The organism is Streptomyces sp. NPDC058469 (assembly GCF_042721125.1).
In the GTDB taxonomy this organism is placed as follows: domain Bacteria; phylum Actinomycetota; class Actinomycetes; order Streptomycetales; family Streptomycetaceae; genus Streptomyces.
The window spans coordinates 1-44,698 of record NZ_JBHXME010000087.1 but is presented as its reverse complement, the minus strand read 5'-3'; the positions used below and the strand labels follow the sequence as shown (position 1 = coordinate 44,698).

The following is a 44,698-nucleotide window of genomic DNA, read 5'->3' as shown; positions in this document are numbered from 1 at the left end:
GTGGTTGCCGAAGGGTCTGCCGGCCCGTCGGCGTTTGGCGAGGGGCCGTCCGTCGCGCCGGCGATCGCCGAGATGCCGAGTGGCCCGTCGCCGGTTGGCGAGAGGGCCGCGGGTCCGTGGCCGGTCGCCGGGAGGCCGTCCGGTTCGTCGTCGGTTGACGGGAGGGGGCCCGGTTCGTCGCCGGTCGTCGAGAGGCCGTCCGGTTCGTCGTCGGTTGGTGAGAGGCCCGTCGTGGCCTCCCATCCCCTGACCGTTCAGTCGTCGCCCGGCCCCGGTTTCGGGCCCGCGCCGGTTTTCGCGCCCGCTCCCGTTCCGCCCGGTGGTACCGGTCCGGTGGATGGTGCCGGGGTGCGGCGGGGGCGCCGTAGGACAGTCGTCGTAGGGGCGATGCTGGTCGTGGCTGTCACCGCGGGGGTGCTCGTGTGGCATCCCTGGGCCGGTTCCGGCCAGAACGACGCCGGGGCCGGGGGAGCCTCGTCGTCGCCGTTGCGATCGACCGGCGCCGCGTTTCCCGATGCCCCGCTGCTGGTGCGGATGGACACGGACCCCGGATCGTCGACGTGCCACAGTGTGATCGGCCGCCGCGACTCCACCACGGACGACCCGAAGCAGGTGATCGACGGGACGTGCGACGCCCTGCCGCAGTGGTCCCCCGACAACAAGTCGTTCGCGTTCACCCGCAAGACGGGGCAGGGGTCGGCGGTCTGGACGGCGAACGCGGACGGTACCGACGTCCGCCGGGTCGCCGCGATCGCGGGCGGCCGGGTGTCCTGGTCCCCGGACGGCAAGCGGCTGGCCGTGCTGCGCCGGCAGGACGGTGTGCAGCAACTGTTCGCCGTGACCGTCTCGGACGGCTCAGCGCAGCAACTGACCACCGGCACCGCGAAGGTGGAGGACCCGGCGTGGTCCCCCGACGGCAAGCACATCGCCGTCTGCCTGCAGAAGACGTCGGGTTGGCAGATCCACGTCGTCGACCCGGCGCGGCCGGGCGCCGAGCCCCGGCAGGTCACCCACCAGCCCCGGCGTGCGCTCGACCCCGTCTGGTCCCCGGACGGCCGCTCCTTCGCCTACACCGCCGGGGCACCCGACGTGGGGACAGGGGGAGACATCCACATCGTCAAGGCGGACGGCACGGACGACAGGACGCTGGTGCGGACCGCCGCGCAGGAGATGGACCCGGTCTGGTCGCCCGACGGCAAGTGGGTGGCCTTCGTCCGGGGCCCCTTCGACCGACCGGCGATCTGGGCCGTCCGCGCGGACGGCACCGGCGAACGCAGGCTCACCACCGGCAGTACGCCGGAGGGCCACCCCTCCTGGCGCTGACCTGCCTCTATGCTCGTTTCATGTCGGACATGCTGAGAGAGGTCACCGCGACCCGCTACATCGAGCCCCTGCGGTCCGGCGGTTCCGTCCCCGGACTCGTCGAGGCCGACGACCTCGGCACGTACGTCGTCAAGTTCACCGGCTCCGCGCAGGGCCGCAAGGCGCTGGTCGCCGAAGTGATCGTCGGGGAGCTGGCCCGCGCCCTCGGCCTGCGCTTCCCCGAGCTGGTCCTCGTGCACTTCGACCCGGCGATCGCCGACGAGGAGCCGCACCAGGAGGTGCGGGACCTGCACAGCGCGAGCGCGGGTCTGAACCTCGGCATGGACTTCCTGCCGGGCGCGCGGGACTTCACCCCGGAGGTCGCCGCGCGCTGCACCGTCGACCCGCTGGAGGCCGGGAAGATCATCTGGCTCGACGCGTTGACCGTCAACGTCGACCGCACGGTCCACAGTTCCAACCTGATGATCTGGCCCACGCTCGGCATCGCACCCCCGCGCCTGTGGCTCATCGACCACGGCGCCGCCCTCGTCTTCCACCACCGCTGGGACGGCGCCGACCCCGCGAAGTCCTACGACTTCCGCCACCACGCCCTCGGCCACTACGGCCCGGACACCCGTGCCGCCGACGCCGAGTTGGCCCCCAAGGTGACCGGGGAACTGCTGCGCCGCATCGCGGCCGAGGTGCCGGACGCCTGGCTGGCCGGCGAACCGGGCTTCGCGACACCCGACGCCGTACGGGAGGCGTACGTCGCCTACCTCCACGCGCGCGTGGAGGCCTCCGCGGCCTGGCTCCCCACCGACTTCCCCAGCCGGGAGGAACGCGCCGCGGAGGAGGCCCTCCGCGCGGCGAAGACACAACAGGGCCGCCCGAGTTGGCTCAAGCGGGTCCCCGACCTGCACGGCAAACCGGCGGCGGAACAGGATTGGTCGGTACACCTCGGATGACAGACGTAGACGTCCCCACAGAGAACCCCGTCCAGCCGGAGCACCGCGTGCAGATCGAGTACTGCACCCAGTGCCGATGGCTGCCCCGCGCGGTCTGGCTGGCGCAGGAACTCCTCACCACCTTCGAGACCGAGCTGACGGAACTGTCCCTGAAGCCCGGCACCGGCGGCGTCTTCGTCGTCCGCGTGAACGACGAGGTGGTGTGGGACCGCCGCGCACAGGGCTTCCCGGAGCCGACGGCCGTGAAGAAGCTCGTACGCGACCGAGTGGCCCCGGGAAGGTCCCTGGGCCACTCGGACAAGTGAGCTGTTCCTGACGGTGGTTGAGGATCAGCCCCTGAGCTGCTCGTACGCGGGCAGCGTCAGGAAGTCCGCGTAGTCGTCGTCGAGCGCGACCGCCAGGAGGAGGTCGTGGGCCTGCTGCCAGTGGCCCGCGGCGAAGGCGTCCGCGCCGATCTCCGCGCGGATGTTCTCCAGCTCCTCGGCGGCAACCTTGCGCGCCAGCTCGGGAGTTGCCTTCACCGTGTTTCCTGCGTGCTCGAACTCAACGCCCGCGTTGATCCACTGCCAGATCTGCGACCGCGAGATCTCGGCGGTGGCCGCGTCCTCCATCAGGTTGAAGATGGCGACGGCACCGAGCCCGCGCAGCCACGCCTCGATGTAACGGATGCCCACCTGAACGGCGTTGACGAACCCCGGGTACGTCGGCCTCGCGTGCAGGGAGTCCACGGCGATCAGGTCGGCGGCCTTGACGTCGACGTCCTCGCGCAGCCGGTCCTTCTGGTTCGGCTTCTCGCCGAGCACCGCGTCGAAGGAGGCCATGGCGATCGGCACCAGGTCCGGGTGGGCCACCCACGACCCGTCGAAACCGTCCCCGGCCTCACGGTCCTTGTCCGCCTTGACCTTCTCGAACGCGACCTTGTTGACCGCCTCGTCACGACGGGACGGGATGAACGCCGCCATGCCGCCGATCGCGTGCGCCCCGCGCTTGTGGCAGGTACGGACGAGGAGTTCGGTGTACGCCCGCATGAACGGGGCCGTCATCGTCACCGCGTTGCGGTCCGGGAGGACGAACTTGGGCCCGCCGTCACGGAAGTTCTTCACGATGGAGAACAGGTAGTCCCAGCGGCCCGCGTTCAACCCCGAGGCGTGGTCGCGGAGTTCGTAGAGGATCTCCTCCATCTCGTACGCGGCGGTGATCGTCTCGATCAGCACGGTCGCGCGGACGGTGCCCTGCGGGATGCCGACGTAGTCCTGCGCGAAGACGAACACGTCGTTCCACAGGCGGGCTTCGAGGTGCGACTCGGTCTTCGGGAGGTAGAAGTACGGGCCCTTGCCCAGGTCGAGCAGCCGCTGCGCGTTGTGGAAGAAGTACAGCCCGAAGTCCACGAAGGCGCCCGGGACCTGCTCACCGTCCACCAGGAGGTGACGCTCGTCCAGATGCCAGCCGCGCGGCCGCATCACGACGGTCGCCAGCTCGTCCTCGGCCTTCAGGGCGTACGACTTACCGGACTTGGGGTCGGTGAAGTCGATGGCGCGGGAGTAGGCGTCGATCAGGTTGAGCTGACCGGTGACGACGTTCTCCCAGGTCGGCGCAGAGGCGTCCTCGAAGTCCGCGAGCCAGATCTTCGCGCCCGAGTTGAGGGCGTTGATCGTCATCTTGCGGTCGGTGGGGCCGGTGATCTCGACGCGCCGGTCGTTCAGGGCGGCGGGGGAGGGGGCCACCTTCCAGGAGTCGTCCGCGCGGATCGCGGCGGTCTCCGGGAGGAAGTCGAGGGTGGAGGTGCGGGCGATCTCCGCGCGGCGCTCGGCCCGGCGGGCGAGGAGTCCGGCCCGGCGGGGCGTGAACCGGCGGTGCAGCTCGGCCAAGAAGGCGAGGGCCTCGTCGGTGAGGACCTCGCCCTGCCGGGGCAGGGGCTCGGCGTCGACGACGACCGGCGAGGACGGCGCTGGTGCGGACATGAACTGTCACTTCCTTCAGCGTGGCACCGGGTGCCAGGTGACCCGGGTAGGGCTGGGAGCACCCGAGGGGCCGTCGGGCGCTTCTGAACAGTGGATACTAGTTTCCTCATTGTGGAAGTTCAATGGTTTGTTGATGTCGAGATTCTCCGGATCGAGCCAAGATGGCGCTCAGTGCCACCCCGCTCACTCAAGGTGGACGAGATCCGCCTCAGTGTCGATGTCGTACGGCTGCGCCGCATCCCCGCACTCGACGAGCGTGACCGCGTCCGCGTGCGCCTTGAGGTACGTCCGCGCCCCCCGGTCACCGGTCGCGCTCTCGGCGATCCCGGCCCAGTGCGCGGCACCGAACAGCACCGGATGCCCGCGTACCCCGTCGTAGGCGGCCGAGACCAGTGACTCCTCGTCCATGAACCCGGCCAGCACCCGCGCCACCGCCTCCGCACCGATCCCGGGCTGATCCACGAGCGACACGAGCGCCGCCCGCGCCCCCGTACCCGCGAGCGAGTCCAGCCCGGCCCGCAGCGAGGACCCCATCCCCTGCTCCCACTCCGGGTTCTCCACGACCACGCAGCCGGTCAGCTCCGCCTGCTCCTGTACGGCGTCGGCGCGAGCCCCCAGCACCACGTGGACGCGGGTGAGGCCCGCCGCGCGCAGGACCCCGACCGCGTGCTCCACAAGGGGCCGCCCCCGGTGTCGCAGCAGTGCCTTGGGCCGCCCGCCGAGCCGTCGGCCGCCCCCTGCGGCGAGCAGCAGCCCGGCGACCTGGTCTTCGTTTAGCGTCATACGTCCTGCATACCTGACGCGGTGGCGACCGCAGGGAATCCTCAGACTTAATTTCGGTCCGTGGAGTGGCGCACCCCGTACCGGGTGGCGTTTACTGGCCCGCGTCCCTCGGCGCCCGACCAGTATTGCGGGGTGCGCGGCGGGACCGCGAAGTTCTTGCGCACGAAGACGTGCGAGGGGGGAGAGCTGTGTTGCGGAGCTTGGGGCAGAGGTCAGTGACCGGCAGTGACGAGGATCCGAGGGTGGCGGAACTGCGGACCGCGGTGTCCCGGTTGCGCCGCGAACTGGCCGCGCATCCGGCCGAGTTCCCCGACCGGGTCATCGCCGAGGACGAACTCGCGGCGCTGGCCGCGATGACCATCGACGGCATCCCCGAAATCCCGCGCCTGCGCCGCTCGTTGCTTCTCATCGCCGGTGCGATCGGCTCGGTGAGCGCGCTCGCGAGGGGCCTGACGGACGTACGCAACGCGGTGGACCTGTTCGGTCAACCCCGGGGCGGACAGGGCTAGTTCACGGCCACGCGGGCGACGGGAACGGTCCCCGGTAGCCCGTGTGAGTGGCGGTCCGGTGCTCGAACTCGCCGCAGAGCCAGGTCTCCTGGACGAACTCGGTGTGCTCGTCCCAGAGGGCGAAGATGCCCCGGGGGCCGTGCTTGCCGTCGACCTGGCGATAGCGGTCCTTGGCGTCACGGAAGCAGGCCAGCCCCGCCATCAACCCGTTGCCGAGCGGACTGTAGTCGGACCAGGCGCACGCGACACAGGCCCGGAGCCGGACTCCCGCCGGAAGCCGGCGCTGGATGTCGTGCAGCGCGGACTCGAAGTCCCCCTGGCCACCCGTGTTTTGGTACTCGCGCCCGTCCAGGCGCAGAGTCGTGGTCAGCGTCTCCGCGTCCAGCCCGCGCCCGGGACCGGCCGGGCTCCCGAGCCGTAGCGCGCAGTCCAGCACCGCCGTACGTACGCCCTGCCCCTCGACCGCGACGGACAGCGGCACCTCCCACTCCAGGAGACACGAGCAGAGCCCGCCGTCGAAGAAGGCGAACGAGGCCTCCGGTGGCTCTCCGCCGAGCGCGCCGAGGTCGTCCATGCTGTCGCCCTCGAAGCGGACGCCCCGGATCGTCGTGCGGATCAGCTCCCGGCCGTCCGACTCGAAGACGACGGCCTTGCCGCCGTGCCGGTCGGTGTACCGGCCGGGCCAGAACCGCACGGAGTTCACGCGGGGTTCTGGCTGGCCAGTGCCTCCGACAGCTCGCCGGCCACCTGCTGGAGCATCGGCACGATCTTGTCGGTCGCCGACTCGGTGACCCGGCCCGCCGGGCCCGAGATCGAAATCGCGGCGGCGGTGGGGGAGTTGGGCACGGAGACGGCGAGGCAGCGCACGCCGATCTCCTGCTCGTTGTCGTCGAGCGCGTAGCCGAGGCGGCGCACGTCCTGCAGGGCCGCGAGGAAACCGTCGGGCGTGGTGATCGTCTTCTCGGTCGCGGCGGGCATGCCGGTACGGGCGAGCAGCGCGCGCACCTCGTTGTCCGGGGTGTTGGCGAGCAGGGCCTTGCCGACGCCCGTGGAGTGCGGCAGGACGCGCCGGCCGACCTCGGTGAACATGCGCATCGAGTGCTTGGACGGCACCTGCGCGACGTACACGATCTCGTCGCCGTCGAGCAGCGCCATGTTCGCCGTCTCGCCGGTCTCCTCGACCAGCCGGGCCAGATAGGGGCGGGCCCAGGTGCCGAGCAGCCGGGACGCGGACTCGCCGAGGCGGATCAGGCGCGGGCCCAGCGCGTACCGGCGGTTGGTCTGCTGGCGGACGTAACCGCAGACCACGAGCGTGCGCATCAGGCGGTGGATGGTGGGCAGCGGCAGTCCGCTGCTCGCGGCGAGCTCGCTCAGGCCGACCTCACCGCCCGCGTCGGCCATCCGCTCCAGCAGGTCGAAGGCGCGCTCAAGGGACTGGACACCACCGGTGGCGGACTTGGTGGAATCGGTGGTGCTGGCGCTGGACGGCGGCACGGCGCGTTCCTTTCGGCACGGGCGGGAAGGGCTGAAGCCTACCCGGGGGTCGGTTGACTCCCCGCCTGTGCGTAGCTACGTTCTGCTTGCCGGAAGTTTAATTCCGCTTTGTGGAAACGTCCAGAGTATGCGCATGAGGCGCATCGTGGAGAAGTGTGCTCTTGACGGTACGGGAGTGGGAGTGAAGACTCCTTCAACAGAACGTTGAATTCCGTTACGTGGAAGTAAATCCCGTTTCCCGGAAGTAACAACGGCGGCAGAGAGAGGGGTCCGGGTGTCCGACGCTGAACTGGTGGTGCGCTCCACACGTGTCATCACTCCCGAGGGGACACGCGCGGCGGCGGTCGCGGTCGCCGGGGGGAAGATCACGGCCGTCCTCCCGTACGACGCCCAAGTCCCGTCCGGAGCACGGTTCGAGGACTTCGGCGACGACGTCCTGCTGCCCGGCCTGGTCGACACCCATGTGCACGTGAACGACCCCGGCCGCACCCACTGGGAGGGCTTCTGGACCGCCACGCGCGCGGCGGCGGCCGGCGGCATCACCACCCTGATCGACATGCCGCTCAACTCCCTCCCGCCGACGACGACGGTCGACAACCTCCGTACGAAGCAGCGGGTCGCCACGGAGAAGGCCCATATAGACGTCGGCTTCTGGGGCGGCGCCCTGCCCGGCAACGTCAAGGACCTGCGCCCGCTGCACGACGCCGGGGTCTTCGGCTTCAAGGCGTTCCTGTCCCCGTCCGGCGTCGACGAGTTCCCGCACCTTGACCAGGACCAACTCGCCCTGTCCCTGGCCGAGATAGCGGGATTCGACGGCCTGCTCATCGTCCATGCGGAGGACCCGCACCACCTCGAAGCGGCCCCGCAGCAGGGCGGTCCCAAGTACGCCGACTTCCTCGCCAGCCGTCCGCGCGACGCCGAGGACACGGCCATCGCGGGGCTGATCGCGCAGGCGAAGCGCCTTGACGCGCGCGTGCACGTGCTGCACCTGTCCTCGTCCGACGCGCTGCCGCTGATCGCCGCCGCCAAGGCCGAGGGTGTCCGCGTCACGGTCGAGACGTGCCCCCACTACCTGACCCTCACGGCCGAGGAAGTCCCGGACGGCGCAAGCGAGTTCAAGTGCTGCCCGCCCATCCGTGAGTCCGCCAACCAGGACCTGCTGTGGCAGGCGCTGGCCGACGGCACGATCGACTGCGTCGTGACGGACCACTCACCTTCGACGGCCGACCTGAAGACCGACGACTTCGCCACCGCGTGGGGCGGCATCTCCGGCCTCCAGCTGAGCCTCGCCGCGGTGTGGACGGAGGCGCGCAAGCGAGGCTACGACCTGGCGGACGTGGTCCGCTGGATGTCGTCAAGGACCGCACAGCTGGCGGGACTTGACCAGAAGGGCGCCATCGAGGCGGGCCGCGACGCCGACTTCGCGGTCCTCGCGCCCGACGAGACGTTCACCGTGGACCCGGCGGCCCTCCAACACCGCAACCGCGTCACGGCGTACGCCGGAAAGACCCTCAGCGGCGTCGTGAAGTCGACCTGGCTGCGCGGCGAACGCATCGTGCTGGACGGCGAGTTCACCGACCCGAAGGGCCAACTCCTGACCCGTACCCCCTGATTCACCCTTCCGCACCCGCAGCGGCCTACTCCCGAAAGGCAGATTTAGTGACGGCGATTCCGACTTTCACCGGCGACGCGAACCCCTACGGAGGCGGTGACCCGTACGCGGACTACCGCACGGCCGACTTCCCCTTCACTCAGTACGCCAACCTCGCCGACCGGCAGCTCGGCGCCGGTGTCATCGCCGCCAACGACGAGTTCTTCGCCCAGCGCGAGAACCTGCTGGTGCCCGGACCCGCCGAGTTCGACCCCGAGCACTTCGGCCACAAGGGCAAGATCATGGACGGCTGGGAGACCCGCCGCCGCCGCGGCACCTCGGCCGACCACCCCTGGCCGACGGCGGAGGACCACGACTGGGCGCTGGTCCGCCTCGGAGCGCCCGGAGTCATCCGGGGCATCGTCGTCGACACGGCCCACTTCCGCGGCAACTACCCGCAGGCGGTATCGGTCGAGGGCACGTCGGTACCGGGCTCCCCGTCCCCCGAGGAGCTGCTCGCCGACGACGTGAAGTGGACGCCCCTGGTCCCGCGCACACCGGTGGGCGGCCACGCGGCGAACGGTTTCTCCATAGCCACCGAACAACGCTTCACCCACCTCCGTGTCAACCAGCACCCCGACGGGGGCATCGCGCGCCTTCGGGTCTACGGCGAGGTCGTACCCGACCCCCACTGGCTGGCGGCGCTGGGCACCTTCGACGTGGTCGCCCTGGAGAACGGTGGCGGTGCCGAGGACGCCTCCAACCTCTTCTACTCGCCCGCCACCAACACCATCCAGCCCGGCCGCTCCCGCAAGATGGACGACGGCTGGGAAACCCGCCGCCGCCGCGACCAGGGCAACGACTGGATCCGCTACCGCCTGGCAGCCCAGTCCCAGATCCGCGCCGTCGAGATCGACACGGCGTACCTGAAGGGCAACAGCGCGGGCTGGGCATCGGTGTCGGTCCGGGACGGCGAGGCCGGCGAGTGGACCGAGATCCTCCCGCGCACCCGCCTCCAGCCCGACACGAACCACCGCTTCGTCCTGCCGACCCCGGCGATCGGGACGCACGCACGCGTGGACATCTATCCCGACGGCGGGATCTCGCGGCTGCGGTTGTTCGGGTCGCTCACTGAGCAGGGGGCAGCGACGCTGGCGGCCCGGCACCAGGAGCTGGGCGGCTGACGCACGCTGCCCATGCCGGAGGGGCTGATTTTCAGCCCGTCCGGCGCCTTTCCAACGCAGGCCGCCACCATCCAGCCTGTCCGGCGTTTGAGGACGAGGCCCCTTCAGGGCCGAACGGGGGTCTCGGGGCGGAGCCCCCCAGAGGGACGCGAGCCACGACCTACCCGCGACCGGAACCGAGACGACCACCCGCTACGTTCTTCCTTCGTGACCCTTCAGCAAGAGATCGTCGGCAACGCCATGCAGATGGCGGTCGTCAGCCTGAGCCCCGGCCAGACCGTGTACTGCGAGGCCGGGAAGTTCCTCTTCAAGACGACGAACGTGACCATGGAGACCCGTCTGAGCGGCCCGTCGAGCGGCGGGCAGCAGCAGGGCGGCGGTGGCTCGGGCGGCAGCGGTATGGGCGGCATGCTCCGGCAGGCCATGGGGACGGCCATGCAGGTCGGCCAGCGCGTGCTCGCCGGTGAGTCGATGGCGTTCCAGTACTTCACCTCCCAGGGCGGCGAGGGCACCGTCGGCTTCGCGGGCGTGCTTCCCGGTGAGATGCGCGCCCTGGAGCTGGACGGCACCCGCGCGTGGTTCGCGGAGAAGGACGCCTTCGTGGCGGCCGAGTCCAGCGTCCAGTTCGGCATCGCCTTCCAGGGCGGCCGCACCGGCATGAGCGGCGGCGAGGGCTTCGTCCTGGAGAAGTTCACCGGGCACGGCACGGTGCTCATCGCCGGCGCGGGCAACTTCATCGACCTGAACCCGGCCGACTTCGGCGGCCGCATCGAGGTCGACACCGGCTGCGTCGTCGCCTTCGAGGAGGGCATCCAGTACGGCGTCCAGCGCGTCGGCGGCCTCAACCGCCAGGGCCTGATGAACGCCGTGTTCGGCGGCGAGGGCCTGTCCCTGGCCACCCTGGAGGGCAACGGCAGGGTCATCCTGCAGTCCCTCACCATCGAGAGCCTCGCCAACGCCCTGAAGAAGGCCCAGGGCGGCGACAAGCAGGGCCCGACGGGCGGCATGTTCTCGACCCACGCGGGGTGAGAAGCCGTAGCGGAGACCGAGAGATGCCGTAGCGAGGACCGAGAGATGCCGTAGCGAGGACCGATGAGTTGCGGGGGCCCGCGGGGTCTGAGCTGATGACACCATCGGCCCTCGCACCAGGAAGCAGGCACCCGACATGGGCAAGCTCGTCTCCACCATCTTCGTCACCCTCGACGGCGTCTACCAGGCCCCCGGTGGCCCCGAAGAGGACACCCGCGGCGGCTTCGAGCACGGCGGCTGGAGTTTCGTCTACGGCGACGACGACTTCGGCCGGTTCGTGGTCGAGGTCTTCGACCGCTCCGGCGCCTATCTGCTCGGCCGTCGTACGTACGACATCTTCGCCGGGTACTGGCCGGACAAGACCGACCCCGCCGACCCGATCGCCTCCAAGCTGAACGCGTTGCCGAAGTACGTCGCCTCGTCGACCCTCACCGACGCCTCCTGGGCCGGCACCACCGTCCTCAGTGGCGACCTCGCCAAGGAGGTCACCGACCTCAAGGAGCGCACCGAGGGCGAACTCCAGGTGCACGGCAGCGGCGCCCTCGTCCGGTCCCTCCTCGCGCTCGGCCTCGTCGACACGCTCCACCTGGTGACCTTCCCGGTCGTGCTCGGCAGCGGCCTGCGCCTGTTCCCCGAGGGCACCGAGCCCATCGCCTTCCGGCACACGGGCGGGCGCATCACCAGCACCGGCGTCTCCATCCAGTCGTACGACCTGGCGGGCCGCCCGACCTACGGCTCGTACGCGGACGCGGATGCGGAAAACGCCTAGTCGGCCGGGGTCCGCGCCGGTACGGTGATCGTTCCGTGTGGTAGCCACCGATGTCTCCACCCCTTCGCCGGAGACCGGGAGAGCCGCCCCCATGTCCTCGATCGCCGTACCGCGTGCCCTCGCACCCCGCCGCGCGTGGCTCACCGACCTGCCCGTCCTGCTGGTCGCGGTGGTCTGGGGCGCCAGCTATCTCGCCGCCAAGGACATCACCACCACCGGCACGGTCCTCGCCGTCCTGGTCCTGCGCTTCGCCCTCGTCCTGCCCGTCCTGACGGCCGTCGGCCACCGCGCGCTGCGCGCCCTTACGGCCGCCCAATGGCGCGGCGCGGGGTTGCTCGGGCTGATCCTCGCCTTGATCTTCCTCCTGGAGACCTACGGCGTCGTCCACACGTCGGCGACCAACGCGGGCCTGATCATCAGCCTCACCATGATCTTCACCCCGCTCGCCGAGGCCGCCGTGAACCGTGCCCGGCCCTCCCGCGCCTTCCTCGGCGCGGCAGCCCTGTCCGTGCTCGGCGTGCTGCTGCTGACCCAGGGCGCGGGCTTCACCCGCCCCTCCCTCGGCGACCTCCTCATGCTGCTCGCAGCCCTCGCCCGCACCCTGCACGTCCTCGCCATGTCCCGCACCAAGTCGGTCCAGGGCGCCGACGCGCTGCCCCTGACCACCGTCCAACTCGGCACCGCCGTCGCGGTGTTCGCGATCCTGTCGACCGGCGCCGACACCACACCGTGGGCGACGGCCGCCGACTTCGGGCCACGCGAGTGGGCCGGGCTGCTGTTCCTCTCGGTGTTCTGCACCCTGTTCGCCTTCTTCGTACAGATGTGGGCCGTACGCCGGACCTCGCCCTCCCGGGTCAGCCTGCTGCTCGGCACCGAGCCCCTGTGGGCCGCCGCGGCCGGTATCGCGCTCGGCGGCGAACGGCTCGGAGCGTTCGGGCTGGCAGGCGGCGTACTCGTACTTGTGGGGACCGCGTGGGGACGCGGGGCCGCACGTTAACTCCCGGAAAACTCATCGGACTTGACGGGAATTTCTGCAGAGTTGTCATTGACATGCCACTGTCTACGCGCGTCATCATGGACCCATGAGATTCCCCCCACGCGCCACTCGCATCGGAGCCGCAGCCGCTCTCCTGTCCGCCCTCGTCGTGGGCGGCACCGTTGCCACCGTGACCCCGGCGGCCGCCGCGGTCGGCAGCATCTGCTACAGCGACCTGCCGTCGCAGGCCTACGACACGCTCGACCTGATCGCGTCGAACGGCCCCTTCCCCTACTCGCAGGACGGTGTCGTCTTCCGGAACCAGGAAGGAGTCCTGCCCTCGCAGTCGTCGGGCTACTACCACGAGTACACGGTCAAGACGCCCGGCTCGTCTACGCGCGGAGCTCGCCGCATCGTCACAGGTGAGGAGTCCCAGGAGGACTACTACACCTCGGACCACTACGTCACGTTCGACCTGATCAACTTCGGCTGCTGAGCCGAACGACCAGCTGCACCACTGCCCGCCCCTCGCCCCGCGGCTCCCCCCACGAACACGGGCCGCGGGGCGAGGCATGTCCGCCGAAAGTCTGTGACGGCGCGACTTTGGTCGCCGTTCCCCCGCGCGGGGTGGGTACCGGGCCCGGTGCCGCATAGATTTGTCGACCGTGACTGGTGACAGGACCGCGAAGGTACCGCAGGCGTTCGCGGGGCGCCGATGGCTGCTGCCGTCCGCCGTGGCAGACGAACTCGATCCCGACGTCGAACGGCGCGGACGGCCCCGCCGTACCGCACGCGACTGGGTCGTCGACGTCTGCTGCTTCCTGCTGGCCGTGGGCATCGGGCTGGCGGCCGCGCAGACGCTCGACAACGACACCGCGACCCCGCACTCCCTCGCCGTCGTGGACCAGTTCTTCGGGGCCCTCGCCTGCGGTGCGGTGTGGCTGCGGCGCCGCTGGCCGGTCGGGCTGGCGGTCGCGATGATCCCCGTCGGCCTCGTCTCGAACACGGCGGGCGGCGCCGCCATGGTCGCCCTCTTCACGCTCGCCGTGCACCGGCCCTTCCGCTACGTCGCCTGGATCGGCGGCATCCAACTCGCCCTGGCCCCGCTGTTCTTCTGGCTGCGACCGGACCCCGATCTGCCGTACGCCGGCGCGGTCGTGTTCACCGAACTGCTCACCCTCACCGTCATCGGCTGGGGCATGTTCGTACGGTCCAAGCGGCAGCTCATGCTGAGCCTGCGCGACCGCGCCCGGCGCGCGGAGACGGAGGCGGAACTGCGGGCCGAGCAGGCCCAGCGGCTCGCCCGTGAGGCCATCGCGCGCGAGATGCACGACGTGCTCGCGCACCGCCTGACCCTGCTGAGCGTGCACGCGGGCGCGCTGGAGTTCCGGCCGGACGCGCCCCGCGAGGAGGTCGCGCGGGCGGCCGGTGTCATCCGGGAGAGCGCCCACGAGGCGCTGCAGGACCTGCGGGAGATCATCGGCGTGCTGCGCGCGGGCGAGCCCGACGACACGGGTCGCCCGCAGCCCACGCTCGGCGCCCTGGACGCGCTGGTCACCGAGTCCCGCGAGGCCGGCATGAAGGTCACCCTCGCCAACCGCGTCACCGACTCCGCCGCCGTGCCCGCCTCGGTGGGCCGCACCGCCTACCGCATCGCCCAGGAGGCCCTCACCAACGCCCGCAAACACGCTCCCGGCACGGAGGTCACCGTGACGGTCACCGGCACCCCGGGCGACGGCCTGGTGATCGCCGTGCACAACCCGCCCCCGGAGGGCGAGGTCCCGCACGTCCCCGGCTCCGGCCAGGGCCTGATCGGGCTGACCGAGCGGGCGACGCTGGCGGGCGGGCGACTGGAACACGGCCCGGAGGCGAACGGCGGATTCCGGGTACGGGCCTGGCTGCCCTGGGGGTGAGTCCTTGAGTCCCCTACTGCCCGGCACGGGCAACTCCGCTGCCGTGCAAGGGCGATGGCGGCCCCGGGAAAGTCACCGCCCCCTCGGGTGTCCGCGCTCCGCCCTGTCACCGCCCGCCGCGCGACCGTGGTTACGTAGCCCCATGACCGCGATCAGACTGCTCCTCGTCGACGACGACCCGCTGGTGCGGGCCGGGCTGTCCTTCATGCTGGGCGGCGCCGCCGACGTCGAGATCGTCGGCGAGGCCGCCGACGGCAGCGAGGTCGAGGAACTCGTCGACCGCGTCCACCCGGACGTCGTCCTGATGGACATCCGCATGCCGTCGGTCGACGGCCTCACCGCCACGGAGCGGCTGCGCGCACGCGGCGACGCGCCCCAGATCGTCGTCCTCACCACCTTCCACGCCGACGAACAGGTGCTACGGGCCCTCCGCGCGGGCGCCGCCGGCTTCGTCCTCAAGGACACCCCGCCCGCCGAGATCCTCGACGCCGTACGTCGCGTCGCGGCCGGCGATCCCGTCCTGTCGCCCGCGGTCACCCGCCAGTTGATGGAGCACGCGGCGGGCACCGCCACCGACACCCGTCGTGCACGCGCGCGTGAACGCGTCGCCGCCCTGGGAGACCGCGAACGCGAGGTCGCCGTGGCCGTCGGCCAGGGCCTCGCCAACGCCGAGATCGCCACCGGCCTCTTCATGAGCGTCGCCACCGTCAAGACCCACGTCTCCCGCATCCTGGCCAAGCTCGACCTCAACAACCGGGTGCAGATCGCCCTGTTGGCGTACGACGCGGGCCTGCTCGAAGAGGACGGGGAGAGCGGGCACTAGCCGCTGCCGCCGTCCGTTCCCACTGCACTGGGAGACCTCGGGGGATCGACCGGGAGGGGGCAGGCATGACCGAAGTGATCGATCTGGGGGAGTTCGGCGAGGCGTTCCGGCGGGACCCGCATCAGGTGTACGCCATGCTGCGGGAGTCGGGCCCGGTGCACCGCGTACGGCTGCCGGTGCCGGACGAACACCACGTGACCTGGCTGATCGTGGGGTACGACGAGGCGCGCTCGGCGCTCGCGGACCCCCGACTGGCCAAGGACGGCGGCAAGATCGGGGTGACGTTCCTCGACGAGGAGCTGATCGGCAAGTACCTCCTGGCCGCCGACCCACCGCAGCACACCCGCCTGCGCGGGCTGATCACCCGCACGTTCACCATGCGCCGGGTCGAGGAACTGCGCCCGCGCGTCCAGCGGATCACCGACGACCTGCTCGACGCGATGCTGCCCTCCGGCCACGCCGACCTCGTCGAGTCGCTCTCCTACCCGCTGCCGATCACCGTGATCTCCGAGCTCCTCGGCGTGCCCGAGATGGACCGCGCGGAATTCCGCAAACTGTCCACCGAGGCGGTCGCACCCACCAGTTCGGGCACCGAGTACGACGCGTTCGTACGGCTCGCCGAGTATCTGGGCGACCTGATCGAGGACAAGCGCCGCGCCGGTCCCGGCGGCGACCTGCTCAGCGACCTGATCCGCACCACCGCCGAGGACGGCGACCGGCTCTCCCCGCAGGAACTGCGGGGCATGGCCTTCATCCTGCTCATCGCCGGCCACGAGACCACCGTCAACCTCCTCACCAGCGGCATCCACGCCCTGCTCACCCACCCGGACCAACTCGCCGCCCTGCGCGCCGACATGACCCTGCTCGACGGTGCGATCGAGGAGATGCTGCGCTACGAGGGCCCGGTGGAGAACGGCACGTTCCGCTTCGCCGCGGAGCCCCTGGAGATCGCCGGCACCTCGGTGGAGCGGGGCGACCCGGTCATGGTCGGCCTGACCGCCGCCGACCGCGACGGGGACCGCTTTCCCGCCCCGGACCGCTTCGACATCCGCCGCGACACCCGCGGCCACCTCGCCTTCGGCCACGGCATCCACTACTGCCTCGGCGCCCCCTTGGCCCGCCTCGAAGCACGCACGGCGATACGCACCCTGCTGGAGCGCGCCCCCGGCCTGACCCTGGACGGCCCGCCCGGCGACTGGCTCCCGGGCATGCTGATGCGCGGGATGCGCGCCCTGCCGGTGCGCTGGTAGAACGGCTGCACCGGGCGGCCGTAGCGGCGGCGGGGCCCTGAAGGCCGTAGCAGCAATCGCAGCAGCAACTGTCGTCGCCGCAGCAGCCGCAGTAGCCGTAACAGCCGTGGACCCCGTAGGAGGCCCGCCCTCGTGACCGCACTCGTCGAGTTCGACCTGACCATGGCTCGCAAGGCGCTGGAGAGTCAGCCCTTCAGCAGGCTGATCGGCGCGCGGCTGAGTGCCTTCGGGGACGGGATCGCCACGCTGGAGATCGACATCAGGGAGGACCTCCACCAGCAGAACGGCTTCGTGCACGGCGGAGTCCTGTCCTACGCCGCCGACAACGCGCTCACCTTCGCCGGCGGCACGGTGCTGGGCCCCGCGGTCCTCACCGGCGGCCTCTCCATCCAGTACGTCCGCCCGGCCGCCGGCCGCACCCTGCGCGCCCACGCGGAGGTCGTCCAGGCCGGCCGCCGCCAGGCCGTCGTCCGCTGCGACGTCCTCACGATCGCCGACGACGGCACGGAGTCCCTCTGCGCGGTCGCCCAGGGCACGGTGCTGTCGGCCCGTACGTCCTGAGTCCCTACGTCCTGAGTCCCCACGTCTTGAGTCCGTAGGTCTTGAGTTCATACGTCCTGAGGGGGAGCCGTAGATGCTGCGCACCGGCCGGCGACAAGGCTGCTCAGCTGACGGGCAGGGCGCCCGCGATCTCCGCGAGGCGGACCGGTCTGTGTTCGTGTCTGGATACTTCGCAGGCCTCGGCGATGCGCAGCGCCTGGAGGGCCTCGCGGCCGTCGCACGGGTTGGTGCGCTGGCCGACGACGACCTCGACGAAGGCGATCAACTCGGCCTCGTAGGCGGGCCCGAAGCGCTCCAGGAAGCCGGTCCACGGCTTGGTCGCGGCCGGGGGGCCGGTCGGTTCGGTGGACGCGATCGGGGTGCGGTCGTCCAGGCCGACCACGACCTGGTCGAGTTCTCCGGCCAACTCCATCCGGACGTCGTAGCCCGCCCCGTTCAGCCGCGCGGCCGTCGCCGTGGCCAGCGTGCCGTCGTCCAGGGTGAGGACCGCCGCGGCCGTGTCGATGTCACCGGCCTCGCGGAACATCGCGGGACCGGCGTCCGAACCGGTCGCGTACACGTCGACGACCTCGTGCCCGGTCACCCAGCGCAGCATGTCGAAGTCGTGGATCAGGGTGTCCCGGTACAGCCCGCCGGAGGTCGGCAGATAGGCGGCCGGAGGAGGCGTCTGGTCGGAGGACGTCGCGCGGACCGTGTGCAGCCGTCCCAGCCGCCCCGAACGCACCGCCTCCCGGGCGCCCGTGTAGCCCGCGTCGAACCGGCGCTGGAACCCCATCTGAAGGACCGTCCCGGCCGTCTCGACCTCGGCGATCGCCTGCAGCGAGCCCGGCAGGTCAAGGGCGATGGGCTTCTCGCAGAACACCGGGAGCCCGGAACGGGCGGCCCTGCCGATCAGTTCCGCGTGCGCCGATGTCGCCGTCGTGATCACCACGGCGTCCACGCCCCACTTGAAGATCTCCTCCGTACTCGGTGCCGCCGTTTCCCCCAGCCGGTTGGCCAGCTCCTGGGCCCGTGCCGGGTCCACGTCCGTGAGGATCAGCGAACCGACCTCACGATGACGGCTGAGGGTCCTGGCATGGATGGTCCCGATGCGGCCCGTACCGATGACTCCGATGCGCATGGGAACAAACTGGGGGCCGACCAGCCGCGCTGTCAATGCGTATGTCCGGACAATCGAACTACATCACTTCCCGTCAACCATTCACACAGCTACGCTCGGGCCCGTGCCGAAACCAGATGTGGACCCGAGAGTGCCGCTCGAGCTCAGCGTGGACCGGAGCAGCCCGGTGCCGTTGTACTTCCAGCTGTCCCAGCAGCTGGAGGCCGCGATCGAACACGGCTCGCTCACCCCCGGCAGCCTGCTGGGCAACGAGATCGAACTGGCGGCCCGGCTCGGCCTGTCCCGGCCCACGGTCCGCCAGGCCATCCAGTCCCTGGTCGACAAGGGACTCCTGGTGCGCCGCCGGGGCGTCGGCACCCAGGTCGTGCACAGCCAGGTCAAACGCCCGCTGGAACTCAGCAGCCTCTTCGACGACCTGGAGGCGGCCGGGCAGCGCCCCGCCACGAAGGTCCTCGTCAACACCGTCGTCGCGGCCTCCGCCGAGGTGGCGGCGGCACTCGGTGTGGCCGAGGACAGTGACGTACACCGCATCGACCGGCTGCGCCTCGCGCACGGCGAGCCGATGGCGTACCTGAGCAACCACCTGCCGCTCGGCCTGCTCGACCTGGACACCGCGCAGCTGGAGGCCACCGGCCTGTACCGGATGATGCGCACCGCCGGGATCACCCTGCACAGCGCCCGCCAGTCCATCGGCGCCCGCGGCGCCACCGCCGAGGAGGCCGAGCGGCTCGCCGAACCCGAGGGCGCCCCGCTGCTCACCATGCAGCGCACCACGTTCGACGACACGGGCCGCGCGGTCGAGTTCGGCAGCCATACCTATCGGCCGACGCGCTATTCGTTCGAGTTCCAGCTCCTCGTGCGTCCCTGAGGCGGACTCCCCGTCTCGATGGTGTACGTCGTAATGTCAGGACAATAGGACGCATTCCGTGGCCTGGTCGCGGGCCGCACCGCCGCCTCCGCACGCCCGCGCCCGGCAACTCCCCGCGCCCCCTTTGGTCCCCCGTACGGCACCCCAACGCGCGGTGAGGCAGAATCGGGCCTTGATGAGCACCTACGGCAATTTCAGCGCCCCCATAGGCTCCCGCCGCGCGCCAGCGCTCCGCACCGTCGGCACCAGGGAGCGCCGCTCGCACCTGACGGCCCCCCGCGTGCCCACGGTCGGCATCGACATCGGCGGCACCAAGGTCATGGCGGGCGTCGTGGACGCCGACGGCAACATCCTGGAGAAGCTCCGCACGGAGACCCCGGACAAGTCCAAGAGCCCCAAGGTCGTCGAGGACACCATCGTCGAACTGGTCCTGGACCTGTCCGACCGGCACGACGTGCACGCGGTCGGCATCGGCGCGGCCGGTTGGGTCGACGCCGAGCGCAACCGCATCCTGTTCGCCCCGCACCTGTCCTGGCGCAACGAGCCGCTTCGCGACCGCATCTCCAGCCGCCTCGCCGTCCCCGTCCTGGTGGACAACGACGCGAACTCCGCCGCCTGGGCCGAGTGGCGCTTCGGCGCCGGCCGTGGCGAGGACCACCTCGTCATGATCACGCTCGGCACCGGCATCGGCGGCGCCATCCTGGAGGACGGCCAGGTCAAGCGCGGAAAGTACGGCGTCGCCGGCGAGTTCGGCCATATGCAGGTCGTGCCCGGCGGCCACCGCTGCGCGTGCGGCAACCGCGGCTGCTGGGAGCAGTACAGCTCGGGCAACGCGCTGGTCAGAGAGGCCAAGGAGCTGGCCCTCGCCGACTCGCCGGTGGCCTACGGGATCATCGAGCACGTCAAGGGGCAGATCGGTGACATCACCGGTCCGATGATCACCGAGCTCGCCCGCGAGGGCGACGCCATGTGCATCGAACTGCTCCAGGACATCGGCCAGTGGCTCGGCGTCGGCATCGCCAACCTCGCCGCCGCCCTCGACCCGTCCTGCTTCGTGATCGGCGGCGGTGTCTCGGCCGCCGACGACCTGCTGATCGGCCCCGCGCGGGACGCGTTCAAGCGCCAGCTCACCGGCCGCGGCTACCGCCCCGAGGCCCGCATAGTGCGCGCTCAGCTCGGCCCCGAGGCGGGCATGGTCGGCGCCGCCGACCTCGCCCGGCTGGTCGCCCGCCGCTTCCGCCGCGCCAAGCGCCGCCGGGTCGAGCGGTACGAGCGCTACGAGCGGTTCGCGGAGTTCCGGCGCGGCAGCCAGGACACGGCATGACCGCATCGCTGCCCCGCCAGGCCGTACCCCGGGACGAGCCGCCCCGACCACCCGAGGACCCCCGCCACAAGGCCCGCCGCCGAGCGCTCACCCTGCTCATCATCGTGCTGCTCATCGGCGTACCGGCCGTCTATCTGGCGATCTCCGCCAACCAGAGCCGCAACAGCGGCAAGGCCAAAGAGGACAAGTACTCGGCGAGTGGGCTCACCGTGGGCTGGCCCTCGAAGGTGCAGCGGCGCCTCTACCAGGTACCGGTCCCGCACCCGGCCGAAGAGGTCGCGTTCTACGAGACCAACAACTGGAAGACCAGCCGCCTCTACGTCCAGTTCCAGACCACCGACGCGGGCCTGGACACCTTCCTCGCCGGCGTAGGCGTCGACCGGCGCACGCTGAAGAAGAACGACATCACCGTCAGCGCCCGCGACCAGAAGATCACCGGCTGGAAGTTCACCGGCCCCGGCCCCTGGTGGGGCGTCGTCAACAAGCAGAAGGACCCGGCCCCCACCCAGGACATCGTGGTGAACCTGTCCGACCCGAAGCTCCCCATGGTCTACGTCGTCTCCCGCACGGTTCCCTAGCAGGTGGCCCCGGCCGGTCGCCGGGGCGGATTGTCAGACCCCGCCCGTAGAGTCGAAGACAGCTGACACGACTGACAGGCGGGAGGTGACAGGACGTATGACGGACACGGCGATGACGGAGCAGATCTCCGTACGACTGGCCGCGGTCTTCCTGCCGTCCCCCGTCGTCCCGCGCGAGGGCCGCATCGCCTTCTGGGACCCCGACAGCGAGAGCACCCTCCCCGAAGGGGACGCGGAACAGACGGAACTGACCGTCGTACGACGACACGGCTCCGGAGTCCGCCGCAGGCCCACTCCCGCGCTGACCCTGCCGATCGAAGCGGCCCTGCCCCTGCTCGTGCGCGCCCGCCGTGACCCCGCCGCCCATCCCGCCACGGCCTGCTGGGGCGCCGCTGCCCTGCACGCGCTGCGGCTCGCGGCTCGCGGCCGGCTGCTCCCCGGCCTCACCGCGACGGGCCACGACGCGTGGCGCGCGGGCCCCCTGGAGCCGGAGGACATCGCGCACGTCCGCGCGGTGGCGGCAGCCCTTCCGTACGAAGGCCATGCCGTCCCGCTGCCCGGCCCGGGACCGCTCCGGCTGCCCGAACCGGAAGCGCTGATGCGTTCCTTCCTGGACGCGGTCGCGGACACCCTGCCCCGCACCCCGGCCGCGCCGTACACCTCCGGGATGCCCTTCGCGGCCCGTCCGCCACAGCGCCTGCGCGACGCGCAGGACTGGGCCGCGGAGGTCGCCGCCGGCATGGACGCGGGCGTGCGGATCTCGCTCCGCCTGGACCTGTCGGCGTACGACCTGTTCGACGACGGTGGGCGGGTGCGCAGCGCGGGCGCGGCGATCGTCCAGGTGCACAGCCTCGCCGACCCGACCCTCGTCGTCGACGCGGCGGCCCTGTGGGCGGGCGCGGCCGACACCGCCTTCGGCCCCCGCGCACGCGTGGACGCCGCGCTGGCCGTACGACGGGCCGCGCGCGTCTGGCCCCCGCTTGACCGCCTCTCCGAGCAGGACGTGCCCGACGTCCTGGCCCTGTCCGAGGAGGAGTTGGGCGACCTGCTCGGCATGGCGGCGACCCGGCTCGCGGCGGCCGGTGTCGCCGTCCACTGGCCCCGGGACCTGGCACAGGACCTGACTGCGGCCGCCGTGGTCCGGTCGGCGCCGGGCTCCGCGACCGACGGCACCGGCTTCTTCGAGAGCGAGGAACTCCTCCAGTTCCGCTGGCAGTTGGCGCTCGGCGGCGACCCGCTCACCGAGGCCGAGATGGACACCCTGGCCGAGGCCCATCGTCCTGTCGTACGGCTGCGGGACCAGTGGGTGCTGGTCGACCCGGCCCTCGTCCGCAAGGCCCGCAAACGCGAACTGGGCCTGCTCGACCCGGTCGACGCACTGTCCGTCGCGCTCTCCGGCACGGCGGAGGTGGACGGCGAGCGGGTGGAGGCCGTCCCGGTGGGCGCGTTGGCGACCCTGCGCGACCGCCTCACGGCAGGCATCCAGCCCGCAGAGCCGCCGCCCGGCCTTCAGGCAACCCTCCGGGACTACCAACTCCGGGGCCTGGCCTGGCTCGACCTCATGACCTCCCTCGGCCTGGGCGGCTGCCTCGCCGACGACATGGGCCTCGGCAAGACGATCACCCTCATCGCCCTCCACCTACGGCGGGCACACCGCCACCCCACCCTCGTGGTCTGCCCCGCCTCACTCCTGGGCAACTGGCAGCGGGAGATCACCCGCTTCGCCCCCGGAGTCCCCGTCCGCCGCTTCCACGGCGCGGACCGCACCCTGGAGGACCTGACCGGCGGCTTCGTCCTCACGACGTACGGCACCATGCGCTCGGCGGCACCGACCCTCGCCCAACAACCGTGGGGCATGGTCGTCGCGGACGAGGCACAACACGTCAAGAACCCGTACTCGGCGACCGCGAAGGCACTGCGCACGATCCCGTCCCCCGCGCGCGTGGCCCTGACCGGTACCCCGGTGGAGAACAACCTCTCCGAACTCTGGGCCCTGCTCGACTGGACGACCCCCGGACTCCTCGGCCCCCTGAAGTCCTTCCGCGCCCGGCACGCGCGCGCGGTGGAGAACGGCGAGGACGAGGAGGCGGTGACCCGGCTCGCCCGCCTGGTCCGCCCGTTCCTGCTGCGCCGCAAGAAGTCCGACCCCGGCATCGTCCCCGAACTGCCGCCCAAGACGGAGACGGACCACCCCGTCCCGCTCACCCGCGAACAGGCCTCGCTCTACGAGGCGGTGGTGCGGGAGTCGATGCTGGCGATCGAGACGACCGAGGGCATCGCCCGCCGCGGCCTGGTCCTGAAGCTCCTCACCGCCCTCAAACAGATCTGCGACCACCCGGCGCTGTACCTGAAGGAGGAGCACGCGGCAGCACAGGCCACCGGAGACCGCCTCGCCGCCCGCTCCGGCAAACTCGCCCTGCTGGACGAGCTGTTGGACACGCTGCTGTCCGAGGACGGTTCCGCGATCGTCTTCACGCAGTACGTCGGCATGGCCCGCCTGATCACCGCCCACCTGTCGGCCCGCGCGGTCCCGGTCGAACTGCTCCACGGTGGCACACCGGTACCGGAGCGGGAGCGCATGGTGGACCGCTTCCAGGACGGCGCGACCCCGGTCCTCGTGCTCTCCCTGAAGGCGGCGGGCACCGGCCTGAACCTCACCCGCGCGGGCCACGTCGTCCATTTCGACCGCTGGTGGAACCCGGCCGTCGAGGAACAGGCCACCGACCGCGCGTACCGCATCGGCCAGACGCAGCCCGTCCAGGTCCACCGCCTCATCACCGAGGGCACGGTCGAGGACCGCATCGCCGAAATGCTCGAATCCAAGCGTGCGCTGGCGGACGCGATCCTCGGCTCCGGCGAGTCGTCACTGACCGAGCTGTCGGACCGGGACCTGTCGGACCTGGTGTCGTTGCGGAGGTCGTCGTGACGGGAGGTGTGGGGCGGGGCGCGGGGGTGGAGGCACTTCATGGCGCCGAGGAGCTTCAGCAGGTGGCCGAGGTGGAGGGGGCCGAGGTGACGGCGCCGGTGGAGGACGAGGCGTCGGCGGGGGAAGCGGCAGCGGTGTCGCGGGGTTCGGCGGAGGTGTCGCGGGGCTTGGCGGGGGAAGCGGCGAAGGCGTCGCAGGGCGCGGCGGACGAAACGGGCGGGGCGCATCGCCAGGTGGCCGAGGCGGCGGCGTCCGTGGAGGACGAGCAGGGGGCGGACGAAGCGGCGGCGGGAGAAACGGTGGAGGTGTCACCGGGTCCGGCGACGGACGCGGCGGAGGTGCAGAGGCACCTGGCGGTGGAGGCATCGCGGGGCTCGGCGGAAAAGATGGCCGAGGTGCTCCTGGGCCCGGCGGTGGAGAGGGCACGGGGCCAGGCGTCCGAAGCGTTTGCGGCAGAAGCGGCCGAGGGGGAGCGGTACTTGGCGGTGGCGGGGGCGCAGGGTACGGCGGATGAAACGGCCGAGGCGCATCGCCAGCTGGCCGAGGCGCCGGCGTCGGTGGAGGACGAGCAGGAGGAGGATGAAGCGTCGGCGGGAGTAGCGGCGGAGGTGCAGAGGCACCTGGCGGAGGCATCGCGGGGCTCGGCGGAAAAAATGGCCGAGGTGCTCCGGGGCCTGGCGGTGGAGGGGGCACGGGGCCAAGCGTCCGAAGCGGCGGAGGCGGAGCGACACTTGGCGGTGGAGGCGTCGCAGAGCCTGGCGGACGAAACGGCCGAGGCGCATCAACACCCGGCGCTGGAGGCATCGCAGGGCCCGGCACACGAAACGCCGGAGGCGCAGCGCCCCCCGACGGAGGAGCGCCCCGCGGACGTGGTGCGGCGGGCGTTGCAGGCGGCGCGGGACCGTGGAAGCCAGGGGGTGGACGCGGAAGGCGCCGGGGCGGCGGAGTCTTCTCGCGAGCCGGGTGTGGACCGCGCGGCGGTCGACAAGGCAGCGGAGCCCCAGGCCCGGACGCGGCCGGGTGACGCGGCTCGGGCGGCGTTGCGCCGGGCCGTCGCCGAGCGGCGCGCCGTCGGCGCCTCGGGGGAGGATCCCCTCGCACCCGGCGACGGCTCGGCTCGGCACACGGCGGTGAGCAGCCCGGGAGACAGCCCGGGACAAGGGACAGGAGACGGAACAGCGGACCGGCCGCGAGACCCGGTGCGGTTCGGAACGGCCGTTCCGGACGGCGGAGTTGGAGAAGTCGGGCAAGCGGAGCAGTCCGAGGACGCGACGGGGGACGCGTCGGCCACCGTTCAGGACGCGGAGACGGTGCAGGAGCCGGCGGCCGTTGCGGACGGCGGTTCGGTACGGCCCGCGGATGCCGCGCGTGAGGCGTTGCGGGCGGCCCGTGGTGCGGCGCGGAAGGCTCGTGAGGATGTCGGGGCCAGGGGAGTGGGGTCGGTGTCTCGGCCGGCGCCTCGTACGGGCGCCGGTTCCGAGGGACGACACGGTGTGCGTGGGGGTACTGGTGAGGCCGGGGCCCGTGACCTACGGGAGTTCCTCGCCGGGGCCTTTCGACTGCCGGCCGATGTGACGGAGTCGGCCGAGGTGACGCCGCCCGCCGAGGAGACCGCACCGGACAACGACCGGCCGACACCGGGGAGTTCACACTCCGAGGCGCTCGCCTCGACGTCCGCCCACGCATCCGAGACCTCAGCCCGCGCACCCGAAACGTCCGCCCGCGCATCCGACCGGACCGAACACCCGTCACACCCGTCGCCCACCGCACCCGACCCGGCCCGCGTCGACCCAACCTCTGTCTCCGCCTTGACCTCTGTCCCCGTCCCGGCCCCCGTTTCCCTCTCCACCCCCGACTCCGACCTCGTCCCCGCCACCCCCCGAACCCCCTCCTCCATGGCCTCCCCCTCCCGCGACAGCGACCTGCGCCGCACCTTCCCCGCCTTCTCACCCCGGCCCTCGGACAGAGACGGCGACGGTGGCGGTGTCGACGGACACGGCGACACCCGCTTCGCCGACACCTGGTGGGGCAACGCATGGGTCACCGCGTTGGAAGAAGGCGCGCTGGATGCCAAGCGGCTGCTGCGGGGGCGGAGTTACGCGGAGAAGGGGCACGTCGACGCGATCACCGTGACGCCGGGGCTCGTGCTCGGGTACGTGCAGGGCAGCCGCGCGCGGCCGTACCGCGTGCAGGTCCGGTTGCGGACACTGGGCGACGCCGACTGGGAGCGGTTCCTGGACGCCGCCGCCGACCGACCCGGGCACATCGCCGCGCTGCTCGACAAGGAGATGCCCAAGTCCCTTGCCGAGAGCGGAGTCCCGTTGCTTCCGGGGCCCGGCGACCTCGAACCGCAGTGCAGTTGCCCCGACTCCGGTCACCCCTGCAAGCACGCCGCCGCCCTCTGCTATCAAACCGCCCGCCTCCTCGACGCCGACCCCTTCGTCCTGCTCCTGCTCCGCGGCCGGGGCGAACGCCCGCTGCTCGACGCCCTGTCCCGCCGTAACGCCGCCCGAGCGGCCCGCGCCGCCCAGGAGCAGGAACCGGCGCCCCTCCCCGGCGTAAGAGCCACGGACGTGCTCGCGGAGCCGGAGCGCCGACTCCCCCCGCTCCCGCCTCCGTTGCCCATGCCCCCGCACCCCGAGCAGCCTCCCGTGTACCCGGCGGCACCGGGCGGCCCGGACCCCTTCGTGCTCGACCAGCTGGCGACCGACGCCGCCGCCCGCGCGCACGCGCTGCTCAGCACCGGCCGGGACCCGGTGGGGGACCTGACGCTGTGGCAGGACGCGGTACGGCTCGCCGCGGCCCGCCCCGGTTCGGGGCTGACCGTCACCACCCGTTCTCTCTACGCCTCCCTCGCCAAGGCCACCGGACGCAGTACGGCCGAGCTGGCGCGCGCGGTCGCCGCCTGGCGGCAGGGCGGCATCGAAGGGCTCGCGGTGCTCGAAGAGCCCTGGGACCCGCCGGCCGGCCGCTTCGACCGGGCCCGCCCGCTCCTCCTCGCCGCCGACCTCCCGGCCTTCCGCCCCTGGCACAACCACCTCACCCACCCCCACGGCCATGTCCAACTCCGCCTGGGCCGCGACGGGCTGTGGTACGCCTACGAATCGGAACCGGGCGACGAGGACTGGTGGCCCAGAGGCACCCCCGACCTGGACCCGGTCGGCGCACTGACGGGCCTGGGCGCACCGAGCGAACTCTGAGCCGCCGAGAGGCACGGAGTGTCCTTCGACACAGCCTGACCGGTCTCACAGGTCTCACCAACCCCCGCCAACCTCACCGGTCTCACAGGCCCCGTTCTCACCACTATCCGGTGAAGGCGATGTGAGGGTTCCCCACTGATGTGTGGGAGCCGAGTGGGGAGACCGGGGGCCCCACAGCCGGACCGTAAGAAACGGCGGTTACGTTGGAGCGGTGAGCGACATGAAGACCCCTGCACTCCAGTACCGCTTCGACGGCCCCGAAGACGCGCCCGTTCTCATCCTGGGCCCGTCGCTCGGGACGACGTGGCACATGTTCGATCGACAGGTGCCCGAGCTGATGAAGCAGTGGCGGGTCTTCCGGTTCGACCTGCCGGGCCACGGCGGGTCGCCCGCGCACCCGACCGGCTCGGTCTCCGACCTGGCCGACCGCCTGCTGGCCACGCTCGACGCCCTCGGGGTGCAGCGCTTCGGCTACGCGGGCTGCGCGTTCGGCGGCGCGGTCGGACTCGAACTGGCGCTGCGCCACCCGGAGCGGGTGGCCTCGCTGGGGCTGATCGCCACCTCGCCCCGCTTCGGCACGGCGGACGAGTTCCGCCAGCGCGGGGTGATCGTGCGCACCAACGGGCTCGACCCCATCGCCCGGATGTCGCCCGACCGCTGGTTCACCAGCGGGTTCGCCGCGTCGCAGCCCGCGATCACCGAGTGGGCCGTCCAGATGGTGCGCACCACCGACCCCGGCTGCTACATCGCCGCGTGCGAGGCACTGGCCGCGTTCGACGTACGGTCCGAACTCGCCCGCATCGGCGTGCCGACCCTCGTCCTCGTCGGCTCGGACGACCAGGTCACCGGCCCCGCCGAGGCCCGCACGCTGGTCGCCGGCATCCCGGACGCCCGCCTCGCGGTCGTACCCGGCGCCTCGCACCTGGTCCCGGTCGAGCAGCCCGCCGCCGTAACCGACCTCCTCGTCCGGCACTTCTCCACCGCCTGGCAGCCGGCCTACGACCACTCCACCGGGCAGATCGCCATCGCGGCGACCCCGCTCAAACCGGTCCTCGCCGCGCCGCCGCAGCTCGCGCCCATCGCCGAGATCGCGCCGCCGCCCGCCGTACCGTCGCAGGTCATGGGCCGTCCGGACCCCTACGACGCCGGGATCAAGGTCCGCCGCGAGGTGCTCGGCGACGCGCATGTGGACCGGGCGCTGGCGCAGGCCGACGAGTTCTCCGGGGACTTCCAGGACTTCATCACCCGCTACGCGTGGGGCGAGATCTGGGACCGGCCCGGCCTCGACCGGCGCTCGCGCAGCTGTGTCACGCTCACCGCGCTGGTCGCGGGCGGCCACCTGGACGAGCTGGCCTTCCACACCCGGGCGGCGCTGCGCAACGGACTCACCCCGGCCGAGATCAAGGAAGTGCTGATGCAGGCCGCCGTGTACTGCGGGGTACCCGCGGCGAACAGCGCGTTCAAGGTCGCCCAGCAGGTCATCCGCGAGGAGACGACCCCCACCGAGTGATCTTCAGACTGGCACCGAAAGCACCAGTCTGAGGTGCCCACCCGGAGTCGGGCAGCGGCAGGATGGACCCATGAAGCTCACCAAGAATGCGCACGCCTGTATCCGTCTGGAGAAGGACGGCCGGTCGCTCGTCATCGACCCGGGCACCTTCAACGAAGAGGACGCCGCAGTCGGCGCGGACGCGATCCTGGTCACCCACGAGCATCTCGACCACTTCAACGAGGACCGGCTGCGGGCCGGCCTGGAGGCCAACCCGGCGGCCGAGATCTGGACCCTGAAGTCGGTCGCAGACCAGCTCTCCGCCGCGTTCCCGGGCCGCGTGCACACCGTCGGCCACGGCGACACCTTCACCGCGGCGGGCTTCGACGTCCAGGTGCACGGCGAACTGCACGCCGTGATCCACCCGGACATCCCGCGCATCACCAACGTCGGCTTCCTCGTCGACGGCGGCCGCGTCTTCCACCCCGGCGACGCCCTCACCGTCCCCGACCAGGCCGTGGAGACGCTGATGCTCCCGGTCATGGCCCCCTGGAGCAAGATCTCCGAGGTCATCGACTACGTCCGCGAGGTCAAGCCGCAGCGCGCCTACGACATCCACGACGCCCTGCTCACCGACCTCGCCCGCCCGATCTACGACCACCAGATCGGCGCGCTCGGCGGCGCGGAGCACCTGCGGCTGGCGCCGGGCGAGGCAGCGGACCTGTGAGTGTCAGACCCGCCCGGTAGGTTGTGAGGCATGCGCATCGCGACCTGGAACGTGAACTCGATCACCGCCCGCCTGCCGAGGCTCCTGGCCTGGCTGGAGAGCAGCGGCACCGACGTGCTGTGCCTCCAGGAGGCCAAGCTGGCCGAGGAGCAGTTCCCGTTCGACGCGCTGCGCGAGGCGGGCTACGAGGCGGCGGTCAACGCGACGGGCCGGTGGAACGGCGTGGCGGTGCTCTCCCGCGTAGGACTCGACGACGTGGTCAAGGGCCTTCCCGGGGACCCCGGTTACGACGGCGTCCAGGAGCCCCGCGCCGTCGCGGCGACCTGCGGCCCGGTCCGCGTCTGGTCGGTGTACGTGCCGAACGGCCGCGAGGTGGACCACCCCCACTACGCGTACAAGCTCCAGTGGTTCGAGGCCCTCAAGGCGGCCGTCGCGGACGACGCGCAGGGCAGCCGCCCGTTCGCGGTCCTCGGTGACTACAACGTGGCGCCGACGGACGACGACGTCTTCGACGTCGCCGCCTTCGAGGGCCTCACCCACGTCACCCCCGCCGAGCGCGCCGCCCTGACCGCCCTGCGCGACGCGGGCCTCTCCGACGTGGTCCCGCGCCCCCTCAAGTACGACCACCCGTACACCTATTGGGACTACCGCCAGCTCGCCTTCCCGAAGAACCGCGGCATGCGCATCGACCTCGTGTACGGCAACGAACCGTTCGCGAAGGCCGTCACCGACTCCTACGTCGACCGCGAGGAGCGCAAGGGCAAGGGCGCCTCGGACCACGCGCCGGTCGTCGTCGACCTGGACGTCTGACCCGAAGAGCCCCGCCCGCTCAGCGCAGGGACGCGAACCACCGCACCACGGCGGCGGTTCCGGCCCGCTGGGAGCCCAGGTGGCGGGAGCCGCCGTAGTCCGGAGAGCCGAGGTCGACCAGCGGCGCCTCGACACCCCGGGCCCGGAACAACGCCTGGCAGTGCTCGCTGTTCCCGTTCACGGCCTGTTCGTCGTTCTCGGCGTAGTAGAGCCGCACCGGAGCCTGTGGCGTCCAGCCCGTGCACACCCCGTCGGTGATCCTCAGCGCGGTGGCCAGTCCGCCCGTCGGGTGTGCGAGCAGCGCCCGTCCGTGCCGGGTGAGCAGCCCGTCGATGGTGTCCGGGGTCCTGGCCATGACCTCCTGTCCGGTGTGCGTGCCGTCCAACAGGCCCTCGATCGTGCGGGAGTACGGTGCCCGGAAGACCTCGCCGGGGTTGTCGTAGACGTGATGGAGCCGGTTGAAGTCGACGAAGGCCAGCGCGGTGTAGATCACGCCGTCCTTCGGGTCCGCGCGCCCCTCCAGCAGGGCGGGCAATGCGACGTCCCGGAAGGCGTACGCACCGCTGATCGGTGCCAGCGCCGCGGCCCGGAAACGGGGATCGGCCCCCTCCTGCAGGGCCCGCGCCAGCCCGAGCGCCGCCGAAGCCCCCTGCGAGAAGCCGGTGATCAGCACGTCCCGCCCCAACTGCCGCCCGATCGTGGGCGCGTAGGAGTCCGCGGCCCGCAGCAGATCCAGCGCGACCGTCGTCTCGGAGGGCACGTCCATCCACTGCTGCCGACCGGGGCCGAGGCCGAGGCCCAGGTAGTCCGGGAGTACGACGGCGAAGCCCGCCGACGCGTAGGTGAGGGCGGGTGCCTGGCTCCACACTTCGGACGACACCGAGGCGACGTCGCCCTTGAAGAGTTCGGTGCCGTGCGTGAACGAGACTGTGCGCAGCCGCCGTTCACCACTGCGCGGGAACGCCAGCAGCCCGCTGGCGGTGGTGGGCCGGCCCTTCGGATCCGCCGTGCGGTACACCACCCGGTAGGTGTCGACGCCGTAGCGGACGGCCCCGGCGTCCCAGGCCCCGTCCTCGTCGCCCCTCAACTCGGCGGCCACCTGCCGCGCGGACAGTGTCCGCAGGTGCACCACCGACACCAGCCGCCCCCGCGCCGTATCGGGAACCCCGTGCACGGACGCGGCCGGAACGGCCCCCGCCCCCACGGCACCCGCGGACACCGAACCGCTCACCACCAGGGCGACGGTCATCGACGACAGCACCATCATCTTGCCTGTCCGATTCATACTGCGACCGTACGAAGCGGACATCGTGCCCACCATCCGGCCAACCCGCCCTCGGCAGAAGGGCTTTCCCCCTCCCGGGCCGGGGGCTGACACGCCACTCGCGACGCCCTGTGGTGCGTACGGCGGTACGAATGACACGCTGGGAGTATGAACATCCCTTTCCTGGGCAACCGGGGCGAGAAGCGCGGTGCGCATGACCCCGAGGGCATCGCCGAACCGCTGTCCGAGTGCGAACTGCTCCGTTCTCACGCGGCCCGGGAGGGCGTCCGACTCGACGACTCCGTGGGCTCGTTGGAGGCGCTCGACCAACTGGTGCCACGCTGGCGGGACGACGAGGAGACCTTGTCCTGGCTCGGCAACGACGCCGGTCTGTATCTGGGGACGGTGATCGTGCGTACGGTGCCGGGCGCCGCCTGGGCGATCTGGCCGAACGGCCAGCCCGTCGTACGGCTCGTCTCCGGGCGCGAGTTCGACGTCGTGGCCTCCGGTCACGAGTGGGCCGCCAGCGGTGTGCCCGAGCTCTCGCAGCTGTACGCCGAGGTCGCGGAGGAGTAACTGAGGCTTAAATACGGCTAATGCCCGAAAAGTGCGTGTCGTGCCTTAACTCCCCTCTTGTGTGGATAGTTTGCGGCGACCACGACACAGCTGAGAGTGAGTAGGGCTGGGCATGGCCGTCGATCCGTTGATCGAACTGCGTGACGTCAACAAGTACTACGGGGAGCTGCATGTCCTGCAGGACATCAACCTCACCGTCGGCAAGGGGGAGGTGGTCGTGGTCATCGGCCCGTCGGGGTCGGGAAAGTCGACGCTGTGCCGGGCGATCAACCGGTTGGAGACCATCGAGTCCGGGACGATCGAGCTCGACGGGCAGCCGCTGCCCGAGGAGGGCAAGGCCCTCGCGAGGCTCCGCGCCGAAGTCGGCATGGTCTTCCAGTCCTTCAACCTGTTCGCCCACAAGACGGTCCTGCAGAACGTCTCGCTGGCCCAGGTCAAAGTCCGCAAGCGCAAGCGGGAGGACGCCGACCGGCGGTCGTTGGAGCTCCTGGACCGCGTGGGCCTCGCCTCCCAGGCGGCCAAGTACCCCGCGCAGCTCTCCGGCGGCCAGCAGCAGCGCGTGGCCATCGCCCGCGCCCTCGCCATGGAACCCAAGGCGCTCCTCTTCGACGAGCCGACCTCGGCCCTCGACCCGGAGATGATCAACGAAGTCCTTGAGGTCATGCGCCAACTCGCCCACGACGGCATGACGATGGTCGTCGTCACCCACGAGATGGGCTTCGCCCGCTCCGCCGCCAACCGCGTCGTCTTCATGGCCGACGGCCGCGTCATCGAGGACCGCACCCCCGAGGAGTTCTTCACCAACCCGCGCACCGACCGGGCCAAGGACTTCCTGTCCAAGATCCTCAAGCACTGAGCGGGGGAGTGCGATCCATGTTCCGTACCACCCGTGTGTCCCTCGCGCTGGCCGCGCTCGCCGTGCTGTGCGCGAGCGCCTGCGGCAAGGAGGGCAGCCCGCCCGTCAAGGGGCCGGCCGCCGGGAAACTCCCCAACTACCAAGTGACGCAAGGCTTTCAGCTCCCCGCTTCCACAACGTGGAAGCGGGCCAAGAAGCGTGGCCACTTCACCGTCGGCGCCAAGGAGGACCAGCCCTACCTCGGCGAGAAGGACCCGGCGGCGGGCTCCTACTCCGGCTTCGACATCGAGATCGCCAAGATGATGTCGGCCTCCCTCGGCTTCGCCCCGAAGACCATCCACTTCCGGACGATCGCCTCCGCCAACCGCGAAACCGCCCTGCAGAACGGCCAGATCGACTACTACGTCGGCACCTACACCATCAACGACATGCGCAAGAAACTCGTCGGCTTCGCCGGCCCCTACTACCTGGCCGGCCAGTCGCTCCTCGTGCGCACCGACGAGCACGACATCAACGGCCCGCAGGACCTCGCCGGCAAACGCGTCTGCTCGGCGGCCGGCTCCACGCCGTACCAGCGCATCAAGGACGACTATCCCAAGGCCCAACTCGTCGCCTACGACACCTACTCGGTCTGTGTCGACAACCTGCTCAGCTATCAGGTCGACGCCGTCACCACCGACGACGCGATCCTCATCGGCTACGCGGCGAAGGTCCCCGACCAGCTCAAGGTCGTCGGCAAGCCCTTCTCGAAGGAGCCGTACGGCATCGGAGTCCCGCACGGCGACAACGCCCTGCGGTTCGCCCTCGACGACGCGTTGGAGGCCCGTGAGAAGAACGGCGACTGGAAGAAGGCGTACGAGGCGACGCTCGGCCTGTCCGGCGTGCCCGCGCCCACCCCGCCCGCGATCGACCGCTACCCGGCGAGCTGAGGGAGGCAGACGTGAACGTACTGACAGACAACTTCTCGACCTTCGGCGACGGCTTCCTCGGCACCGTCGAACTGACCGTCTACGCCTCGGTGTTGGCGCTCGTCCTCGGCTTCCTCATGGCCTCCTTCCGGGTCGCCCCGGTCGGCTCGCTGCGGGTCTTCGGCACCGCGTGGGTCACGGTGCTGCGCAACACCCCGCTGACCCTGCTGTTCTTCGCGGTGCTGCTCGGCCTGCCGCGCTTCGGACTCGTGCTGCCCTTCAAGGTGTTCGCGGTGCTGGCGCTCGGCTGCTACACCTCGGCGTTCATCTGCGAGGCGCTGCGCTCCGGCATCAACACCGTGCCCAGAGGGCAGGGGGAGGCGGCCCGCAGTCTCGGGATGTCCTTCGGGCAGAGCCTCGGCCTTGTCGTCCTGCCGCAGGCGTTCCGCTCGGTGATCCCGCCGGTCGGCTCCACGCTCATCGCCCTCGCCAAGAACTCGGCGATCGCGGGCGCCTTCAGCGTCACCGAACTCCTCGGCACCTACCGGACGTTGAGCGAACTCGGCTACAACATCGTCTGGACGTTCGTCTGGATCGCCGTCGGCTACCTGATCATCACCCTCGCCATCAGCGCGCTGTTCAACGCGCTGGAGAGGAAGTGGGGAGTCGCCCGATGACCACCGCCAACGCCCTCTACGACGTTCCCGGACCCAAGACCCGCAAACGGCACCGCCTTTACGGCATCGCGTCCACGGCCGTCATCCTCGCGCTGCTCGGCTGGATCCTCTATCTCCTGTTCGACACCGACCAGTTCACCTACACGAAGTGGATGCCCTTCGAGTACAAGGGAATTCAGGAACTGTTGCTGCGGGGCCTCGGCAACACGCTGAAGGCCTTCGGTCTTGCGGCCGTGCTCTCGCTGGCACTTGGCACCCTGCTCGCCGTAGGACGCCTCTCGGACCACCGTCCCGTGCGGTGGCTGTCCACGCTCGTCGTGGAGTTCTTCCGCGCCATGCCCGTCCTGGTGATGATCTTCTTCATCTTCGTGGCGCTCAAGGTGCAGCCGCTGCCCGCACTGGTCGCGGGCCTCACCCTCTACAACGGCTCGGTGCTCGCCGAGGTGTTCCGCTCCGGCGTCAACAGCGTCGAACGCGGCCAGCGGGAGGCCGCGTTCGCGCTCGGCATGCGCAAGGTCCACGTCATGTCGTACGTCCTCGTACCGCAGGCCGTACGGGCCATGCTGCCCGCCATCATCAGCCAGTTGGTGGTCGCGCTGAAGGACACCTCGCTGGGCTATCTGATCACCTATGAGGAGTTTCTCCATGCCGGGAAGCTGATCGCGTCGAACCTCGACTACGATTTGCCGTTCATCCCCGTGGTGATGGTGATCTCGCCGATCTACATCGGGATGTGCATGCTGCTCTCCTGGTTCGCCGGTTGGGTGTCCCGCCGGGAGCAGCGCAGTCCCAAGACCGAGGCCGTCGATGTGGCCCCGGCCGAACCAGGGACGCTGCTGCCGCGGGTGCAGTAGTTGGAGAGGGCACCTGCCCGCCCGGCAGCAGCCGGAGATCACTGCTCGCGCAGCGGGATCGACACGTACGACGGGTCGTTCGCCGGCGAGGAGAAGGTCAGCTGCGCGCCGGTCGGGTTGTGCTCGACGTAGAGCGGGTCGACCGTGTCGACGACCAGGGCGAGTCGATGCCCTGCCGGGACGTCGTAGGCCGTGGAGAACAACTCCAGGTCCACACCGAACGGTTGGCCGGGCGTCTGCCCGTGCCAGGTGTACGGCGCGTTGCTGACCAGCTTGCCGAGGCCGAGCGGGCCCACGTCGTAGAGATAGGCGACGAGGGTGCCGCTCTCCTTGGTGTCCGTGACCGTGGTGTGCAACTTCACGGTGCCGCGCACCTGTTGGGCGCTCGTGTACTTCGCCGACTGCCATACGGCGGCCCAGCGGCGCGGCAGCAGCGGGATCGCCGCGACCGGCGGCACTTGCGCGACCTGGTCGAGGATGCTGGAGAGGAAGACGATCCCGCCGTCCGCGCCCGAGCCGACGTTGGTGTGGATGGTGGTCGTGCCCGCGAGGTCGATCTTCTTCCGGGTCGCGCCGACCGACTTCCAGTCCGGATAGCCCTCGTAGCCGCCTGTGGTACGGGACTTGAGCTCCACGGGCTGCTCGCGGTCGATCCCGTTGTCCGCGCCCTTGAGGTAGTGGTCGAACCAGCGCCCGGTGTCCGTCCACACGTCGTTGGGCAGCCCGAACAGTCCGGTCAGCTCGGCGGTGGCGTGGTCGCCGGGGCGCAGCTCAAGGCGCTTGGGTCCGGTCAACGTGCCGTAGAAGTCGGCGATTTGATTGGGCGCGAAGATCGTGTCGCCCCAGGCGTTGGCGAGCATGATCGCCGCGCCGTTCTTGTTGATCTGGTCGACATAGGTCGCGGCGGAGCGTTCCTTCCCCCAGTTGATCATCTCCTGTTCCTTGGAGAGGTCGGAGGCGAAGAAGTCCCTGAAGACCTGGCTGGTCTCCGCGCTCGGGCGGCCGGTGACAAGGCCCACGCCGTCCAGCAGGGCGGTCGCCTGGGAGTGTTCGGTACGGCCCGAGTAGATCGAGTCGATCAGGTCCGCCCAGCCGCTCAGCGAGGCAACTGCCTTGATCCGCTTGTCGTGTGCGGCCGCGAGCAGGCTGATGCCGGCGCCGTACGACACGCCCGCCATCCCGATGTGCCCCGCGTCGGACGGGGTGTTGGCGAGCGCCCAGTCGATCACCTTGGAGGCGTCGGCCACGTCGGGTGGGCCCGCCACCTCTATCCCGCCGCCGGACTGCCAGAAGCCGCGGACGTTGTAACTCACCACGACGTAGCCGGAGTTCGCGAGCTTCTCGGCCTGGGCCAGGTACTGGACCTGAGGGAAACCCCAGCTCGTGGGCAGCACGAGGAGGGGGTAGTCGTGCGAGCCGTCGGCGCCCGCGGGCGTGACGACGTTCGCCTTGAGCGTCGTACCGCCGTCGCCGGTGATGTCGACGAAGCGGACGCCGTTCGTGGCGGCGTGCGCGGTGGGGGTGAGCCCGAGGACGCCTCCGGCGATCAGGGTCGCGGAGACGGCGCCCGCGGCAGTCGTACGCAGGGCCTGGCGATGGGTTCGCACGGGTCACTCCTCACACGTGTCAATGCAAAGTGACCCGACGGTAACCGCGACCCCCTACCTTAGGTAACCCGTCAGTAAGTTACGTGCCAGTAAAGATTGTTGACGTGTGTGCGACCTCAGGAGGCGCGGTGCGAACTTCGAGGAGCCGGTGCAGGCAGGGGGGTCTCCGCGGCCCGAGTGACGTCCGCGACCAGCTCCACCACATCGGGGCCGTACGCCTGCGAGTTGACCACCTTCAGCAACAGGACGAAGGTGTTGCCGCCGTGTTTGCGGGCCAACTTCTCATGGTTGCGGGCGAGATAGCGGCTCGCCGCCTGGTTGGTGATCGCGCGCTGGCCGCAGAAGAGGAACACCGGTCGTGCGCCGCCCAGTTGGCCGGCGGTGAGGCGGGCGAGGAGGACGTACTCGCCCTTGCCGGGCTCAAGCCGGTAGCGTTCGCTGCCTATTTGGAACGCTCCCCGATCCGGACCCGGTTCGGCGTCGACGTTGACGCGGATGCCGGGGAGCAGGGACGCCAGATGCGCGGCCATACGGCGGTTGGAGGCCGGGCCGCCCACACAGAACTCGGTGCGTTCGCCGAAGCTCTGCTGGGCCGCGTCGTGCGCGACGACCTGGGCGTGCGCGTTGCAGTCCTTGATCAGGGCGGCGAGTTCGAGGAGCGCGAACACGTCGTGCCGCATCACCGAGAGTTCGGCGCCGCCTGCCTCGCGGTTCACCACGAGCAGCGACTCGGAGTTGTCGGGCAGCCCGAAGAACGACTGCTTGCGCCGGAGTTTGCGCTTCCACAGATAGGTGCGGGCGAGCCAGCCGAGCGCGGCGCTGATGCCGGCGGCGGCCACGCCCAGAACGATGTTGCGCACGTCGTCATTCATGGGCGCGCATGTTAGCGGCCCGATGCGGCTGGTACGTACCGGTGTTCGACGTGTGGCACTCGTGTGACAGTGGCGCGAGGTGGTCTGTTGGGGTCATGGCAATGTGGCTACGCTGCGCGGACGGTCCTGACTGGAGGTACGGATGCGTCGCCCTGTCACACGGAAACTGTCGGTCCTGGCGGTGTCGGCCGCCATGGTGTCGGTGGGTGCGGCGGCCCCACCCGCCGGGGCGAGCGCTACACCGAGCGCCACCCCGGCGAAGGTTCCGGTGGCGGTCGGCTACGGCGGCGCGGTCGCGAGCGTCGACGCGGACGCCACCGCCGCCGGGATCGAGGTCCTGAAGAAGGGCGGCAACGCGGTCGACGCGGCCGTCGCCACCGCCGCCGCGCTCGGCGTCACCGAGCCCTACTCCTCCGGCATCGGCGGAGGCGGCTACTTCGTCTACTACGACGCCAAGTCCCGTACCGTGCACACCATCGACGGCCGCGAGACCGCGCCGCTGACCGCCGACTCCAACCTCTTCGTCGAGAACGGCAAGGCCCTCGCCTTCGCCGACGCCGTCAGCAGCGGGCTCAGCGTCGGCACCCCGGGCTCGCCCGCCACCTGGCAGACCGCGCTCGACCAGTGGGGCAGTGAGAAGCTCGGCACGGTGCTCAAGCCCGCCGAGCGGATCGCGAGCGACGGCTTCACGGTCGACGACACCTTCCGCAGCCAGACCGCGTCCAACGAGACCCGCTTCCGCTACTTCCCCGACACCGCCAAGCTGTTCCTGCCGGGCGGCGCGCTGCCGGTCGTCGGCTCCACCTTCAAGAACCCCGAACTCGCCAATACCTACAAGGAGTTGGGCAAGAAGGGGATCGGTACGATCTACCACGGCGACCTCGGCAAGGACATCCTCGCCACGGTGAACACCCCCAAGGTGGACGCCAGTTCCGGCTGGAACGCCCGCCCGGGCAAGCTGTCCGCCAAGGACCTCGCCGTGTACCGCGCCAAGCTCCAGGCGCCCACGAAGACCTCGTACCGCGGACTCGGCGTCTACTCCATCGCGCCCTCCTCCTCCGGTGGCACGACCGTCGGCGAGGCCCTCAACATCCTTGAGAACACGGACCTTTCGAAGGCGAGCGAGGTCCAGTACCTGCACCACTACATCGAGGCCAGCCGGATCGCGTTCGCGGACCGGGGGCGCTGGGTCGGCGACCCCGCCTTCGAGGACGTACCGACGAAGGACCTCCTGTCGCAGAAGTTCGCCGACTCGCGCGCCTGCCTCATCAAGGACGACGCGGTGCTCACCAGCCCGCTGGCGCCCGCCGACCCGCGCAACCCGACGGCCTGCACCGCCGCGGGAACGGCCGCCCCGACGACGTACGAGGGCGAGAACACCACCCACCTCACCGTCGCCGACAAGTGGGGCAACGTCGTCTCCTACACGCTCACCATCGAGCAGACCGGCGGCAGCGCGATGACCGTCCCCGGCCGCGGTTTCCTGCTCAACAACGAGCTGACCGACTTCTCCTTCACCCCGGCCAACCCGGCCGTCCACGACCCGAACCTGCCCGGCCCGGGCAAGCGCCCGCGCTCGTCGATCTCGCCGACGATCGTCCTCGACCAGCGCAACAAGCCGGTCGTGGCGCTCGGTTCACCCGGTGGCGCGACCATCATCACGACCGTGCTGCAGACCCTCACCGAGTTCCTCGACCGCGGGCTGCCACTCGTCGACGCGATCGCCGCACCACGCGCCAGCCAGCGCAACGCGGCCACCACGGAACTCGAACCCGCCCTCTACAACAGCGACTTGAAGACCCAGCTACAAGCCATCGGGCACTCCTTCACCCTGAATCCGGAGATCGGCGCGGCGACGGGCGTACAACGGCTGCCGAACGGGGAGTGGCTGGCCGCCGCCGAGAAGGTACGGCGGGGTGGCGGGTCGGCGATGGTCGTCAACCCGGCGCCGTAACCGGTCAGTTGGGGTAGGGCGGCTCCGTGGAAGGCTCTCCGGTGCCTTCGGTCCCTTCCGTGCGGAACGCGAGCCGCCCGTCCGCCACGTCCACCGTCACCTGGCCGCCCTCCGCGATCCGGCCGTCGAGGAGCAGCCGGGAGAGCTGGTTGTCGACCTCGCGCTGGATGGTGCGGCGCAGCGGACGGGCGCCGTACTCGGGCTGGTAGCCCTGGCGGGAGAGCCAGTCGACGGCCGGGTCCGTGAACGCGACCGTAATGCCCTGCGCGTGCAGGAGACGGCGGGTGCGCTCCAGCAACAGGTCGGTGATCAGGCGGAGTTGCTCGGCGGTGAGCTGGCGGAAGACGACGATCTCGTCGATGCGGTTGAGGAACTCGGGGCGGAAGTGCTCGCGCAGCGGGCGCAGGATCTGCTCGCGCCGCGCCTCCTCGTCCGCGTCGGCGCCGCCCGGGCCGAAGCCGATGCCGGCGCCGCGCCGGGTGATCGCCTCGGAGCCGAGGTTGCTCGTCATCACGATCACCGTGTTGGTGAAGTCGACCGTGCGCCCCTGCGCGTCGGTCAACCGGCCGTCGTCCAGGACCTGGAGCAGAATGTTGAAGACGTCCGGGTGAGCCTTCTCGACCTCGTCGAGGAGGAGCAGCGAGTAGGGGTGTCGGCGTACGACCTCGGTCAGCTGACCGGCCTCCTCGTGGCCGACGTAGCCGGGCGGGGCGCCGACGAGACGGCTGACCGTGTGCCGTTCCTGGTACTCGCTCATGTCCAGGCGCACCATCCGGTCCTCGCTGCCGAACAGCGCCTCGGCGAGCGCCCGGGCCAACTCCGTCTTGCCGACGCCAGTTGGGCCCAGGAAGAGGAAGCTGCCGATCGGCCGGTCCGGGCTCGCCAGCCCGGCGCGGGAACGCAGCACCGCGTCCGACACGACCCGGACCGCCTCGTGCTGGCCGACGACCCGCCGGTGCAGATGCTCCTCCAGACCGAGCAGCCGGTCCTTCTCCTCCGCCGTGAGACTGCTCACCGGGATGCCTGTCTGCCGTGACACCACCTCGGCGATCGCCTCACCGGTGACCTCCAGGTTCTGCCCCTCGTCGCCCTGGTCCCCGCCATCGGCCTCTGCCAGCCGCACCTTCAACTCGGCGATCCGGTCCCGGAGTTGCGTCGCCTTCTCGTAGTCCTCGTCGGCGGCGGCCTGGTCCTTGTCCCGAGCGAGCTGCTCCATCTCGCGCTCCAGGGCCCGTACGTCCGTGCCCTTCGTACGCGCCCGCAGCCGTACCCGCGCGCCCGCCTGGTCGATCAGGTCGATCGCCTTGTCGGGGAGTCGGCGATCGGTGAGATAGCGGTCCGACAGCTCCACGGCCGCCACCAACGCCTCGTCGGTGTACCGGACTTGGTGGTGCGCCTCGTAGCGGTCGCGCAGCCCGCGCAGGATCTCGATCGCGTCCGCGACCGACGGCTCGGGCACCAGGATCGGCTGGAACCTGCGGGCCAGCGCCGCGTCCTTCTCGATCCGGCGGTACTCCTCCAGCGTCGTAGCACCCACGATGTGCAACTCGCCGCGTGCCAGGGCGGGTTTGAGGATGTTGCCGGCGTCCATCGAACCGCCCTCGCCGCCACCGCCCGCGCCGACCACGGTGTGCAACTCGTCGATGAACACGATCAGTTCGTCCGAGTGCGCGCGGATCTCGCCGACGATGTTCGTCAGCCGCTCCTCGAAGTCGCCCCGGAAACGGGTGCCCGCGACCACACCCGTCAGGTCGAGGGCGACCACCCGCCGCCCGACCAGCACGTCCGGGACGTCGCCGTCCGTGATGCGCTGCGCGAGCCCCTCCACGATCGCTGTCTTGCCGACGCCCGCGTCGCCGATCAGCACCGGGTTGTTCTTGCCGCGCCGGGACAGTACCTCGATGGTCTGCTCGATCTCCTCGTCGCGGCCGATCACCGGGTCGATACGGCCGTGGCGGGCCAGGTCGGTGAGATCGCGGCTGTACTTGTCGAGCGTGGGGGTGCCGGTGGGGCGGGGCTGGTCGGTACGGGTCTGGGTGCCGTCCGGCGCCTCTGGCGGCAGGCCCGTGGGGGCGTAGCGGGCCGCGTTCAGGATGTGCCCTGCGGCGGAGTCCGGGTTCGCGGCCAGCGCGCCGAGGACGTGTTCGGGGCCGATGTATCCGGTGCCGCCCGCCCTGGCCAGGTCGTGCGCGTCCAGGAGGGCGCGTTTGACGGCCGGGGTGAGGGAGAGGGACGTGGGCGGTGGGAGTTCGCCCTCGGGGTGCTGGACCGGGCCCGAGCGCTCGTCGATCTCTGCGGCGAGGGAGTCGGGGTCGGCGCCGGCGCGGGTGAGGAGGCCGCGGGTTGGCTCCGCGGACAGGGCGGCGCGGAGTAGGTGCTGGGTGTCGAGGTCGTGGCTGCCGTGTTCGGCGGCGTACTGGGCGGCGCCGCGGACTAGTTCCCTGGCCGGCTGGCTCAGTAGGCGGCCTATGTCTATGTGCCGTGGGCCGGGGCGGGCGGCACCGCCGGGGGCTCCGCGAGCGGCTCCGCCGAAGAACCGGGCCAGGAACTCGCCGATGGGGTCGTCTTCCGGGTCTGTGTAGCCGCTGGTCATCAATCCACCATGGCACGGGCCACTGCGTGGGGCATGTGCAGGTTTGGGTTGAATTGCGGCTGCGGGTGCGTTGTGGCTGGTCGCGCAGTTCCCCGCGCCCCTGAAGGGGCGCTCAGCGTGCCGTAAGAATCCTGGGACCGTCCTCCGTGATCGCCACCGTGTGTTCCACGTGGGCCGCGCGCGACCCGTCGTTGGTACGCAGCGTCCAGCCGTCCTTCGCCGCGTGGAAGTCGTCCCGGCCGCCCGCGATCAGCATCGGTTCGATCGCGATGACCATGCCGTGGCGGAGGGGGAGGCCTCGGCCGGGGCGGCCCTCGTTCGGGACTCCGGGGTCCTCGTGCATCTGGCGGCCGATGCCGTGGCCGCCGAAGCCCTCGAGGATGCCGTAGCCGGCCGTGCGGCACACCGTGCCGATCGCGTGGGCGATGTCGCCGATGCGGTTGCCCATGACGGCTGCCGTGATGCCTGCCGTGAGGGCGCGCTCGGCGGTGTCGATCAGGCGGACGTCGGCGGGGCGCGGCTCGCCGACGATGAAGCTGATGGCGGAGTCGCCGGCCCAGCCGCCCAGTTTGGCTCCGAAGTCGATCGAGACCAGGTCGGCGTCGCGCAGGCGGTAGCCGTCCGGGATGCCGTGCACGACCGCGTCGTTCACGGAGGCGCAGATGACCGCGGGGAACGGGGTGGGCGCGAAGGCGGGGCGGTAGCCGAGGAAGGGTGAGGTCGCGCCCGCCGCGCGCAGCACGTCGTGCGCCAACTCGTCCAGTTCCAGCAGGGACACGCCCACGTCGGCGGCCTCCCGCACGGCCGTGAGGGCGCGGGCCACGACCTGGCCCGCCTCGTACATCGCATCGACAGACGTGTCCGTCTTCAGTTCCACCATGCCAATTACTATACCGGTATTAGAATGACGGCATGGTACGCACCCCTCTCACCCCCGAAGAGCGCGAACGCGGCGAACGGCTCGGCCGGCTGCTCCGTGAGGCCCGTGGTGGCCGCAGCATGACGGACGTGGCGGCGAACGCGGGCATCTCGGCGGAAACCCTCCGCAAGATCGAGACGGGCCGGGCACCGACGCCGGCCTTCTTCACTGTCTCCGCCCTCGCGGAGGCGCTCGGGTTGTCCATGGACGAACTCGTGGTCAGGTGCGTGCCGTTGGCGGCCTGAAACCGAGAGTGGGACGGCATCCCGGACGGCACGGCGGCTGATGCCCTCGCCCGGCCGGTGACGCTGATCGGGCCGGGGTTGCCGCCGGATCCGGCATGAACCGGCGGGCGCACAGTCGGGAGGCGTAGGCTCCGAGATCTCTGCGCCCGGCTCGAAAAGCTTCCGTAGCCGCGTCGTAACACAAATGGTGTTTTCTACGGATCAGAGCATTCCGGTCTGGCGGGAGTTGGGGCATGGCTGTGGATCAACTCCCCGGACAGGTGCGGGAGTTCGCGAACTATCTCGACGGACTCCTGGCGCGCCTGGACCAGGGCGGCGGCTGGTGCGGGGTGTTCTGGCAGCGCGATCCCGATGGCATGCAAGCGTGTCTCGGCGGGCGTGAAGTACCGCCCTGGGACGTGGTGGAGGCCCTCCTCCAGGACCTCGCGGCGGAGTACGGCCACGGCGTCGCGAGCCAGGAGAAGGAGCGGGCCCGCGCCCTGCACGCGGCGGCGCTCGCCGCGTTCGACGCCCGTCCCGGCAGCCGGGACGCCCTGAGCGACCGGCTCGACGTGATGCTCCGTGAGCAGAAGTACGCGGCCGAACGGCAGGCGGAACTGGGGCGGTTGCTCAACTCCGCCACCACCCAGGAAGAGGCCGACGCCCTCCGTCTCGACCTCGCCTGGGCCCACGACGACCACGAACGCGCCACCGCCCGCTGCACCGAACTCCGCGCCCGCATCGAGCGGTTGGACAACTACGCCCACATCCAGGGCACTCAGGCCATCCACCGCGACCGGCACGGCAACGTGTTCCGCGTCGACGACACGTTCCAGGACCAGAGCACCTCCGGGTACGACCGGAACCAGGCCCCGCACCGACTGCCCCGCCAGCGCGACGCCGAGCAGATGCCCGTCACCGGACCGCAGGGCGGGGGCGGGGGCGGATACGGCAGTCCCGGCGGCGCCGACGGGACGTACCAGGACGGCAGGACCCCGGACGCCCGTCGCGGCTACGAGGAATTCGAGCGCGCGAACCCCGGCTACGGCAACCCGGACCCCACGTGGGACGACCTCGCCGGCCCCGACGCCACCACCCCCGAGACCGAGTCCCCCGACCAGGCCGAGGCCGCCGCCCCCACCCCCAAGCAGCGCAAGCGCCGCCGAGGCAGCGCCCGCTTCGCCGGCCTGGCCGAGGACGACGCCGCCACCACCCCGGCCGCGGGCGCCGCAGCCGCCGTAC

General features: G+C 71.0%; 39 protein-coding genes and 1 pseudogene. 30 read left to right on the top strand and 10 right to left on the bottom strand.

What is annotated here, in order from left to right; all coding sequences use genetic code 11:
* The first annotated feature begins 387 nt into the window (after nt 1-387).
* The 3 genes from ACFWP5_RS31085 to ACFWP5_RS31075 are packed head-to-tail and all read left to right on the top strand — an operon-like array spanning nt 388 to nt 2,572.
* Nucleotides 388-1,323, top strand: coding sequence for a TolB family protein (locus ACFWP5_RS31085; protein ID WP_384163827.1), 936 nt, complete (start codon nt 388-390; stop codon nt 1,321-1,323).
* A 29-nt stretch (nt 1,324-1,352) separates the two neighbouring features.
* Nucleotides 1,353-2,267: a HipA family kinase gene (locus ACFWP5_RS31080; RefSeq protein ID WP_384163842.1), complete on the top strand. Its 915-nt coding sequence runs from the start codon at nt 1,353-1,355 to the stop codon at nt 2,265-2,267.
* Nucleotides 2,264-2,572 carry a SelT/SelW/SelH family protein gene (locus ACFWP5_RS31075; RefSeq protein WP_384163824.1) on the top strand — a complete coding sequence of 103 codons (309 nt, stop codon included), beginning with the start codon at nt 2,264-2,266 and terminating at the stop codon, nt 2,570-2,572. Before ACFWP5_RS31080 ends, ACFWP5_RS31075 begins: the two co-directional genes overlap by 4 nt.
* A gap of 24 nt (nt 2,573-2,596) precedes the next feature.
* Here ACFWP5_RS31075 and aceB read toward each other — a convergent pair whose 3' ends face one another.
* Both aceB and ACFWP5_RS31065 read right to left on the bottom strand, forming a co-directional pair.
* The gene (gene aceB / locus ACFWP5_RS31070) at nt 2,597-4,228 is read right to left on the bottom strand and encodes a malate synthase A (RefSeq protein WP_384163821.1); all 1,632 of its coding nucleotides are present in this window, start codon (nt 4,226-4,228) and stop codon (nt 2,597-2,599) included.
* Between the two features lie 183 nt (nt 4,229-4,411).
* Nucleotides 4,412-5,011, bottom strand: coding sequence for an NTP transferase domain-containing protein (locus ACFWP5_RS31065; protein ID WP_384163818.1), 600 nt, complete (start codon nt 5,009-5,011; stop codon nt 4,412-4,414).
* A gap of 188 nt (nt 5,012-5,199) precedes the next feature.
* On the opposite strand from ACFWP5_RS31065, the gene ACFWP5_RS31060 reads away from it, so the two are divergent.
* Entirely contained in the window at nt 5,200-5,520 is a 321-nt protein-coding gene (locus tag ACFWP5_RS31060; RefSeq protein WP_317885749.1) for a DUF5955 family protein, read from the top strand.
* Between the two features lies 1 nt (nt 5,521).
* Here ACFWP5_RS31060 and ACFWP5_RS31055 read toward each other — a convergent pair whose 3' ends face one another.
* Both ACFWP5_RS31055 and ACFWP5_RS31050 read right to left on the bottom strand, forming a co-directional pair.
* Nucleotides 5,522-6,223, bottom strand: a complete 702-nt coding sequence (locus ACFWP5_RS31055) for a DUF6304 family protein (protein WP_384163815.1) — start codon at nt 6,221-6,223, stop codon at nt 5,522-5,524.
* Nucleotides 6,220-7,014 carry an IclR family transcriptional regulator gene (locus ACFWP5_RS31050; protein ID WP_384163812.1) on the bottom strand — a complete coding sequence of 265 codons (795 nt, stop codon included), beginning with the start codon at nt 7,012-7,014 and terminating at the stop codon, nt 6,220-6,222. Before ACFWP5_RS31050 ends, ACFWP5_RS31055 begins: the two co-directional genes overlap by 4 nt.
* A 274-nt stretch (nt 7,015-7,288) precedes the next feature.
* Between ACFWP5_RS31050 and allB the strand changes: the two genes are divergently transcribed.
* The 10 genes from allB to ACFWP5_RS31000 all read left to right on the top strand — a co-directional run bounded on the left by allB (nt 7,289) and on the right by ACFWP5_RS31000 (nt 17,110).
* Nucleotides 7,289-8,626 carry an allantoinase AllB gene (allB, locus tag ACFWP5_RS31045; protein ID WP_384163809.1) on the top strand — a complete coding sequence of 446 codons (1,338 nt, stop codon included), beginning with the start codon at nt 7,289-7,291 and terminating at the stop codon, nt 8,624-8,626.
* Nucleotides 8,627-8,673: 47 nt separating this feature from the next.
* A complete protein-coding gene (gene alc, locus ACFWP5_RS31040; protein WP_384163806.1) occupies nt 8,674-9,789 on the top strand; it encodes an allantoicase in 1,116 nt (371 codons plus the stop codon).
* A 207-nt stretch (nt 9,790-9,996) separates the two neighbouring features.
* Nucleotides 9,997-10,818, top strand: coding sequence for an AIM24 family protein (locus tag ACFWP5_RS31035; RefSeq protein WP_384163803.1), 822 nt, complete (start codon nt 9,997-9,999; stop codon nt 10,816-10,818).
* A 136-nt stretch (nt 10,819-10,954) separates the two neighbouring features.
* Nucleotides 10,955-11,587: a dihydrofolate reductase family protein gene (locus ACFWP5_RS31030; protein ID WP_384163800.1), complete on the top strand. Its 633-nt coding sequence runs from the start codon at nt 10,955-10,957 to the stop codon at nt 11,585-11,587.
* Nucleotides 11,588-11,678: 91 nt separating this feature from the next.
* A complete protein-coding gene (locus ACFWP5_RS31025) occupies nt 11,679-12,584 on the top strand; it encodes a DMT family transporter (RefSeq protein WP_384163797.1) in 906 nt (301 codons plus the stop codon).
* Between the two features lie 85 nt (nt 12,585-12,669).
* Nucleotides 12,670-13,059 carry a ribonuclease domain-containing protein gene (locus ACFWP5_RS31020; RefSeq protein WP_384163794.1) on the top strand — a complete coding sequence of 130 codons (390 nt, stop codon included), beginning with the start codon at nt 12,670-12,672 and terminating at the stop codon, nt 13,057-13,059.
* Between the two features lie 160 nt (nt 13,060-13,219).
* Entirely contained in the window at nt 13,220-14,476 is a 1,257-nt protein-coding gene (locus tag ACFWP5_RS31015) for a sensor histidine kinase (RefSeq protein WP_384163790.1), read from the top strand.
* Between the two features lie 142 nt (nt 14,477-14,618).
* On the top strand, nt 14,619-15,299 hold the full coding sequence (locus ACFWP5_RS31010) for a response regulator (RefSeq protein WP_384163787.1): 681 nt from the start codon (nt 14,619-14,621) through the stop codon (nt 15,297-15,299).
* A gap of 65 nt (nt 15,300-15,364) precedes the next feature.
* Nucleotides 15,365-16,549 carry a cytochrome P450 gene (locus tag ACFWP5_RS31005; protein WP_384163784.1) on the top strand — a complete coding sequence of 395 codons (1,185 nt, stop codon included), beginning with the start codon at nt 15,365-15,367 and terminating at the stop codon, nt 16,547-16,549.
* A 162-nt stretch (nt 16,550-16,711) separates the two neighbouring features.
* Nucleotides 16,712-17,110, top strand: coding sequence for a PaaI family thioesterase (locus ACFWP5_RS31000; protein ID WP_384163839.1), 399 nt, complete (start codon nt 16,712-16,714; stop codon nt 17,108-17,110).
* 103 nt (nt 17,111-17,213) lie between these two features.
* Here ACFWP5_RS31000 and ACFWP5_RS30995 read toward each other — a convergent pair whose 3' ends face one another.
* Nucleotides 17,214-18,230 carry a Gfo/Idh/MocA family oxidoreductase gene (locus ACFWP5_RS30995; protein WP_384163781.1) on the bottom strand — a complete coding sequence of 339 codons (1,017 nt, stop codon included), beginning with the start codon at nt 18,228-18,230 and terminating at the stop codon, nt 17,214-17,216.
* A gap of 130 nt (nt 18,231-18,360) precedes the next feature.
* Between ACFWP5_RS30995 and ACFWP5_RS30990 the strand changes: the two genes are divergently transcribed.
* The 8 genes from ACFWP5_RS30990 to ACFWP5_RS30955 all read left to right on the top strand — a co-directional run bounded on the left by ACFWP5_RS30990 (nt 18,361) and on the right by ACFWP5_RS30955 (nt 30,152).
* The gene (locus ACFWP5_RS30990; RefSeq protein WP_384163778.1) at nt 18,361-19,098 is read left to right on the top strand and encodes a GntR family transcriptional regulator; all 738 of its coding nucleotides are present in this window, start codon (nt 18,361-18,363) and stop codon (nt 19,096-19,098) included.
* Nucleotides 19,099-19,273: 175 nt separating this feature from the next.
* A complete protein-coding gene (locus ACFWP5_RS30985) occupies nt 19,274-20,422 on the top strand; it encodes an ROK family glucokinase (protein ID WP_384163836.1) in 1,149 nt (382 codons plus the stop codon).
* Nucleotides 20,419-21,000 (top strand): sugar kinase, encoded by a 582-nt coding sequence (locus ACFWP5_RS30980; protein ID WP_384163775.1) that lies wholly within the window; start codon nt 20,419-20,421, stop codon nt 20,998-21,000. The genes ACFWP5_RS30985 and ACFWP5_RS30980 overlap by 4 nt, the downstream gene beginning before the upstream one ends.
* Nucleotides 21,001-21,097: 97 nt before the next feature.
* Nucleotides 21,098-23,926, top strand: coding sequence for a DEAD/DEAH box helicase (locus tag ACFWP5_RS30975; RefSeq protein WP_384163772.1), 2,829 nt, complete (start codon nt 21,098-21,100; stop codon nt 23,924-23,926).
* 965 nt (nt 23,927-24,891) lie between these two features.
* A complete protein-coding gene (locus tag ACFWP5_RS30970; protein ID WP_384163833.1) occupies nt 24,892-27,126 on the top strand; it encodes an SWIM zinc finger family protein in 2,235 nt (744 codons plus the stop codon).
* A 220-nt stretch (nt 27,127-27,346) separates the two neighbouring features.
* Complete coding sequence (gene pcaC, locus ACFWP5_RS30965; protein ID WP_384163830.1) at nt 27,347-28,636, top strand: 4-carboxymuconolactone decarboxylase; 1,290 nt, start codon at nt 27,347-27,349, stop codon at nt 28,634-28,636.
* Nucleotides 28,637-28,706: 70 nt separating this feature from the next.
* Nucleotides 28,707-29,342 (top strand): MBL fold metallo-hydrolase, encoded by a 636-nt coding sequence (locus ACFWP5_RS30960; RefSeq protein ID WP_384163769.1) that lies wholly within the window; start codon nt 28,707-28,709, stop codon nt 29,340-29,342.
* A gap of 30 nt (nt 29,343-29,372) precedes the next feature.
* Nucleotides 29,373-30,152 carry an exodeoxyribonuclease III gene (locus ACFWP5_RS30955; protein ID WP_384163766.1) on the top strand — a complete coding sequence of 260 codons (780 nt, stop codon included), beginning with the start codon at nt 29,373-29,375 and terminating at the stop codon, nt 30,150-30,152.
* A 19-nt stretch (nt 30,153-30,171) separates the two neighbouring features.
* On the opposite strand, the gene ACFWP5_RS30950 is transcribed toward ACFWP5_RS30955, so the two are convergent.
* The gene (locus ACFWP5_RS30950; RefSeq protein WP_384163763.1) at nt 30,172-31,437 is read right to left on the bottom strand and encodes a lipase; all 1,266 of its coding nucleotides are present in this window, start codon (nt 31,435-31,437) and stop codon (nt 30,172-30,174) included.
* 147 nt (nt 31,438-31,584) lie between these two features.
* Here ACFWP5_RS30950 and ACFWP5_RS30945 point away from each other — a divergent pair, with 147 nt between their 5' ends.
* The 5 genes from ACFWP5_RS30945 (at nt 31,585) to ACFWP5_RS30925 (ending at nt 35,287) form a co-directional block, all read left to right on the top strand.
* Nucleotides 31,585-31,992: a DUF6278 family protein gene (locus tag ACFWP5_RS30945; protein ID WP_384163760.1), complete on the top strand. Its 408-nt coding sequence runs from the start codon at nt 31,585-31,587 to the stop codon at nt 31,990-31,992.
* Nucleotides 31,993-32,104: 112 nt separating this feature from the next.
* Nucleotides 32,105-32,848, top strand: coding sequence for an amino acid ABC transporter ATP-binding protein (locus ACFWP5_RS30940; RefSeq protein WP_384163757.1), 744 nt, complete (start codon nt 32,105-32,107; stop codon nt 32,846-32,848).
* A gap of 17 nt (nt 32,849-32,865) precedes the next feature.
* Entirely contained in the window at nt 32,866-33,777 is a 912-nt protein-coding gene (locus tag ACFWP5_RS30935; RefSeq protein ID WP_384163754.1) for a glutamate ABC transporter substrate-binding protein, read from the top strand.
* Nucleotides 33,778-33,788: 11 nt separating this feature from the next.
* Entirely contained in the window at nt 33,789-34,433 is a 645-nt protein-coding gene (locus ACFWP5_RS30930; RefSeq protein ID WP_384163751.1) for an amino acid ABC transporter permease, read from the top strand.
* On the top strand, nt 34,430-35,287 hold the full coding sequence (locus ACFWP5_RS30925; protein ID WP_384163748.1) for an amino acid ABC transporter permease: 858 nt from the start codon (nt 34,430-34,432) through the stop codon (nt 35,285-35,287). The genes ACFWP5_RS30930 and ACFWP5_RS30925 overlap by 4 nt, the downstream gene beginning before the upstream one ends.
* A gap of 38 nt (nt 35,288-35,325) precedes the next feature.
* Here the strand turns inward: ACFWP5_RS30925 and ACFWP5_RS30920 are convergent, their stop codons facing one another.
* Both ACFWP5_RS30920 and ACFWP5_RS30915 read right to left on the bottom strand, forming a co-directional pair.
* A complete protein-coding gene (locus tag ACFWP5_RS30920; RefSeq protein WP_384163745.1) occupies nt 35,326-36,894 on the bottom strand; it encodes a CocE/NonD family hydrolase in 1,569 nt (522 codons plus the stop codon).
* A gap of 116 nt (nt 36,895-37,010) precedes the next feature.
* Nucleotides 37,011-37,766: a hypothetical protein gene (locus ACFWP5_RS30915; RefSeq protein WP_384163742.1), complete on the bottom strand. Its 756-nt coding sequence runs from the start codon at nt 37,764-37,766 to the stop codon at nt 37,011-37,013.
* A 142-nt stretch (nt 37,767-37,908) separates the two neighbouring features.
* Between ACFWP5_RS30915 and ggt the strand changes: the two genes are divergently transcribed.
* Nucleotides 37,909-39,720 carry a gamma-glutamyltransferase gene (gene ggt / locus ACFWP5_RS30910; protein ID WP_384163739.1) on the top strand — a complete coding sequence of 604 codons (1,812 nt, stop codon included), beginning with the start codon at nt 37,909-37,911 and terminating at the stop codon, nt 39,718-39,720.
* 4 nt (nt 39,721-39,724) lie between these two features.
* On the opposite strand, the gene ACFWP5_RS30905 is transcribed toward ggt, so the two are convergent.
* Together ACFWP5_RS30905 and map are read right to left on the bottom strand one after the other, a co-directional pair.
* Nucleotides 39,725-42,313 (bottom strand): ATP-dependent Clp protease ATP-binding subunit, encoded by a 2,589-nt coding sequence (locus ACFWP5_RS30905; protein ID WP_384163736.1) that lies wholly within the window; start codon nt 42,311-42,313, stop codon nt 39,725-39,727.
* Nucleotides 42,314-42,425: 112 nt separating this feature from the next.
* Complete coding sequence (gene map, locus ACFWP5_RS30900; RefSeq protein ID WP_384163733.1) at nt 42,426-43,193, bottom strand: type I methionyl aminopeptidase; 768 nt, start codon at nt 43,191-43,193, stop codon at nt 42,426-42,428.
* A gap of 32 nt (nt 43,194-43,225) precedes the next feature.
* On the opposite strand from map, the gene ACFWP5_RS30895 reads away from it, so the two are divergent.
* Together ACFWP5_RS30895 and ACFWP5_RS30890 are read left to right on the top strand one after the other, a co-directional pair.
* Complete coding sequence (locus ACFWP5_RS30895) at nt 43,226-43,477, top strand: helix-turn-helix domain-containing protein (protein ID WP_384163730.1); 252 nt, start codon at nt 43,226-43,228, stop codon at nt 43,475-43,477.
* A gap of 233 nt (nt 43,478-43,710) precedes the next feature.
* Nucleotides 43,711-44,698 (top strand): annotated as a pseudogene (locus ACFWP5_RS30890) (hypothetical protein); the annotation flags it as partial.

Coding starts and splice junctions, on each gene's coding strand:
- ACFWP5_RS31085 (WP_384163827.1), top strand. CDS start 388: ATGCTGGTCGTGGCTGTCACCGCGGGGGTGCTCGTGTGGCATCCCTGG.
- ACFWP5_RS31080 (WP_384163842.1), top strand. CDS start 1,353: ATGCTGAGAGAGGTCACCGCGACCCGCTACATCGAGCCCCTGCGGTCC.
- ACFWP5_RS31075 (WP_384163824.1), top strand. CDS start 2,264: ATGACAGACGTAGACGTCCCCACAGAGAACCCCGTCCAGCCGGAGCAC.
- aceB (WP_384163821.1), bottom strand. CDS start 4,228: ATGTCCGCACCAGCGCCGTCCTCGCCGGTCGTCGTCGACGCCGAGCCC.
- ACFWP5_RS31065 (WP_384163818.1), bottom strand. CDS start 5,011: ATGACGCTAAACGAAGACCAGGTCGCCGGGCTGCTGCTCGCCGCAGGG.
- ACFWP5_RS31030 (WP_384163800.1), top strand. CDS start 10,955: ATGGGCAAGCTCGTCTCCACCATCTTCGTCACCCTCGACGGCGTCTAC.
- ACFWP5_RS31025 (WP_384163797.1), top strand. CDS start 11,679: ATGTCCTCGATCGCCGTACCGCGTGCCCTCGCACCCCGCCGCGCGTGG.
- ACFWP5_RS31020 (WP_384163794.1), top strand. CDS start 12,670: ATGAGATTCCCCCCACGCGCCACTCGCATCGGAGCCGCAGCCGCTCTC.
- ACFWP5_RS31010 (WP_384163787.1), top strand. CDS start 14,619: ATGACCGCGATCAGACTGCTCCTCGTCGACGACGACCCGCTGGTGCGG.
- ACFWP5_RS31005 (WP_384163784.1), top strand. CDS start 15,365: ATGACCGAAGTGATCGATCTGGGGGAGTTCGGCGAGGCGTTCCGGCGG.
- ACFWP5_RS31000 (WP_384163839.1), top strand. CDS start 16,712: ATGGCTCGCAAGGCGCTGGAGAGTCAGCCCTTCAGCAGGCTGATCGGC.
- ACFWP5_RS30995 (WP_384163781.1), bottom strand. CDS start 18,230: ATGCGCATCGGAGTCATCGGTACGGGCCGCATCGGGACCATCCATGCC.
- ACFWP5_RS30985 (WP_384163836.1), top strand. CDS start 19,274: ATGAGCACCTACGGCAATTTCAGCGCCCCCATAGGCTCCCGCCGCGCG.
- ACFWP5_RS30980 (WP_384163775.1), top strand. CDS start 20,419: ATGACCGCATCGCTGCCCCGCCAGGCCGTACCCCGGGACGAGCCGCCC.
- ACFWP5_RS30975 (WP_384163772.1), top strand. CDS start 21,098: ATGACGGACACGGCGATGACGGAGCAGATCTCCGTACGACTGGCCGCG.
- pcaC (WP_384163830.1), top strand. CDS start 27,347: ATGAAGACCCCTGCACTCCAGTACCGCTTCGACGGCCCCGAAGACGCG.
- ACFWP5_RS30960 (WP_384163769.1), top strand. CDS start 28,707: ATGAAGCTCACCAAGAATGCGCACGCCTGTATCCGTCTGGAGAAGGAC.
- ACFWP5_RS30955 (WP_384163766.1), top strand. CDS start 29,373: ATGCGCATCGCGACCTGGAACGTGAACTCGATCACCGCCCGCCTGCCG.
- ACFWP5_RS30950 (WP_384163763.1), bottom strand. CDS start 31,437: ATGAATCGGACAGGCAAGATGATGGTGCTGTCGTCGATGACCGTCGCC.
- ACFWP5_RS30945 (WP_384163760.1), top strand. CDS start 31,585: ATGAACATCCCTTTCCTGGGCAACCGGGGCGAGAAGCGCGGTGCGCAT.
- ACFWP5_RS30940 (WP_384163757.1), top strand. CDS start 32,105: ATGGCCGTCGATCCGTTGATCGAACTGCGTGACGTCAACAAGTACTAC.
- ACFWP5_RS30935 (WP_384163754.1), top strand. CDS start 32,866: ATGTTCCGTACCACCCGTGTGTCCCTCGCGCTGGCCGCGCTCGCCGTG.
- ACFWP5_RS30925 (WP_384163748.1), top strand. CDS start 34,430: ATGACCACCGCCAACGCCCTCTACGACGTTCCCGGACCCAAGACCCGC.
- ACFWP5_RS30915 (WP_384163742.1), bottom strand. CDS start 37,766: ATGAATGACGACGTGCGCAACATCGTTCTGGGCGTGGCCGCCGCCGGC.
- ggt (WP_384163739.1), top strand. CDS start 37,909: ATGCGTCGCCCTGTCACACGGAAACTGTCGGTCCTGGCGGTGTCGGCC.
- ACFWP5_RS30905 (WP_384163736.1), bottom strand. CDS start 42,313: ATGACCAGCGGCTACACAGACCCGGAAGACGACCCCATCGGCGAGTTC.
- map (WP_384163733.1), bottom strand. CDS start 43,193: ATGGTGGAACTGAAGACGGACACGTCTGTCGATGCGATGTACGAGGCG.
- ACFWP5_RS30895 (WP_384163730.1), top strand. CDS start 43,226: ATGGTACGCACCCCTCTCACCCCCGAAGAGCGCGAACGCGGCGAACGG.